General features: G+C 55.2%; 45 protein-coding genes and 4 pseudogenes (1 of these 49 running past the window's edge). 28 read left to right on the plus strand and 21 right to left on the minus strand.

Features of this window, described 5'->3' with window-relative positions:
* Positions 1-125 precede the first annotated feature (125 nt).
* Positions 126-497 (minus strand): hypothetical protein, encoded by a 372-nt coding sequence (locus B378_RS16625; protein ID WP_155118171.1) that lies wholly within the window; start codon positions 495-497, stop codon positions 126-128.
* A gap of 347 nt (positions 498-844) precedes the next feature.
* On the opposite strand from B378_RS16625, the gene B378_RS0101805 reads away from it, so the two are divergent.
* The 8 genes from B378_RS0101805 (at position 845) to B378_RS0101830 (ending at position 8,687) form a co-directional block, all read left to right on the plus strand.
* Entirely contained in the window at positions 845-1,675 is an 831-nt protein-coding gene (locus B378_RS0101805) for an IS5 family transposase (RefSeq protein WP_026046133.1), read from the plus strand.
* A 344-nt stretch (positions 1,676-2,019) separates the two neighbouring features.
* Entirely contained in the window at positions 2,020-2,292 is a 273-nt protein-coding gene (locus B378_RS16155; protein WP_192812424.1) for a HalOD1 output domain-containing protein, read from the plus strand.
* A gap of 73 nt (positions 2,293-2,365) precedes the next feature.
* On the plus strand, positions 2,366-2,569 hold the full coding sequence (locus B378_RS17235; RefSeq protein WP_237738311.1) for a hypothetical protein: 204 nt from the start codon (positions 2,366-2,368) through the stop codon (positions 2,567-2,569).
* 1,779 nt (positions 2,570-4,348) lie between these two features.
* Positions 4,349-4,705, plus strand: a complete 357-nt coding sequence (locus B378_RS16630) for a hypothetical protein (protein WP_155118172.1) — start codon at positions 4,349-4,351, stop codon at positions 4,703-4,705.
* Positions 4,706-4,729: 24 nt separating this feature from the next.
* On the plus strand, positions 4,730-5,494 hold the full coding sequence (locus B378_RS0101815; protein ID WP_017342121.1) for a hypothetical protein: 765 nt from the start codon (positions 4,730-4,732) through the stop codon (positions 5,492-5,494).
* On the plus strand, positions 5,491-5,622 hold the full coding sequence (locus B378_RS17385) for a hypothetical protein (protein ID WP_017342122.1): 132 nt from the start codon (positions 5,491-5,493) through the stop codon (positions 5,620-5,622). Before B378_RS0101815 ends, B378_RS17385 begins: the two co-directional genes overlap by 4 nt.
* Positions 5,623-6,145: 523 nt before the next feature.
* Positions 6,146-7,069, plus strand: coding sequence for an NAD-dependent epimerase/dehydratase family protein (locus tag B378_RS0101825; protein ID WP_017342123.1), 924 nt, complete (start codon positions 6,146-6,148; stop codon positions 7,067-7,069).
* Positions 7,070-7,457: 388 nt separating this feature from the next.
* Positions 7,458-8,687, plus strand: coding sequence for a glycosyltransferase family 2 protein (locus B378_RS0101830; protein WP_017342124.1), 1,230 nt, complete (start codon positions 7,458-7,460; stop codon positions 8,685-8,687).
* Between the two features lie 78 nt (positions 8,688-8,765).
* On the opposite strand, the gene B378_RS0101835 is transcribed toward B378_RS0101830, so the two are convergent.
* Both B378_RS0101835 and B378_RS0101840 read right to left on the minus strand, forming a co-directional pair.
* Positions 8,766-9,905 carry a glycosyltransferase family 4 protein gene (locus B378_RS0101835; RefSeq protein WP_017342125.1) on the minus strand — a complete coding sequence of 380 codons (1,140 nt, stop codon included), beginning with the start codon at positions 9,903-9,905 and terminating at the stop codon, positions 8,766-8,768.
* A 99-nt stretch (positions 9,906-10,004) separates the two neighbouring features.
* The gene (locus tag B378_RS0101840) at positions 10,005-10,277 is read right to left on the minus strand and encodes an AbrB/MazE/SpoVT family DNA-binding domain-containing protein (RefSeq protein WP_017342126.1); all 273 of its coding nucleotides are present in this window, start codon (positions 10,275-10,277) and stop codon (positions 10,005-10,007) included.
* A gap of 421 nt (positions 10,278-10,698) precedes the next feature.
* Between B378_RS0101840 and B378_RS15710 the strand changes: the two genes are divergently transcribed.
* The 4 genes from B378_RS15710 (at position 10,699) to B378_RS16170 (ending at position 17,089) form a co-directional block, all read left to right on the plus strand.
* Positions 10,699-12,267 (plus strand): carbohydrate-binding domain-containing protein, encoded by a 1,569-nt coding sequence (locus B378_RS15710; protein ID WP_192812425.1) that lies wholly within the window; start codon positions 10,699-10,701, stop codon positions 12,265-12,267.
* Between the two features lie 20 nt (positions 12,268-12,287).
* Positions 12,288-13,763 (plus strand): hypothetical protein, encoded by a 1,476-nt coding sequence (locus tag B378_RS16635; RefSeq protein WP_155118173.1) that lies wholly within the window; start codon positions 12,288-12,290, stop codon positions 13,761-13,763.
* An 828-nt stretch (positions 13,764-14,591) separates the two neighbouring features.
* A complete protein-coding gene (locus B378_RS16640) occupies positions 14,592-15,677 on the plus strand; it encodes a hypothetical protein (protein ID WP_155118174.1) in 1,086 nt (361 codons plus the stop codon).
* 5 nt (positions 15,678-15,682) lie between these two features.
* A complete protein-coding gene (locus B378_RS16170) occupies positions 15,683-17,089 on the plus strand; it encodes a polysaccharide biosynthesis C-terminal domain-containing protein (protein WP_082224212.1) in 1,407 nt (468 codons plus the stop codon).
* Between the two features lie 229 nt (positions 17,090-17,318).
* On the opposite strand, the gene B378_RS16175 is transcribed toward B378_RS16170, so the two are convergent.
* From B378_RS16175 to B378_RS17500, 4 genes are all read right to left on the minus strand, one after another.
* Complete coding sequence (locus B378_RS16175) at positions 17,319-18,392, minus strand: glycosyltransferase family 4 protein (RefSeq protein ID WP_082224213.1); 1,074 nt, start codon at positions 18,390-18,392, stop codon at positions 17,319-17,321.
* 74 nt (positions 18,393-18,466) lie between these two features.
* Positions 18,467-19,495: a DUF1616 domain-containing protein gene (locus B378_RS16180; RefSeq protein ID WP_192812426.1), complete on the minus strand. Its 1,029-nt coding sequence runs from the start codon at positions 19,493-19,495 to the stop codon at positions 18,467-18,469.
* 110 nt (positions 19,496-19,605) lie between these two features.
* Positions 19,606-19,863: a hypothetical protein gene (locus tag B378_RS0101860; RefSeq protein ID WP_017342130.1), complete on the minus strand. Its 258-nt coding sequence runs from the start codon at positions 19,861-19,863 to the stop codon at positions 19,606-19,608.
* A 219-nt stretch (positions 19,864-20,082) separates the two neighbouring features.
* Positions 20,083-20,427, minus strand: a complete 345-nt coding sequence (locus B378_RS17500; RefSeq protein ID WP_394295096.1) for a hypothetical protein — start codon at positions 20,425-20,427, stop codon at positions 20,083-20,085.
* A gap of 24 nt (positions 20,428-20,451) precedes the next feature.
* Here B378_RS17500 and B378_RS17505 point away from each other — a divergent pair, with 24 nt between their 5' ends.
* The 3 genes and pseudogenes from B378_RS17505 to B378_RS16650 all read left to right on the plus strand — a co-directional run bounded on the left by B378_RS17505 (position 20,452) and on the right by B378_RS16650 (position 23,658).
* The gene (locus tag B378_RS17505; RefSeq protein ID WP_017342131.1) at positions 20,452-20,994 is read left to right on the plus strand and encodes a hypothetical protein; all 543 of its coding nucleotides are present in this window, start codon (positions 20,452-20,454) and stop codon (positions 20,992-20,994) included.
* Between the two features lie 128 nt (positions 20,995-21,122).
* Positions 21,123-21,568: pseudogene (locus tag B378_RS16645) on the plus strand (IS6 family transposase); the annotation flags it as partial.
* 92 nt (positions 21,569-21,660) lie between these two features.
* A complete protein-coding gene (locus tag B378_RS16650; RefSeq protein WP_155118175.1) occupies positions 21,661-23,658 on the plus strand; it encodes a hypothetical protein in 1,998 nt (665 codons plus the stop codon).
* A 93-nt stretch (positions 23,659-23,751) separates the two neighbouring features.
* Here B378_RS16650 and B378_RS16190 read toward each other — a convergent pair whose 3' ends face one another.
* Positions 23,752-24,681 (minus strand): glycosyltransferase family 2 protein, encoded by a 930-nt coding sequence (locus B378_RS16190; protein ID WP_082224215.1) that lies wholly within the window; start codon positions 24,679-24,681, stop codon positions 23,752-23,754.
* Positions 24,682-24,858: 177 nt separating this feature from the next.
* Between B378_RS16190 and B378_RS16655 the strand changes: the two genes are divergently transcribed.
* Positions 24,859-25,962 carry a glycosyltransferase family 4 protein gene (locus B378_RS16655; protein WP_155118176.1) on the plus strand — a complete coding sequence of 368 codons (1,104 nt, stop codon included), beginning with the start codon at positions 24,859-24,861 and terminating at the stop codon, positions 25,960-25,962.
* A 745-nt stretch (positions 25,963-26,707) separates the two neighbouring features.
* Here the strand turns inward: B378_RS16655 and B378_RS0101870 are convergent.
* Positions 26,708-27,301, minus strand: coding sequence for a metal-dependent hydrolase (locus B378_RS0101870; protein WP_321162973.1), 594 nt, complete (start codon positions 27,299-27,301; stop codon positions 26,708-26,710).
* 107 nt (positions 27,302-27,408) lie between these two features.
* Here B378_RS0101870 and B378_RS0101875 point away from each other — a divergent pair, with 107 nt between their 5' ends.
* Complete coding sequence (locus B378_RS0101875; protein WP_017342133.1) at positions 27,409-28,365, plus strand: NAD-dependent epimerase/dehydratase family protein; 957 nt, start codon at positions 27,409-27,411, stop codon at positions 28,363-28,365.
* Positions 28,366-28,429: 64 nt separating this feature from the next.
* Here the strand turns inward: B378_RS0101875 and B378_RS0101880 are convergent, their stop codons facing one another.
* The gene (locus B378_RS0101880; protein ID WP_026046135.1) at positions 28,430-29,752 is read right to left on the minus strand and encodes an RNA-guided endonuclease TnpB family protein; all 1,323 of its coding nucleotides are present in this window, start codon (positions 29,750-29,752) and stop codon (positions 28,430-28,432) included.
* Between the two features lie 240 nt (positions 29,753-29,992).
* The gene (locus tag B378_RS0101885; protein WP_017342136.1) at positions 29,993-30,553 is read right to left on the minus strand and encodes a metal-dependent hydrolase; all 561 of its coding nucleotides are present in this window, start codon (positions 30,551-30,553) and stop codon (positions 29,993-29,995) included.
* Between the two features lie 274 nt (positions 30,554-30,827).
* Between B378_RS0101885 and B378_RS0101890 the strand changes: the two genes are divergently transcribed.
* Positions 30,828-31,268: an NUDIX domain-containing protein gene (locus B378_RS0101890; RefSeq protein WP_017342137.1), complete on the plus strand. Its 441-nt coding sequence runs from the start codon at positions 30,828-30,830 to the stop codon at positions 31,266-31,268.
* A gap of 551 nt (positions 31,269-31,819) precedes the next feature.
* A pseudogene (locus B378_RS17510) lies at positions 31,820-31,954 on the plus strand (metal-dependent hydrolase); the annotation flags it as partial.
* Between the two features lie 235 nt (positions 31,955-32,189).
* Here the strand turns inward: B378_RS17510 and B378_RS16660 are convergent.
* Complete coding sequence (locus B378_RS16660) at positions 32,190-32,363, minus strand: hypothetical protein (protein ID WP_017342139.1); 174 nt, start codon at positions 32,361-32,363, stop codon at positions 32,190-32,192.
* Positions 32,364-32,696: 333 nt separating this feature from the next.
* Between B378_RS16660 and B378_RS16195 the strand changes: the two are divergent.
* The 5 genes and pseudogenes from B378_RS16195 to B378_RS16200 form a co-directional block, all read left to right on the plus strand.
* Positions 32,697-34,003: pseudogene (locus B378_RS16195) on the plus strand (type B DNA-directed DNA polymerase); the annotation flags it as partial.
* Between the two features lie 159 nt (positions 34,004-34,162).
* Positions 34,163-34,990, plus strand: coding sequence for an IS5 family transposase (locus tag B378_RS0101925; RefSeq protein ID WP_017342142.1), 828 nt, complete (start codon positions 34,163-34,165; stop codon positions 34,988-34,990).
* A 560-nt stretch (positions 34,991-35,550) separates the two neighbouring features.
* Positions 35,551-36,489 (plus strand): ParA family protein, encoded by a 939-nt coding sequence (locus B378_RS0101930; protein ID WP_082224220.1) that lies wholly within the window; start codon positions 35,551-35,553, stop codon positions 36,487-36,489.
* Positions 36,482-36,883, plus strand: a complete 402-nt coding sequence (locus B378_RS0101935) for a hypothetical protein (protein WP_017342144.1) — start codon at positions 36,482-36,484, stop codon at positions 36,881-36,883. Before B378_RS0101930 ends, B378_RS0101935 begins: the two co-directional genes overlap by 8 nt.
* Before the next feature lie 143 nt (positions 36,884-37,026).
* Positions 37,027-37,515, plus strand: a complete 489-nt coding sequence (locus B378_RS16200) for a DUF1643 domain-containing protein (protein ID WP_026046138.1) — start codon at positions 37,027-37,029, stop codon at positions 37,513-37,515.
* 237 nt (positions 37,516-37,752) lie between these two features.
* On the opposite strand, the gene B378_RS0101945 is transcribed toward B378_RS16200, so the two are convergent.
* The gene (locus tag B378_RS0101945; RefSeq protein ID WP_017342147.1) at positions 37,753-38,391 is read right to left on the minus strand and encodes a hypothetical protein; all 639 of its coding nucleotides are present in this window, start codon (positions 38,389-38,391) and stop codon (positions 37,753-37,755) included.
* Positions 38,391-39,320, minus strand: a complete 930-nt coding sequence (locus B378_RS0101950; RefSeq protein ID WP_017342148.1) for a hypothetical protein — start codon at positions 39,318-39,320, stop codon at positions 38,391-38,393. Before B378_RS0101950 ends, B378_RS0101945 begins: the two co-directional genes overlap by 1 nt.
* 371 nt (positions 39,321-39,691) lie before the next feature.
* On the opposite strand from B378_RS0101950, the gene B378_RS0101955 reads away from it, so the two are divergent.
* Positions 39,692-40,921: a site-specific integrase gene (locus B378_RS0101955; RefSeq protein WP_017342149.1), complete on the plus strand. Its 1,230-nt coding sequence runs from the start codon at positions 39,692-39,694 to the stop codon at positions 40,919-40,921.
* Positions 40,922-41,016: 95 nt separating this feature from the next.
* On the opposite strand, the gene B378_RS0101960 is transcribed toward B378_RS0101955, so the two are convergent.
* A complete protein-coding gene (locus B378_RS0101960) occupies positions 41,017-41,448 on the minus strand; it encodes a hypothetical protein (RefSeq protein ID WP_017342150.1) in 432 nt (143 codons plus the stop codon).
* Positions 41,448-42,329 (minus strand): ParA family protein, encoded by an 882-nt coding sequence (locus B378_RS0101965; protein ID WP_017342151.1) that lies wholly within the window; start codon positions 42,327-42,329, stop codon positions 41,448-41,450. The genes B378_RS0101960 and B378_RS0101965 overlap by 1 nt, the downstream gene beginning before the upstream one ends.
* Positions 42,330-42,506: 177 nt before the next feature.
* Between B378_RS0101965 and B378_RS15725 the strand changes: the two are divergent.
* The 3 genes and pseudogenes from B378_RS15725 to B378_RS0101980 all read left to right on the plus strand — a co-directional run.
* Positions 42,507-43,139, plus strand: a pseudogene (locus B378_RS15725) (SDR family NAD(P)-dependent oxidoreductase); the annotation flags it as partial.
* 100 nt (positions 43,140-43,239) lie between these two features.
* Positions 43,240-44,622: a PD-(D/E)XK nuclease family protein gene (locus B378_RS0101975; protein ID WP_237738312.1), complete on the plus strand. Its 1,383-nt coding sequence runs from the start codon at positions 43,240-43,242 to the stop codon at positions 44,620-44,622.
* Between the two features lie 1,701 nt (positions 44,623-46,323).
* On the plus strand, positions 46,324-47,016 hold the full coding sequence (locus B378_RS0101980; RefSeq protein WP_017342154.1) for a hypothetical protein: 693 nt from the start codon (positions 46,324-46,326) through the stop codon (positions 47,014-47,016).
* 204 nt (positions 47,017-47,220) lie between these two features.
* On the opposite strand, the gene B378_RS16010 is transcribed toward B378_RS0101980, so the two are convergent.
* The 5 genes from B378_RS16010 to B378_RS0102005 all read right to left on the minus strand — a co-directional run.
* Positions 47,221-51,549 carry a type IV secretory system conjugative DNA transfer family protein gene (locus B378_RS16010; RefSeq protein ID WP_192812427.1) on the minus strand — a complete coding sequence of 1,443 codons (4,329 nt, stop codon included), beginning with the start codon at positions 51,547-51,549 and terminating at the stop codon, positions 47,221-47,223.
* Positions 51,485-52,873, minus strand: coding sequence for a hypothetical protein (locus B378_RS16970; RefSeq protein WP_017342156.1), 1,389 nt, complete (start codon positions 52,871-52,873; stop codon positions 51,485-51,487). Before B378_RS16970 ends, B378_RS16010 begins: the two co-directional genes overlap by 65 nt.
* Before the next feature lie 810 nt (positions 52,874-53,683).
* Entirely contained in the window at positions 53,684-54,310 is a 627-nt protein-coding gene (locus B378_RS0101995; protein ID WP_017342157.1) for a hypothetical protein, read from the minus strand.
* Positions 54,310-57,186 carry a plasmid replication protein RepH gene (locus B378_RS0102000; RefSeq protein ID WP_155118177.1) on the minus strand — a complete coding sequence of 959 codons (2,877 nt, stop codon included), beginning with the start codon at positions 57,184-57,186 and terminating at the stop codon, positions 54,310-54,312. Before B378_RS0102000 ends, B378_RS0101995 begins: the two co-directional genes overlap by 1 nt.
* Positions 57,187-57,604: 418 nt before the next feature.
* Positions 57,605-57,671 carry the end of a hypothetical protein gene (locus B378_RS0102005; protein ID WP_017342159.1) on the minus strand. Its footprint extends 440 nt past the window's final position, so 67 of the gene's 507 nt are visible here — the last part of the coding sequence; the start codon falls outside the window, past its right edge — the gene reads right to left on this strand; it ends in the stop codon at positions 57,605-57,607.

Below are 57,671 nucleotides of genomic sequence, written 5' to 3' on the forward strand. Positions count from 1 at the left end.
GGACTCAATATCCTCAATTGGGTGACCATCTCGGATGAACTGTTTGTAGTCCTCAAACGCGTCGTCGCGACCAGCGGGGAGGATCACGATTCCGGTCATATCTCGTCAATAATTGTTCTCGGCTCTCAAATCGGTGATTTGTTCTGGCGCGGTGCCGACCATACACTCCCATCCCAAGACCGATCGACGACGGCATCGAGATTAGTCACTCGAAGGATGTTCTCTTCACGTGTCTCCGGTTCATCGTCAATCTGCCGGATGAAGTGACGAGGGTTGGTTGTGGCGAGTTCTGTCGAATACTGTTCCTCAGTCGCAATATGATGTGCCTCGATGCATACGATCGGGTCATCCCCTTCGTGGATAAGGAGTTCGTGCTCAACGTCAGGGTATGATGGGATTGGAGCCTCCCAATACTCAACGAGTGATTCGAGCCCACCATGCTCCTCTGTTTGATCCTCCCACACTTCGAATTCCATCTCCTCAAGATCGGATATCACCTGAAGTCGGTCAATCGTCGAGAAACGAGCTTACCTGCGGAGGTTTTGGTAGTATTGTTCGAGGAATCGAAACGAATTGAGTTCTCGATTGAGGAGGTTAGTTCGGATCCAATCAATTGCAGGTGGAGACAGTGTCTGATTATCTACCTCCGTACTAACGTCTTGCCGATGTTGAGATACCTCGTCTGAGAGTGTACCACGGATGTCTTCGTCCTTAGTGTCAAACTCCTGTTCGACGGTTGGAGTGAGGTAGCACAAATCTATCTCAAGGGCTGTGTTGAATCGCCATACAGCAGCGAGGTAGGCCGCTAAATCAAAGGAGTTGAAGCGGGAGATTTCAGTTGTTCATGACCCAAATCTCCCGCTTCATCGGGGAGGTTGTCCCGGTTGCTCAAAGAGTTACTGGCGATGGAGGCGAATCCGCCGCCCCGGAGGGTGGCGGCGGATTCGCCGACTATGCACTCGTTTCGCTTCACTGTCTGCGGATTTACCTCGATTCATCGCACCGTATGACGATCGACCTGCTCAAAGAGATGCCACAAATAACCGGGGAGGTCGGCCTCAACGCGGCCGATCTCCCCGCGCCGTCCACGTTGTGTAAGGCGTTCGACCGGATCAACATGAGCGTCTGTCGCGTGCTGCTACGTCGGTCGGCGCAGCTGCACGATCTCTCTGAACACGCCACTATCGACCCCACGTTCTACGACCGCTCACCAGCGAGCCGCCACTACTGCCAGCGAATCAGCTACCGGGTTCAAAAGCTCAAAGTCACGAAGCTCGTCGATACAGCGTCTCAAGCCGTCCTTGACGTTCACTGCTCAACGAATCGGGAAGGAAGCGACTTAGACCTTGCTGAGCAGATCGCCCGCCGGAACGCGGGCGATCTGCGGTCTCTTGCGGCCGATAAAGGCTATGACAAGCAATCGCTTCGTGAAGGATTACGCGACCTCGGCATCAGACCGCTGATCAAGCACCGTATCTTCGCTCCGTACGATCACGCGCACAACGCTAGAATCGACGATAACCGCTACAATCAGCGCTCTATGACCGAAACCGTGAACTCGGCCGTGGAGCGCTCGCTCGGCTTCGCCGTGCGAGCGCGGTCATGGTTCCGTGAGTTCCGCGAGATCGCACTGATGTGTGTCGTCTATAACATCAAGCGCTTCGTCACACAGTGAATCTCTACGCCTTACAGCGATTCAACACAGCCATGTGAACCCGCAAAAAATGGAGCGTAACATGCTTCCAGCCGGGAAATCCGTGGCCAGTCGGATCACTCACCGCCGTTGGACTGGCGGCACAGCGCTTTTGAGCCAGCGACGCTGCTCGCTTAGCGAAGCGGAAGTAGGTTGGTCACATTCGACTCTTCCGCTTCGCTACTGCCTTTACAACGGCGCTATCTCGCGCCTTCTGCGGATTCAACAGAGCAATGAAGACCTATTTTAGGCAAGTGAAATGATAATAATGTATTATAAATAATATGGTGATTGTTACTATGCGGGGAAGTCTCAATAGTGGTTCTATGAAAGAGTCCTCAGAGGAGCCGCTCATGACTATCGCCGAGTCGCTTTCCGACGCGTTGGACACACCGATAGAAGAGTTACCCCCCCTCTCTCAGTCAATTGACCCTGGGGGGTTAGCGGCAATTGTTACGGAGGACCGCTCCCACGATGTGACAGTTACATTTTCCTACGCTGCTCACAGAGTGCTCGTTCACTCAGACAATACCGTCTACGTTCATCCAATCCAGAATGACAACACAGACAGATGGAACACGGTGCATTTCGGCGATTGACATCCTCCCCGCGCTGAACAGTAGTTGCCGAACCTAGCTGAGACTCTTCACGCTAGGCTACGTTGGTTGAACGATGGTCCAGACAGTTGAGGCGAAACAGGTCTGCCGTGCTGTGTCGACGGTTCTGTTCCCGGAGCTGAAACTCGGCGTCAAACCGTGCGGTGAGTACACGAGAGAGGATTTCTGCGGAATCTCTCTCGTATCGCTTTTGAGCAGGAGTTCTCAAATACGGGTGGGAAAACGCTCCAGCTTAACCGTGGCGAGCAAGTGGACGTGACGTCCACTGCTGGGAATCCTCTCGCCAAATCGTTGCTCTACCACTTGCGAAATCTTCCGACGGATGCCATTGACGATCAATTCGATGGCGTTCGAGATCAACTGTTCAAAGTCCTCCGATCACAGCGCAAACTTCCTCCATTCGTCGATGTTGCCATCGATATCCATGAGTGGCAATTCTACGGATCTGTCGACACTGACCACGTAATTACGACGTATCCTGCTCTGGGAACGAGTAGAGCGTTTTGCTTCGCAACGCTGTGTATCGTTGCGCCAGACACTCGATTTACGCTTGACGTGATACCGATGGACGCGAACGGCTTTCGCGCCAAGCGCGAAGCCGTTCGCTCCCTGTCGATACAGCCCAACAGTACGTCTCAATTCGACACCTGTACCTCGATCGTGGATTCTACCAAGTTCACGTCGTTGCAGAGTTAGAGCGAATAGATGTCGATTACATCGTGCGTCGCGTCCGAGTAGTGGAATGAAAAGTCGTCTCAGCGTGGCGCTGAGACGGTCGCTGACGAGTATACGATGCAGCGAAAGGCAACCCAACGGCGTCGGTAGATGTCACAGTCTTCGCGGTTCCGCACCGCACAAGCGAAGATGAGCACGTGTGGTTCGTGACAAGCTTAGACGTAGATCCGTCGACAGCGAAAGCGTACGCGGCGGCGTTTCGCCGCCGCTGGGGAATCGAAACGTCATATCGACAGATCGGTGATTTTCTTCCGAGAACGTCGACGACGACGTTCTCTGTGAGGTTATTCTACTTTTTGTTCGCGGTGTCGCTGTATAATCTATGGGTGTTAGCCAACGTCTTAGCCGCACCTAGAACGGGTCCAAAGACACCGCAGATCTCAACACGAATCTTCTGTAGATTGGTTCTCTCGACAGACTACGGGTGAGTACGTACTCGGATTCGACCGGGATGACCGGTGAGTACGCTATTGCGGAGAGGCATCGCTCGGGAACGCCGCTAACGCGACGTTCCCTCGCTCTCTCAATGAATCTGTCACAGCAAAATCTACCACGATCTTGAAATTTGTTGAGTTCAACGACTTGGTTAGTACGGAGCAGGATTTGATTCGGTAACTACTGTTCAGGGCGAGGCTTTCGCCTCGAACTTTCCGTAAATTCCTAAAATCACTGATCGTGGACGTTCCGCAGATACACGAATTTCATTATCCTTCTCGCAAGATCCGAACCGCGTCTAACCGTCGGAGCCGCCACCCGACCAGCATTCCACTCAGTAGGCTCGTCACTGCGGCAACCCCAACGCCGAGCAGGAACACCCGCGGTGAGAGTCGAACCACGTTCTCGAAGCCGGTGATTTCAGCCGCGAGGAAGTTGATCGCCTCTGCAACCGGGACCGCTGCCGAGAGTCCGATCTGACGAGCGAGCCCGTGAACTCTCCCGTGAGATCCTCGAGAACGCGGCAGAGGTAAACGAGACGACGACCGATCTCGAACAGCAGTATACGGTATTGGCAGAGGAAACCGGAGTCGATCTTGAAGAGGCGGAAGTCGCGGTCGAAGATATCCGGCAGACCGCCCGAGAAGCGGCGGTCGCGATCGAATCTCGGGAGTTTACCGACAGTCAACTCACCGTTGAAGCGAATCGAACGACCGTCTCCACTACCGACCCCATCGAAGTCTCAGGCCAACTCACGACGACGAACGGAACCCCGATCGACGACGGGGCGATACGCGTCGGATTCGGGGACGACACGATAAGAACCCGGACGAATGACACCGGAACGTTCGAAACGACGTACCGGCCAGTGTCGGCACCACTGAACGACTCGAACCTCACCGTTCGGTACGAGCCGTCCAGTACCGATCCGTTTCTTTCAACGACCGAGGTCGTTTCCGTGCGGATCGTCGACCAAGCGGAGACGGCGATCGATATCGCGAACGCCACCGAGACAGCGGCGTTCAACGAGACGGTTCGTACCACGGCGGCCGTTCGGGTGCCGGGTGTGGACAGCCGATTGGACGGGATCCCGCTTGTGCTCACCGCTTCCGGGAATCGGATCGCAACCGCCGAGACGAACTCGGAGGGCCAAGCCGTCCTCACTGGGGCGTTACCGGCGACCGTCCCGACCGGTGACGGTGAACTCCGCGTCGCGATCGACTGAGACGACCTCGCGGTCGCCCCATCGATGACGTCGGTACCAGTTGCGGTTCAGTCGACGCCGACCGTCCTCTCCGTGAACGCGACGACCAACGTGACGAATCAAACCGTCGTCGCTTCCGGACGGTTGACGACCGAGGACGGAACCGGACTCTCGGAGCGTTCCGTCCGAATCTCCGTCGTAGAAACGGACCTCGGACGGGTGGTTACCGACGGTAGCGGCCGATACCAGACGACGTTCACGTTCCTCGAAACGGTTGAGCACAGTGACGAAGCCACACTCACCGCGACGTTTTCGGGGACCGGAACGAACCTCAAAGCGAGTTCCGACAGCCGGTCGCTGTCGCTTGTGTCGGGGGGATCCGGATCGAGCGGTGGGAGCGCCGACGGACAGCCGATAGCCGAGATTACCGACAGTGCGGTACTGATCGGTGTCGTATTGTTCGTCCTCGTTGCGCTCTCGATCATCGCGTTTCGAAAACGCCTGCTTGCTCGATTCGGCTCGATCGGACCGTGGACCGGCGAGTCCACCGAGGCGGAGTCGGAGACGGCGAGCGGGGCGATATCTCGCTCGGAGACAGGACCGAACGGAACAGACACGCAGGTCGGCGCGAATACGAGTCAGTCATTCCTCGCCCGGGCCGGCGCCGTGCTGACGGCTGGCAGATTGAACCGGACGGTCCAGATGGCGTATGCGGTTGTGCGGGTATGGTTGTCTTCGGGAGGTGAACCGTCGGCGGAGACTCACAGGGAGTTCTATGAACGTCGAAAAGGGGATGACGGTATGATATGACGCGGCTCAAAGCGATCACCGAAGCGTATGAGGCAGCGACGTTCGCGCCGAACGAGGTGTCAGCGGAGACGGCCGACGATGTTGTCACCAAGTTCGACGAACTCGCCGACAAGTGGGACAAAAGCTGAGCGAATGTCGGTCTCACCCCGGTATACCACTCTACTCGATGCGAACAGTAAGCACAGATCCATATTCATCCACAATATCCTTCAGTAGTTGATATAGAAAATTTATATCCGCGTTTAAAACGTATTAGTTGTGTATTTTATGGATATATTCGAATTGTCTGATGGTGAAAAAGTTTAATAGTTAATGTGAGTTTACATGAGATGGGTGATGAAACCTTCCATGTGTCCCGCCTGCGGAAACGGGCAGGTAGATATTCTGAGCATTCCTCCGCATAATCACGACTGTTGATCAGTCGACTCCGGACGGGAGCAGCGTCAACGTCGGCGTTGGTGTTGGCATTTCCCGCACCGCGCGGTCGCCGACAGCCCCCTCGTGATCTTTCGTCCACACTCGTTACAGGTGGGGGTGTCAGAATTTGACATACATAGCCTGAATCGTGGTACACCCATATATATCTATCGCGAGTCTCTGATTTTACATCAAACCGGACATTTTTTGAGAGTACTCCGTCGTTCTGAGATCATGCAGAACAAGCGCGTGTTGGTCACGGGCGGTGCAGGCTTTATCGGTTCAAACCTGGCGAATCATCTCGCAGCCGACAACGACGTGATCGTCGTCGACGACGAGTACCTTGGGACGCCGGAGAACCTCGAGGAGAACGTCACCTACCACTCGGCGAGCGTGTTGGACGAGGATCTCCCGACAGACGTCGACGTGGTGTATCACCTCGCGGCGCTCTCCTCGTACGCGATGCACGAGGAGAACCCGCAGCTGGGGGCCCGAGTCAACGTCGAGGGGTTCGTCAACACCGTCGAACAGGCGCGACAGGACGACTGTGAGACGGTCGTCTACGCCACCACGTCCTCCATCTACGGTGACCGGACCGAACCCTCACCCGAAGACATGGAGGTCGCGGTGAACACCGGCTATGAGGCCTCGAAGCTCGCCCGCGAGCGGTACGCCGAATACTTCTCGAACCACTATGATCTGTCATGTGCCGGGATGCGGTTCTTCTCAGTATACCAAGGGTACGACGGTGCCGAAGAGCACAAAGGCGAGTACGCCAACGTGATCGCACAGTTCTCCGACGACATCGCCAACGGGCGGCGGCCCGAAGTGTACGGCGACGGGACCCAGACAAGAGACTTCACGCACGTCGACGATATCGTGCGCGCACTCGAGATCGCGGGCGACGAACGGCTCAACGGCATCTACAACGTCGGTACCGAGGAGCCGTACAGCTTCAACGAGCTCGTCGAGCTCATCAACGAGGAACTCGGGACGGCCATCGAGCCCACGTACGTCGAGAACCCGATCCCGGAGGATGTGTACGTCCACGACACGTACGCGGACATCTCGAAGCTCCGCTCCGAGACCGGGTGGGAACCGCAAATTTCCTTCGAAGAGGGGCTTGCCCGCGTGTGTGAGCCGTACCTGTCGGAGTGACACGTACACCCGCTCGGTCTCGTAGTCCATGTCGTTGCCCGCCTCATTGCCGTCGCCGTCGTCAGTGCTGACCTCGGTGTCGGAAATCGCCGCCGCCCCCCGTCGACCGCATCGGAGCCGAGTTCCGCCCGAGCGCGTATCGACCTCAGGGGGAACAGGCCGTCGTTTTGACGGGATCGGTGGCGGTCATCTCGACCGTGGCGGTGTTGGTATAGTCCGCGGAATCTCCCGCTCAATTCGTTTCCGTCTGTGGTGATATGTTTGATCGTTCGTGATAATATCACTTATATTTTCGATGTAAACCGCAGAATTATGCGCCAAACGGCCAGTATACTACGATACACAAAACCTTAGTATAGTTAGGTAATGTGTCTAGATAAGAACCGGAATGGCAACGACAACCGACGTCAACAACGACGAGGCTAAAGAACGGGCGGCCGGAGCTACGGCGACCCACGACCGGGACTCCGCCGACGACCTCCTCGTCGGACCCGATTCGGAGACGGCTCCCCGGCTGAGCGTCGTGATGCCAACCCTCAACGAGGAGGCGGGTATCGAGACGTGTATCGGCTGGATCCGCACCGCAGTCGAGGAGCTTCAGATCCCGACCGAAATCATCGTCAGCGACAGTTCGACGGACCGTACCCCCCAGATCGCCCGCGAGATGGGCGCGATCGTCGTCGAGCCCGACGACACGGGGTACGGCTACGCGTACCGGTACGCGTTCGAGCGAACGCGCGGCGACTACATCGCCATGGGCGACGCGGACTCCACGTACGACTTCACGCAGATCCCGCGACTCTTAGAGCATCTCGAAGAGACCGGCGCGGACATCGTGATGGGAAGCCGGCTCGACGGCGAAATCCGCGACGGCGCGATGCCGACCCTCCACGAGCACGTCGGTAATCCGCTTTTGACGCGATTCCTGAATACCTTCTACCAGGCGGGCGTGAGCGACGCCCACAGCGGGTTCCGAGTGTTCACCCGCGAGGCGTACGACGAGATGGACCTCGAGACGACCGGGATGGAGTTCGCCTCCGAGATGATCATGGACGCCGGCGCCCGAGACCTCGCGATCGAGGAGGTCCCGATCGTCTATCACGAACGACAGGGCGAGGAGACGCTCGACAGCTTCCCTGACGGGTGGCGGCACGTCAGATTCATGCTCGTAAACGCGCCGGGATACTTGTTTTCGATTCCGGGCCTGTTGCTCATGCTGTTCGGCGCGCTCGTGATGGGTCTCGGCCACATGGGTGTCTCGATCAACGGCGTCACCCCCGGTATCCACTCGATGATCGCCGGGAGCCTGTTCACGATCCTCGGGATCCAGATCGGATCGCTCGGGATCTTTGCCAGCGTCGCGAGCGATCCGATCAAGAGCCCATCTGACTTGGCCACCAATTGGGTCATCGAGCACGTGACGCTCGAACGCGGGGCAACGCTCGGGCTCCTCATGTTCACCGGCGGGGCCGTGTACGCGACGTGGCTGGTCGTCCAGTGGACCCTGAGCGGGTTTGGGGCAGTCCCATTCACTACGAGCGCGCTCCTCGCGTTCACGTCGATCGTTATCGGCGTTCAACTCGTGTTCTCGTCGTTCTTCCTGAGCAGCGTAAACTAGCGCGATTGCTGCCCAGAGTTCCTCTCTTACTCTCGCAGCGAATCCCATTTATGCCTTTCTTGCTCGTCAAAGTTCGGCTCACCAGGCGTCTTCGACCGCACGCTGATAGACCGTTTCCGCTTTCTCGGCGATCGTGTCCCAGTCGTACTGCCGGGCGTGGTCGGTCGGCACCGTCGATGGCCGGGTGCCACCCAGTGCGGCGTCAAGCCGCTCCGTGAGCGAGTCGACCGTGGGGTCGACGAGAAAGCCCGCGTCAGCGATGACCTCGTCGGCAGCTGACTCCGGGTGATCTGCCGCGATCACGGTACAGTCTGCGGCCATCGCCTCGAGAAACGTGATCCCGAACCCCTCCCGGATGCTCGGCGACGCAAAGACATCTGCGGCCCGCATGTGGCCGAGCACGTCTTCGTAGTCGTCGAGGAAGCCGAGGAACTCCACCCGGTCGGCATGCCTGAGCGCGTCGCGTTTCGCTTCGAGTCGCTCACGTTCGGGGCCATCCCCGATGATTCCGAGGGTGACATCGCGTGTATCGGCGATCGCGTCGAAGGCCTCCAAGAGGATGTCGACGTTTTTGTGCTCGATCAGTCGGCCCGCGAAGAGCACGTCGTACTCCCGGTCGGGGAGCGGCGCGGTACGGACCTGCTCAACGTCGATCCCGTTCGGGATGATGTCGATGCGCTCGCGGTCGGGACCAATTGTGGCGAGACGATCGGCCGTGATCGCCGAGATCGCCGTCGGGTGTTGTGGCGTGCGCGCAGTGACGCGCTCGGTAACCTTGCCGAACGGCGCGAGATGTCCGAGGTACTCGTCCCAGTAGTCGCCCCAGACCTCATGCCAAGTCGTCACGAGTGGCGTGTCCGTCCGGATGCTGGCAATCTTCGCCGAGAGGACCGGGAAGTACGGAAAGACGCTGGCGACGACCACGTCGTGTTCGTCGTTGCGGAGTCGTCTACGGAGGGGTGGAAGTGCGCGAGCCGCAAAGTCAAGGGCTTCGGTGATGGAGCGTCGATCCTCCTCGTAGAGGTCCGCTTCGGGCGCGACCGCACGGAGGGTCATGCCCTCGTGGGTGATCTCCGCGGGCCCGTCCCAGAAGTGCCGGCCGTACACGGTGACCTCGTGACCCTGATCGGTGAGGCGGGTGCCGATCTCGTGGATGCGCTTTTCGGCGCCGCCGGTGACGTAGGGGTACACGACGTTTGAGACGAAGGCGATGCGCATTGTCAAGTAATTGTACCATCGCAGGGTGGCATCTTGAACACGGCGCTTCGGGAGTCTCTTTCAGTCGGTGAGGACGTTCGAATCGACGACGACCGCATTTCAGCTGTTCTCCGTGAACGCAGAGTCTTTCTCGTGGCCGGCGAGGTCGTGCGTTTCGAGACCATCACCACCCATCGGAGCCTGTCGGTCGGCATCTTCGAACGCACCGTAGCGCTGTCGGACGACTGCGACGGTAAGATCCCCGTTCTCGGTGACGGTCCAGCGGAGCTTGTCGCCGGCCTTGATGTCGAGCCGTCGTCGGAGCCCCGCCGGTATCGTGACTGTTCCCCGGTTACTGATCGTGGTTTCCTCAGGAGGATTTTCGGCCGTCATACGCGCTCGTACCCATCGTGTCGTGAAGAGTCGTATCGGATTCATCCCCGCCCTAAGGGGATGGGGCTTTCTCCTTGAACTTCCGTAATACCGGTTCCGATCCGCTCTGAGTCTGATCGACCGAGCACAAAGTTTGGTCTGGGATGTGGCTAGAAAATGAATATATGACGTATAGTCGAAATATGTCATCTGAAGGATACACCTTGAAGAGGTAAGACGATATTAACCGGTGCGGAGGCGTGTCGTCATCGATTGGGAACGTACTAGAAACTCATGGGTTAGATCCTGTAGATGCGGTTCACCACGTCCTCATGGCAGGATACGTAGAATTTCACCGGCCTAGATACTGTTTACATTACTAATTTCACTTTTGATATTTTGACAAAAAGATACTTACGCAAGATTCGCCGCCCATCTTATGATGAAAGGGGATAGAAAAACAGCGATCCGATCTGACGATAGTCAGGAATTAACCACGATTAACAGACGTGGCTGTCTGAAACTCGGAGCAATCGGGGCCGTTGGAAACTTCCAGCAGTTCTCCGAATGGCTTCTCGGAGAGCAGTCAGCTCGATCCGGAATCGGACATGGATTCGGCGGACTACCCGCGCTTGACGAACGGATTATCCCATACTTTCAGGAATCAGATTTAGCGCCTGCTAAGCGGATTAACACGGAACGAGGTATCCACTCACGCTTCGGTGGGGCAGACACGTACGAGGTCTCCGTAGATGGTGACTATCTCTTCGCCGATATCGTCCGTGAAAGCGCCAGTAAGACGGCTGCAGCAGTCGTTGTCGGCGGCGGCAGGATACTCGATGCTCAGTATCTTGGCGCCGGAACAACGAGATTAGCCGCGTCAGCGACTTCGCTCGACGGCGTTGTTGTTCAGGTGTTCAACTTAGACGCCGGAGCCGGCACATACTATCTCGATGTGAGCGAACCCGAACAGGCACCCTACGACGAACAGTGGAACCTCCCGGGGAAAATTGAGGCCGAAGACTACGACACGGGAGGCGCGGGCGTTGCGTACTCGGATACGACCGACCAGAATATGGGCGGCTACCGGGACGGCGCGGTGGACATCGAAGCGACCAGCGACGATGGCGGCGGCTACAACATCGCCTGGACTGATGCCGGCGAGTGGACCGAATACACCGTGGGGAGCGATGCCGGAACGTACGACATCGACCTGCGAGTCGCGTCAAACCGCGGGGAGGGTAAAATCCGTGTGAGCCTCGATGGTACCGCTCTCGGTACGGTTGATATCCCGCAGACGGGAGGGTGGCAAAACTGGCAGACAGTAACTGTTCCCGATATCGAACTTGACGAAACAGACGGGAGTGTCCTTCGCATCGAGGCCGTAGAGGGTGGGTATAACCTGAACTGGATCGAGTTCAATCAGGCTGGATCGATTGAATCCCCACCGGAGCAGTCACCGTACGGCAGCAGTGCATGGGAGATTCCGGGTATGATTCAGGTTGAAGATTACGACACGGGCGGCGCAGGCGTTGCGTACTCGGACACGACCGACCAGAATATGGGCGGCTACCGAGACGGTGCAGTGGATATCGAAGCGACTAGTGACGATGGCGGTGGCCATAACATCGCCTGGACCGACACGGGTGAGTGGACCGAGTACACTGTCGATACGATCACCGGCACGTACGAGGCGAGGCTTCGTGTCGCATCAAATCGGGGCAATGGTAGGATCCGCCTTCTGCTCGACGGCGAAGTCGTCGGAACGGTCGACATCCCGAAGACTGGGGGATGGCAGAACTGGCAGACGGTGACAATCCCAGAACTCTCGTTTGACGCTGGCGACGGTCGAGTGCTCCGCGTCGAAGCGTTGGAGGGTGGCTACAACCTCAACTGGATCGAGTTCGTCGACTCGGCGGCCGAGTCCGGCGACCCGATATCGACACCCGACGACTGGAGTTACAGCGCACAGGGGTACGGCGAAGGAACGTACGGTGGCGTAGAAGCGTAAATTACAGGAGATTCAGACCAATGGCTAACAATCACGACTACGAAGAACCGAAACCCGGAATGACCGACTGGCACGTCCCGATTAATGAGAATTTCGGACAGTTAGATAGTGATGTCGAAGTACGCGATAGAGAGGAGAATATTGGTGAGTACGAACCAAAGGACGGTGCGAAATTCTATGCAGTCGACACAGGAGCATCTTACTACGGCGACGGGTCTTCCTGGAACGGACCGATCGCGGTAAAGACTCGTGAGCAGCGGATCGGGCGGACTAAGCATCTCTCTGAGGGGGCCGATCTAGGGGAACTCATCAGTAATGCAGTGGCGGACGATTACACTTCGATCCACATACACGAGCACGAAGATGGATCGGAATGGTCGTGGAATTCTGATTACACACATGACACGAATGAGTCTGCGTTAAAAATAGTTGCGGAGAATCGTTGTACGATAGATTACACAGGTGATGGTCGTCCACTAACGATTGTGGATTCAAGTGGTTGGAGCGGGGAGAACGATTTCCATCTTGAAGGCGGACACTGGATAACGTCGGGTAACCCGACCGAATGGCTGCGCGTTGACGATCAAGTGGGATATCGTATCTCTCCTAATTTGGTCGATTACTACAATACTAACGCAACTGCGGTCCAAATCAGAAACGACTCGAATTTCTCGGAGTTAGGTGTAATTGAGGGCGATTACAAGGCTGGAAACGGTATTGAATTCGTTCCGGCAAGTGTGACGGGCGGGACAGGCACAGACTCGTTCCAAGGAACCACAATTCGGGATGTGAGGATTAATGTAAGCAACGATGCAGATCCGTGGGAAGAAAATTCTGCTGCACGAGGTGATGGCTTTGGGATCTGGCTCCGTGGGAATATGAAATATTGTTCCATTCGACGGCCAAATATCTTCCCAAATGGTGCCAATGCACAGGCGATGCGTATTAATACGACCCGCGCGAGCGGAATGACTATACAGTGCCTTCAGGCGGAGACTAGTTCCGGAGCTGACGGGACTGTTGCGGTATTAGCTGGAGGTGGGGATGCTCACTACTATAGTCCGTTATTCATTTCTCCACAGTTCTACAACATCGAGCATGAGTATAAGGAAGCTGGATATACAGTTGCTGATCCCCCTTTCTCTGTCATCAAAGCGTCTGCTGGAGGTGGAGTTGAACTCGGAACGTCAGTTGGTTCTGTTCGAGTTAATGGTGAGAGGATTAATGGGAAGCTTGAGGCTGACTTCAGTCTCAATTTTAATGGAGATCATGGATCAGTTCAACGTAACAGTACTGAAGTAGCACTTGTTCATGAAGATCACTTACAGTTTAAGAGTTGGAACGCCATCGAGTATGCACCAGTCGATGTGACAACGCTCTCACCTTCTCAAGGGTGGGTCTCCTATCATAATGGGAATGGTTCAAATACTGAGGGACCAGCATTTTATAATGGGAGTGCCTGGAGAAGTCTCGTCGATAATTCGGTAATTCATTAATCAATCATCCGAAGAGGCTGTTAAAGAGGAGTTACTACGTTTGATCACGATACTTCTCGTGTCATATCCGCGTTTATAACTGTTGATTGCGATGACAAAATAAATAATATTATATTCGGATCTGTAGTTTCGCTAGACCCAAGGGCTACGTCCATGTTATTACCGTAGAAAGCGAATAGACAGATCGGTGCGGCATCAGAAATCTTCCACTACACGCGTTTTACCGTGGCTATGGGTCGGGTTTGATCGGGTTCCGCGAAACGCTGCTGAAAGCTACCGTCTACAACTTCGCCGGAGCGTCCGATTCCCATGAAATCCGCCACCGTGTACCGAAACTACAGAGCCATATATTCTATTTTAATCGCCATCGCAGTATTCTATCTTAGCTAATAATAAGACATTCGAGCAATATTTTAGAGAGGGTCGAATTTTGGCATAGACATCCATACCCGTCCGCCTGACCTTCAACCTTTACGCGACCGCCAGATGAGGCCGAATAGTTAGTACAGCATTCATAACGGCGATTGTAGAGACTCACGACGAGAATGTGATCGATCAAAAGTAATCATTAGTAATTACATCAACATATACGCACTTGGGATATTTTTTCAGAAACAACGATTTAGGTTCACCCTCCGGATTGAGATGATTTCCATGAATACCACAATTGTTGTAGATTCAGGTAAAATATCGAAATATAGTTGACTGTAAATATATTAAAACTACTTCGAAGGACAGAGATTTCAGATGACAATATGTTAGATCACAACAGAGCTACCGTCACTAAATTCGGTAAATACTTATGTACAAACATTTTATACAAATTTAATGAGCGCTTACAACATACACGGACTCTTCACCTATGTAACGGATGAGAGGTATAAAACTCCACATCTCGATCGTTCTCACTACTACTTCAAACAGAAGCAAGCAGAAAGTACACCGGAATTAGATATTTCTCTCGGTCACAAATTTAAACAAAGTTCTGAATCACTTGGACACGAAGCTCACAAGTATGAAAAGATAGGAGATAAATTTGCAATAACAAGCATGGATAATACTGTCGCAATTAATAATGAGTGCGATAAACTATACTGTACCAAACAGCCACCGATAGAAATTAGGAATATTGTCGAAGGGCTATTTAGAAAAAGATTACTAGATGAAGGAATAGCTATGATCCACGCCTCAGCTGTTAGTTATAACGGGGATACCTATGTGTTCCCGGCTTGGAGACATACTGGAAAAACAAATACAATGCTAAGCTTCCTTATGGAAGGTGCTAGTTATCTTGGAGATGACCGCGTATTAATAACGAAGGATGGCCAGATCTACTCATTCCCAACAATGATTCATTTGCTTATGTATAATTATAATTCTTTCCCAGAACTATTAGATGACTCTCAAATAGATAGTGTTCGAATAGCTATATCAAAGCTAATTTCAACAGTGGCTAATAACATAAATCATCAAGATATAAGTAGTGAGTTGGCTCACTGGTCAAGCCTAGCAGGACCTGATAACTGGAAAAGAGTTGAGAATATATTTTCTAACTCACGGGTCTTGTCGAAAGAAGATGTGAGTGAGGTATTCTTCCTTCAGACTTCTAACAACATAAATGAAATGAGATTGGACTCTGTTTCTTCAAATTATATGAGTACTACCTTGAAGGCAATTAATGAATACGAGTGGAACCAAGAGTTGGAGAATATGTGGTTAGCACATGATATTCTTTTCCCAGAACGTGAGTCTAAAGTAGATAAATTTGAAAAATTCAAGAAAAGGGAAAAAGAGGTGATCTCTCAATTTTCTAGTAGCGTATCTACAAATAAGCTAGAAGTTCCGCCGGAAGAATTATGGGATCAAGAGATGAAAAGTAACATCATTAATAAAATTATTCAAAACAATACATGAGATAAATGATTAGATCGATCCTGTCCTTATCGACTTCTAACATTTTCAAATCTCTTCTTATATTTGCAGGTACAACAGTATTTGCTAGAATACTGGGCCCAAGTAAGATCGGGGAATATTTTCTATTTATTGCCCTCTTAGGTGCTATTAGTTTAGCTGCTGATTTAGGACTCAAAGAGTCACTTGAAAAAAGAATTAGTGAAGGCTTGTCTAAACCGGAGCTTATTTCTATGACAGTATTACTAAAAATATTGCTAGTCTCCGTTTCGTCGATTATATTACATCTCAGTAGCGGCCTCCTAAATAGATTCTTCGATTTTGGTCATGTGTCAATTCTAATTCTTGCGTTAATATTATCTGAATTTGCTGAAACAAGTGCAAGTATTCTCCGTGGAGAGAATAATGTTCAAAAAACAGCAGCGCCAATTGTAGTTCGATATCTTATTTGGTTATCTGTAGGGATAGCTCTCCTTCAGATGGATACCGAAGTTGTGTATATAATGTACTCCTATTTATTTGGACTTCTTGCACAGGGAATAATTAATATATACCAAACAAATATTGTCTTTGGTTCAGTTAAATACGAATATTTTTCAAAATTATTCTCATATGGAAAATATAGTTATATTTCTGATGTGAACTGGTATTTTTTTACGTGGATAGATATTCTAATCATCAGTTTTTTACTTACCAGCTACGAAGTGGGAATATACGAGATCGCATGGCGTGTTAGTTCTTTGATGGCGATTGTAACTAGTGCTGTCGGATTAACTATCTTCCCTAAGATCAGCTCGTTGGATATCAGTAATGAAAGAAAAATAATTGAGAATATACTATATGAATCCCATATACCAGCGTTATTCATCATTTTCCCCGGTTTTATTGGTATTGCCTTATTGAGTGAAGAAATACTCACTATTGTTTTCGGAACTGAGTACTCAAAAGGGGCTCTTGTATTGATTACCCTAGCCGGTCTTAGATTAGTACAGGGATTCTACATTATATATTCAAGAAGTTTACACGGATTAGACAGACCGGATCTCGCAGCGAAGGCAAAAATAGTAAGTATATTGTCAAATATAATTTTGAATTTTATTTTAATTTACTATTTTGGATTGATAGGGGCGGCACTTGCAACCACGTTTTCTCTTATCATAAATACAATCTTAGTACGGAGATATATAACTATGCATATAAATATAAAAACGCCAACCACTTTCATAATGTATTTACTGTTGCATAGTCTCATAATGGGAACTACAATTTATATATTAATGAAATATATCTCAATAAACAACTTTTCAGATCTCTTTATCGTTATCTTGGTTGGAGTTATTATTTATATGTTTTTATCAGTACTAAATCCAAAAACAAGAAAGAAATTGACTAACATCCTCCAATCAAATATATGATTATAGTTATATCTTGGGTGATTTGATGCTATTACACTATTCTTGTTGTTAATAACGGAGGTACGCTCTTTTGTGGAGATGTTAGATTCGAACACAGAGCAGTCGAAGTACCACCGTCTCATGATTACTTAACATCGCCTGCCTTCGCCATATTCATGCTGATTGTAACGGTTTAATGATGTCTCCCGGGCTATACAACCAATTTCAGTAGGTATATCCGGTAATATTTTTATATTATTTGGTCATAAATATCCGCATATCTTTCTGCGACGTGATTCCAGTCGTACTCGACTACAAATGCTCTGAGTTCTTCTACACCTGTTGGGTTTGTAAGTACATTCTCAATTGTCTGAGCGTAGTTGATCGCATCGTGAGTTGGTACATAGCTAACTCCGCTCTCGACTCTCGGCATGTACGGACTCGCAACTACCGGCGTTCCACATGCTAGCGACTCGAAGAGGACGAGCGGAAATCCTTCATACAGCGAACTGAGACATTGTACGTCTGCTGAAGAATAAAGATCTGCCATCCGCTTGTCGGGAACCCGACCGAGATATTCTACGTTTGACGTGTTCTCCCCGTCCGTACCTACAACGAGAAGTTTCACTGATCTTTCCATCAATTCGACCGCCTGAATAGCTGTCTGGAGATCTTTCCGCTGTGGATCAGATCCGATCCAGAGAACGTACTCCTGATCAGAATCCAGACCGAGACGCGAACGAGCCTCGGACTGCGGAACGGGAACGAAGCGATCGGTGTCGACGCCGTTCTGAATTACGACCGTCTTCTCGCGGTCTATTCCGTAGTACGAGGTCAGTTCGTCTCGGACCTGTTCAGAACACGCGACGGCGATGTCACACTGTCGTGCCGCGATACGTTCTGGTAACGGGCGAATTTGAGAGAGAACCTTCCGTACCAGATTGTCTCCGTAGACGTTCGCGTACATCCCAGCTGTCGTCCCGTGGAACGTCACGACGTATGGCTCCGAGGGGGGGAATGCAGCCAGCCCTAAAACATTATCACCGTGGCCGTGGACCAAGTCGACGTCCCGGCTACTGAGATCGCGTGCTGCACGGCAGCTTGAGACGTGCTTCGATCGAACACCACCGAAACCGTTTGAGTACTTACGAATCGTTCCGATATCACTCTCTTCGACAGTCGTCTCGTCGCCGCTGCAGTACTGGATGAACTCGTAACTCGAAGAGGCGTGCGATGCGATGTTGCTGACGACGGATTCGACGCCTCCGAAACCCCTCGGATCCCGTCCACCTAGGACTCCTACAGTACGAATGTTAGTAGACACGAATTATCAATAAGTACTACACTGACTTCGCATAAGGGTTGTTCTCTTCACTTGTATCGAGTAGAGTGTGAAATCTATCTATTCGATATATCGATCGCATCTAACGACGAACACGCCGTTCTCGTCGACGGTGCGTTCCCGTCCCAGACGTGAAGTTCCCGATAGGCGTTATCGACCGTCGGAAAATCAGGAACCTCACCTTTGTAGAGGAGGAATGCCACTCGACAGTCCGACGGTTCGGAATTGGTATTAAATTGATATCGGATAGTTTGGGTCTCGTTGTTCGCGAGAGTAACCTGACGTCTGTCGATCTGACGACTCTCCAAGACCTCTACCGATCGTTCGCCGACATAAGCGCGTTGTACTTGGACGACAAGCGTATACGTAATAGCCTCTAACTCCCTATTTGTCAGGCTCACGGCTAACGGTCCACTGTCTTCCGAACTGAGAGTTGAAGAGACGTTAGTCGCGACGAGATCTCCGGACTCATCCTCCACCAAAACACCGAATTCGGTGAACTGAGCCGTGTTGTCACCAACAGCGGGGTGAACGAATGCACCGACACTAACGAGAACGAGAACGATTAGTGCGACGTTCAACACCGTGTCGATCCGCGTTGGCGGGCTCCAAAGTCGTTCGGCGAATTGACGGAGACGACGCAAGTCGATCACACCACGCTTCCCTGTTTGAGCGATCCGGGAGATACCAGCGACGAAGACGAGCGAGAGGACGATAACTACCGTCGACAGCGTGATCGTATCCAGTTGGAATCCACGAGGAGAAAGGGCGAACAGAATTCCCTGTACGATGAGGATCGTGACGCTGAGTAAAAATGAAACGACACTCTGTTCACCTCGTCCGAATTCCGCAACCGACTGAAGACGCGGCGATAGCAGGGCCACAAGTGCGTAACCAGGAGCAAATAACGCAAGTATTGAGCCGAGTATCATCTGAGACAAGGAGAGCACGTTGAGTATAGTTGGTAATGACGAAATGCCCTCAACACTGTGAATGAGTACGATCCCTGCGTACAGGAATGTGCCGAAAGTGATGATGGTGAGGTCCGTGAAAGATACCGTCTCCTCAGTTGTTCCGCCTGTCAAGATTCGATCACTAGGAATTTTTCTCATAAGTGAACCGTATGGCGGCTTTTACCATGAATTTCTGATCGGCGTAAACCGATCTTAGATTGACTGACATAATTCGTTTGGCGTTACAGCACGCTAGTCAGATATCCTGTGAGCGCTGCGAGCCAGAAAAAGAACCCGACGATAATGAGATCTGTGATACGTCTTGGAACCGACAGATGTCTGCTTCCGATTGCAATCTCAGCTAAACCGACAAACAAGCTATAGAACACACTATACCAGACAAAAGGTTCCGAGATCTCCATCGCCCACAGGGCGGACCCCGCGAGAATCCAGAAGGCAACTAGAATAATCCCAAATGGAACAAACTCGGTGAGGTCCATTCGAAAAGCCGCTCTGACATTAGCCTTCACAGTTCTCGTATTTATAACATACATCTTAAAATTTTCTATAAGAGCGACATTCTGTAGAGAGATCAAATACGGTTAGCTTGGACAGTCAAATATAATGACAAACAAATCTCCATCGGGAAAAGCTGGGACTCGTCTGTGTTTGGTTACTTAACTTTGCACGTTAGATAAATATACTATCGATCGGGTACATTAGATCGTCAGTACTCCGGGTAGGATTAGAGAGTGCCCAAGAGAGAAAATTCTCGACGTTTTTGCGGAAGGATCGCTTGATGTCGTTGCGGAGCGAGCTGGCGCGTCGATCTTGTTAGAAGCGATGTACTTCACTCTCAGTTCCTCGTCTTTGTCACTCGATTCCTTCTCGGTGATCAGCAGTTTCACCTCTCCAAGACGGCCAACCTCACGTTTCTGTGTCCAGATGTAGTACGTCTCTCCGTTGATCGTACGCGGGACTGTGTCGATGCGCTGGCCGAGCGCATTGACACGGATGCGTTCACCGCCGTAGGTGACGTACGCGTTGTTCTTGATGGCACACACCTACTCTTTGCCGTAGCCTTCGAGGTGAGTGACGAATTCTTCCGAACAGTAGAGCATATCGAAGAGATAGGTGTCTACTGGGACACCTATCTCGATGAGTTCATCAACGAGATCGATAGCAAGTTCCACGCGGCGTTTGTCGTCTTTCTCGTAGAGCCGAAATCCAAGCAATGTTGTTTTCTTATCGGCGTAGAGTGCGTAGATGAGATTCTGTCCTCAGATATAGCTGTGAATGTCGTGATCGTAGAATTTCCCTGCGTGTGGCGTGTTCTCGCCTGCTTTGTGCGTGAAGGCGTCGTCGATGATGACGACACCTTCACTGGTCCATCGCGTTTCGTCGGTTTGCTGGAGCAGTTCGAATCGTTCTTTGTTGAGATGATCTTCCTCCCAGTCGTACTCGGTGAGGAACTTGTTCAAGGCTCGTTCACTCTTCGCCAGGAGAACTATGTTCGAGATTCCCTAAACGCTCTTGTTGCTGGCGGCAACAAGACCTGTCACATACGTCTTGGCGTGGTGTTTCTGCCGCGTCGAGAAATACTCGAACCGGCCAATCGGCTCAGTACATGACAGAAACGACGTGATCGGTAGCATCAACGGTTCCCGCAGTCTCTACGCGCTTCAACAGCATAACGTGCGAAGTCAAGTAGTTAAGGCTAAAAAGTGAGATAAGAGTTATTTTTATTTGTATATAGAAAATAATTTGTTACAGCGGTCGTATCAACTGGATCGTGTTAGATTTTGTGGGTGAGAGCAGACACCGAGCGAGGTGGTGGAGCTTGGTATGCGACTCCATATGGCTGGACTGTCCCTTTCGAATACTGTCTTAGAATTGGAGAAGTTTGGTGTCAAACGCTCGCGGAAAGCCATTTTATGACTGGATTTAGAAGGTCGATCTACAGTCCGCCAGCGATGCGAGCCCAGATCACGTTGTGCTTGACGAAACGGTGATCTGAATCAACGGTCAGCAGTTCTGGCTATACGCATGTGTCGATCCCGAAACGAACAAATTTCCACACTGGAGGCTATTTACAGCCACTACAACAGCATTGACAGCGCAGTTACCACGAGAGCTTCGTGAGAAACACAACATCTCCGACCTGTATTTCTCGTTGATCACGCACTGTATTTAGCGGCTGTACTGTAACCAGTAGACTTCCAATTTCAGACGATTTAGAAAATACCGATACTGATTTGTACCTACAATAGTACAACGCCGTTAATGGTAGGTCAGAGATGAACCAGGAGGTTCATCACTGGGAGTCGTACATCTACGTTCTTGCGACAGTGTTTTTACTGATTTCACTAGTGTTAGTATCCCAATTTCTTGACGCCGTTACGGCTATTAAGGGAGCCTACGCTCTGATCGGAGTCCTGATAGCCGCAGCGGTAACATACGGGAGTTGGTGGCAGAACTCTAGCGAATCTGGCGACGTTGCTCCAACCTGTTTTGACTCATCAGCCCGGCTGGATCGTTGGGCGAGTAAGGGTGTCTTGTTCATAACTATTGGCGGGTGCCTATTCACCTACGTAATCGGTGATCGGTTACTAGCTCTGGTGTGTATCTTAATTATAGGCTTCGTTCTGGTTTTCGCACAGCTGACAGTAAGCGGATCTTCCAAATCACTCTTGGTCCAAATTCTCTTGTTGTTTGTAGCCGGACCGATCACGCGCTATTTCGCCACGGGGTTCTACTTCGGAAGTAGGGATATTCTCGGTCATGTAAAAGCAGTCCAACTTCTGATCGAAACCGGGCGTCTCTCTGGGATTGAGGCTGCGTATCCGACCTACAGTAATTTCCCAGCTTTACACGTGGTCTCTGCTTCAGTCAATGCAATTACCGGGCTCCCAGCGTACGACTCGGTTATGCTTCTCGGTGCTACCGGATTTCTGATTGCCGCAGCCGCTTTAATCTATCTTGCTCGAACGTTTCTCTCACCGACCGAGACGCTAGCAGTAGGAATCGTCTTTGCGACGCTCTACCTCGCTCAGAACTACGCGTCGTACTTTTATCCGCAAGCGTTCGCGACGATTCTCATTATTTGTCTCCTGTATGTGATAACGCGCTGGAAATCTGCTCCGCCTCCCGTACGTCTAACGCTGTCAGTCACGGGCCTAGTGACTATCGTCGCACTCTCGTTGGCGCATCACGTGACACAAATACTGTTCGCAGGAATTGTCGCAGTTCTACTCGCACCGTCCGCAGTTTCTAGAATGGATATTGGCCGTCGGCTCAGAGTCAACAAGAGTATTCCTCGGAAAGAACCTTTGTTTTTGGCTCTCACGACTGGGATCACGTATCTCTCAGTCACCCAGTCTGGTATAATCTCGTACTTCGTTCAGTTCGCCACTGCCCGATCGGACGACCCGACCGTCAGTGGTTCGGGAGGAGCCCGAACAGTACTTGGGTTCGGTACTGAAATTCCATTTCAGGGTCCCGTCGCTGCTTTTCAGAGCTTGTTCTATGTGGATGGCCTCTACTTCATCGGGTTGACTGCATTATTCGTCCTCGGATTTGTCTTCGTGGTTACCCGATACGAACAGTATGCTAACATCGCAGGGTTCGTAATTTTGGGTACGATAAGTTCGTTGTTCGTCCTCAAGACACCCCTTCTTAACGTAGCTAGGAGAGTGGCCCTTCCGTTGGCACCATTCTTCGTGCTGATTGCAGGGATCGGACTCGCCCGGGTGATACGATATCTGAGATCGCTACTTCGTTCGAAGGACCAGCGTGAGAAACGGGGTCGACAGATGGCAGTTCTCGCTCTCGTGGTAATGATCACAGTTACGGGCCCCTTGGTCGCGGGAGACGATCTGTACGGTCTCCACAGCGGTCCGAACCTCTGGGAGAGCTATACGACCCCGGAACCGCAAGTTGATTTCTCTCAACAAGAGTTCAGTGAACTTGAAGCTGCTACAGGATATCTTGACAAACATGTGTCGAATGTTACAGCGATCTCACTGACGAGAGACGCATTCGAGTGGTTCGGATACCGTCACACGTCGGACGCGACAGTTACACAGTCCGGAATTCGAGCAGAAGGCTTGCTGGCATATCGGACAAAGTGGACTGAACATCAATTTGGGGCCACAGTGGAACCAGGTCTTCCGGGTACAATCGTAATCGCTGATTGGTGGCTTGACCGAGAAGTAGGTGCCTCAAATAAAGTCTATACAACGGGAACGGTTGGGCTTGTCCAGGAGGAACCCGAGACCAATCTCTCGAACATCTGAAATCTCAAATATCGATGTATATCCAACCTGTGAAAGTGTTGGTAGAGGTTATCGGTCCTCTTTGCACATAATTTAATGAATTTGTTAGTATTCTTAGTTTTGACTCTGTCCCCAGATACCCCCTTGAATATATGCTAGTAAACATGAGATAATTGAAAATTGCTGTTTGAGAATCATTTTTCTGTATATTAATTGTGCAACGCTATCAGGGTTCCCACACAGTCGAAGAAAGATAGAAATAAAACCAAAAAGAAGCGATAGATTACCAAAGTTCTTCCTTACAAAATAACCATGGTTTCGAAATCTCCATTTAAGTATGGGCGGACTGAAATCAGCACCTCCTGTTTGTTTATGCAGACACCGTAAACTCGGATCACAGATCACTTCCCCGTGTCTCTTGAGACGTACGACAACATCCGTTTCCTCTCGCTGCGCCGGTCCGCCGTAGCTAGTATCAAACCCACCAATAGATTTGAGTGGGGTGTGGAGAAACGACATATTTGCCCCTTTAAGCAGGTCAACTTGGGTAGAATTCTCTGGTATCCATCGATAAGAATCGTCATGAACTGTCCCTGTACGAGTGTTAACTGACATCTTCTCTTTGTAACAGAGATCACGAGCGGATTTGACTGCTGGAGAGAGTGTCGGTCCTCCGATCGCCACTGCCTTCGGGTGAGAATTGAATGCTGTTGCAACCCGTTCAGCGAAGTTATTCGGAAGTAATACGTCATCGTCAACGAAGCTGATTATTTCTGATTCACACTTTGTAATGGCAAGATTCCGAGCAGCTTGAAGATTTTTGTTGGGTCCTTTATAGTATCGGATCGACCGATCGGTACACCACTCACGAAGTGTGTTTTCATTTGAATCATCAATAATAATAACATCATAAAAATTCTTTAGATTGAGTTGTAAAAGGGTTTCAATAGTTGATTTAAATCGGTCCATAGTAGCAATTGCGAGTGTTACTGACTCGGCACTGTACTGACTCCTTTCACGAGTTATTGAATCACGTTCTGTCATGTTTCTAAACAAATATTTTGAAGCTAGTAATAAGCTATTTGGAAGTTATATTTATTATTTTGAGAAAGCGATGCTAGACTTAATCAAGGTAGTATCCATCGTTTGATCCTCGAGATAGAATGTGATTCGCAATACAAATACGTATCGAATATATGTCTTGGACAACTTGTCTCACCTATGAATGAGATCGCGATGGTAGGACCTGCTGAGGGGGAATCCGGAATCGGAGATTATATCTCTGATCTTACCTCTGAAATGACAAATTCAAAGATTGAGAAAATTGAGATTCCTGTTGATTCTAATAATCCACTTATTTTCGCTGAACGCGCAATTCGTATTGGACGAACGGATGTCACAGCTATCCATCTTCAACACGAATATGGACTATTTGGATCGATGTCGATGATGTCTTGGATATTCTTCCCACTGTTATATGTGAGTGCCGCGTTAAAAACGACACCCGTCATAATTACAATACATGAAGGTCTAAATGAAGATCTTGTTGTCGAGCCAGCAAAAAGGCTAAAAAAATTATACCTTTCGACACTCAATCGAATGATTATTTTGAATGCTTCACATGTGATATTCCTGTCAGAGAATACTGCCGAGGAATTTACTGAGAGCGTTAAACTCACGACGTATACTGTACTCCCTCATGGAGCGCACACAGATCCCGTTGTTGAACTTGAACAGAAGGAAGCGAAACAGCAATTAGGATATGATTCTAAAGAGGTACTCATAACCGAACCAGGGTACATTGAACCACGGAAAGGTAGTCACAAATTTATTGAACTTTCTGAACGGATGGGTGACTTTGAGTTTCTGCTCGCCGGTGGCCCGTCAAAACAGGCATATGAGGACTACGTTGAAGATATTAGACATCGTGCACCTCCAAATCTCACACTTACCGGTGTCCTTGGTGAAGAAGAATTCCACGCGTCTTTCATTGCAAGTGATATTATCGTTCTTCCGTATCAAGTAACTGAACAAGGTGGTATCGTGAACACGGTTAATCAGAGTGGGATACTTAATCGATGCGCCACATATGGCAAACCGGTTATTGCGTCAGAATTACCGTATTTTCAGGACTTGAAAGAAGACTGGAGCTGTATACAGATCTGTAATTTTGAGAATATGGCCAAGGCGGAGGAACGAATTCGGGAGTTAGTCAGTAACAAGGAAGAACAATGTCGACTCTCAGATCAAGTCCGTGAATATGCGGAATCACAATCCTTCTCTAAGGTTGCTAAGCGTCACGAACAAATTTATGAATCTCTATAATTGTTCTGAGCGAACCACTATTACGCTGGATTTGTGAGAGGTGCTGAACTACTTATGACACACAATTCACGCTGACCAGCTTATACTCTTAAATGAGAGATATACCCGTTTTAAGTAAGACTCACACCTCGGTGGCATAGTCGGAACAGTTGTCTCTTGTGATATATAGTTGAATATAAATTTAAACATCTTCAATCGAGTGTGTAAGCAGCAACAGTAGTGAGGATCCAAGATGACTGGTAAGTTTGTGGAGGATGAACTGGGCGTACGAGGAAGGTTTCCGTCCAACTCTCTGTCGGAAACACTACCTCGCAATTGGCTATCGCGGTCACTTCGAACGTGACGATCCTGAGATTAACGGCAACGATCAACAACACTGCCTTCCAGATTGTTCACCACCTCTCAACAAGCTCCACCCGTTCGTCGAGGTATCTCAACGATCGCTAACCCGACGGCGCCGCCGTCTACCGTACCACGGTCGGGGACAGATCACCTCGCGACGGACGAACGCGCACCGTCGAGTACTCGACCGGCGGGGCGCACGCAGTCGATGAACTCCGTGTCGTCCACGCGCCGTCCAAGTCGGTCGGCGTCACCACCGCGCCTTCGGATCCGGTTTCCGACTTCGACTACTGGCAGTGAACACGTCTCCGGCTAAGCATACGCGAACCGGTGGCTAACGCGGGCTCAAACGGACACCGGAAACCAACCGGCCGACGCGCACCCGTCGACTGAACCACCCCACTTACTCCGATCCGGACCGATGTCGCCGAACGCCCCGCACCACTGTCCCGATCCCGGGCGTTCCGTCGAAGACCCACAGCGCGATCGCGAGGATCGTGATCCCGAGTTCGGGCGACACCAGCGCTGCCGGCTCTAACTCGAGGAAGAAGCCGATGATGCTGTAGTCCATCTCGTCCGGATACTCGTACACGGGCGTGATCGGCCAGAGCAGCGCGCCGAGCCTCGCCCACTCGCCGGCCATCGCGGCCGGAAACATATCGGCCAGCACGTGCGACAGATACGCGCCGAGAAAGGCGCTCCCCTCCAGCCGCCGGTCGTACTGAGCCGCAAGGGCCCACACGATCGCTGCGAGGGCCGCGAGGAACAGCAGCGAGTGCGCGAGGCTCCGCCCGGAGGGGATGAGTCCGAACCGCCAGGCAAGTGGCTTGTCGATGAGGTCCGGGAGCTGCGTGCCGATCGCGACGGCGATCACCGCCGGCCCCTGCGGCGGGATCCGATACCGGGCTCTGACCGCGAGCGACACGCAGAGATAACCGATCGCAAGATGGCCCCACGGAAGCACGTCTCCGGGTGACCGTGCGGCCGGCTTGAACACACCGGTTTCCCGACGCGCTCGCGGCCATCCGTGGAAGTATGACCTCGCCGCCACTCGGGCCGTTCTGTTTCCGAATCTACATACCTCCCGCGCGTAATCGATCATGTATGGATCTCACCGATTCTCGGGTCCTCATCACCGGCGGCGCAGGCCTCGTTGGAAGCCACCTCGCGGCGACGCTGTACGACGACGGCGCGGCTGTGCGGGTCGCCGACGACCTTTCGAAGGGCGACCGCGAGCGCGTCCCCGACGGCGTCGAGTTCGTGAAGGCCGACCTCACCGACCCCGACGCCGTCGCCGAGGCGGTCACGGGAGATCTAGACATCGTCTTCCACTTCGCGGCGTACACCGACACGAACTACGACAACGACCGGGAGCTGTTCGAGGCGAACACGGCGATGACGTACAACGTCTTGGAACGCATGCACGAGGTCGGCGTCTCCAACATCGCCTTCACCTCCTCGTCGACGGTCTACGGCGAGGCCCCCCGACCCACGCCGGAGGATTACGCGCCGCTCGAGCCGATCTCCATCTACGGCTCCTCGAAGCTCGCCGACGAGGCGCTCATCTCGACGCACGCCCATTCGTACGATCTCACGGCCTGGGTGTTCCGGTTCGCGAACATCGTCGGCCCCCACCAGCGCGGGAATGTCATCCCCGACTTCATCGAGAAGCTGCTCGCGGACCCGGACCAGCTCGAAATCCTTGGAGACGGTCGCCAGGAGAAATCGTACATGCACGTGAGCGAGTGCGTGGACGCGATCCGGCACGTCGTCGAACACGCGGACGACGACCTCAACACGTACAACCTCGGAACGCGGACGACCACGTCGGTCACCGCCATCGCCGACATCGTGAGCGACGAGCTGAGCGTCGATCCCAAGTACACCTACACCGGCGGCGACCGCGGGTGGACGGGTGACGTACCCAAGATGCGGCTGTCGATCGAGAAACTCTCCAGCCTCGGTTGGGAGCCGTCGCTGTCCAGCCACGAGGCCGTCCGCCGCGGGACTCGCGATCTCGTCGCAGAGCTCGCCCCCGACGAGCAAGCGGACGCCGAGTAACTCACACTCCCATTGACATCCTCCTCCGCCTGAAGGCGGAGGAATCCCGACCGCGTTTGGGATATTAGGGTTTGCAGTCTACCACTTGTGCCTGCGGTTGGAATCCGCTGGACAAGTCATACAGGTAGACTCCGGGCTGTGCCAACCAGCCGGTACTCCTATCCCCACCCGAACTGAGTGCGGACTCGGAGTTACTTTCTTCGTTGATGTCAAGACGGATGTTCTCCGCCCCATTCACATCAGCGTTGAACGCCGCATCACACGACTCGCAGACGTACAGGCCACGTTCGACACGCTGGCTGTCATCTTCTCTACCGCAAACACAACACGTCTTGCTCGTGTTGTGCTCTGAAACTTCTACGACTTCGATGCCCTCGACTTTGGCTTTGTATTCGAGGATGTTCGAGAACCTATCGAACGCCCACCCGTGCAAGTTGAGGTTGCCGTGCTTCCCCCAGTTTTTCGACTCACCGTTGTCGTCCTCACGGACACCTGCGAGCTTCCCGATGTTTATGCGACCAACCTCCTGCTCAACACACCGTTCTACGATGTGTTTCGCTAAGGAGTGGAAGAAGTGGGTGCGGCGCTCAGACCACTTTGCGTGGAGACGAGTAGCTTCTTCGCCGCCTGAGTCCTCGCACTTAGCGATTTCTTTCGGGAAGTAGTACCCGTCCTGCTTCAAGCGGTTGCCGGGATACAAGTCGGCTTCCTTGGTACTGTACGCAACCGCCGCGAAGTTACAGATTCCGAGGTCAATACCGGCCGTCTCGTTACCCGGCGCGTTGGGCGTTTCAATCTCGTCTTTGCAGACGAGATGCAGTTCCCATCGTCCTTTTGCCTTGTCGTAGACGGCGCGAACCTGTTGTAGGTTCTCGACGGTGACGCCGGGTCGTGTTTCGTATTCGATAAGGATGTATTCCCACGCTCGGGGGTGTTCCTTGTGATTCGCGCCTTTTGACAGGCGCACTCGGTTGTTTTTAGGGTCGTGTTTGATGCCGTTTTGCTTCCACGTCACCGTGCTACGCGGGTGTTCTTCGTGGACTCGACGGCCTTCCGAGTCGTAGTAGTTTTTCTTGCGGTAGCCGGGCGGATTCGCTCGACTGTCTGACTTCCTCTTTTCGTACCACGAGTTGAAGGCTTCAGCGAGTTCCTCCAGAACGCGCTGACTGGACTGAGAATGGAGTCCTTTGTAGTTGGTGTGACCTTTCAACTCGTCTTTGAGGTCGCCGTGATCGGGAATCTCTCCGGTTTCCTCCCAGACTTCGCGGGAGTGGTAGTTGGCGACGTTCCAGAGTTTGCTGACACTCCACCCATGCTGGTCGAACATCTCTGCCACTTGGCTGTGGTTGAGGATTTTCGCTCGATGAGTGTGGTGGACTTCCAGCATTCTGAACGCCTGTATAACCACTTATACTCGCTTCTCTTGTAAAGTTTCGGAGTGTGAATGTGAAATATCCAGTCGTGCTATCGACGGCGAGTTGTGGAATGGGTTGTCGGATTCATCCCGCGCCTAAAGGCGCGGGTATTCTCCTTGCGTTTTATAATCCAACATACGTGAAATAACACGTTGGGTGGATGGAGAGCGTCACACCGCCCTCTTCCCAAAAGCTGTAGTGCGCAGCTGGCATTACACACCGATTTCCTGAGAGACCTGTCTCCAGAGGTCCCGTACCACCACGACTACCGTCACCCCGAGTACGACCGCGGAGAAGGCGCTCCAGAGTCGCACGTTGATCCCGTCGACACCCGCCCAGAAGGGCACGGCGGCCCGCGACTGCGCCGCAACGAACGGCCACAGCAGATCGGATGGGATTCGTCCGGCGAGCAGCGCCCCATGCGTGTCGCCGGCTAGGTGCAGCAGGTACGCGCCAGCGAACCCGCTGGCGACGCGCGGGCGCTCGGTACGCCACCCGTATGCGAGCACGACGGCCGCAACTGGAAGCGCGAACGGCAGCGAGTGCATGAAGACACGGCCGCTCGGGAGCACGCCGAACTGGTGCGCCAGCGGCTTGTCCACGAGGTCCGGAAACTGACTACCGAGGGCTGTCGCAAGCACCATACCCCGCGTCGGCAGGCACCGGTCTCGAACGGCGACGTACGCCACCGCGGGGAGGAGGGCAACGAGCAGGTGCTCGTGAGGGAACACACCCTTGTCTTTCATGCCGGGGCTCAAGAGCGTTCTCACCATGATCCCCGTCGGGGTGACAGAACCCTGGCGGGCTCGCTAGGAGCCCGATTGCGGTCACCGATCTAGTTGCCTCTCAGGACTCGCCTATCCGAGACGAGAGCGACACCGAGTCGACTCCTGACGGCTGAAGCCGCCAGCCCGTCGGTCGTCTCCCGCCACTCCGCGCCGGAATGGTCCCGGATGTATCGTTCACGTCCGTCATCCCCGAGTCGTCGATTGCGGTCAGGTCGATTCCGCCCACAGATTTATTATTACTAATATATCATTTCCGCCAATGACTGATGAACTGCTCCGAGCGACGGTGAGTGTTCGCGGTGTCATCATTGATCCCCGCGGCCGGGTCCTCATCCTCCAGCGCAGGACGGACGGCGAGTGGGAGCTGCCCGGCGGACGCCTCGCCACCGGCGAGGCGGTTCGTCGAGGACTTCACCGCGAGCTTACCGAAGAGACGGCGCTCTCCGTTGAGATCAACGATCCCGTGGCGACGAACGCGTGGACCAACGAGGACGGGCAAGGCCGCTTCGCCGTTCATTACAACTGTTCCACGTCTCAGAGTAACGTTGACCTCAGCGACGAGCACATGGACTGGGAATGGCTGCTTCCCAAAGAGGCGTATCGCATCCTAAGCGAGCCGCAGACGACGGCCGTCCGTGTGGCCACCGGTTCGGTGGGATCTCGCCGGCATTCTGACCAGCCGTCGCTGTCCCCCGACTAACGTCAAGTGAGGACGTGTGCGACCGCGGTGACCGGACGCTCCGTCCCATGCGGTCGCGATGACCCCTGCCGTGTCCCGTCGCACCTCCCGGTACATTGAGGCGAGACGCCTCCGGCGGTGGCTCTGGGAGATGTCAAGCCCAACTGTTGGACGATCTCACCTATCCGTCTTACCGTGTCCTTCGGTGAATTCGTCCGAAGCTGTGACCGCGTCCGCGGCCGTACCGGTTGAGATGGGCTCTGGGGCGAATGCAGCCGACCCGTAGGCCTCCGTGACCGCTTGTGGCCCCGTTCCGTCGATGTTGCCCGGAACCGGGATGGCCATCGACGAGACTGTCGAGCTGATCGTCGACATCGGAACAATGAGCACGAGACAAAGAGCACCCATCGTGACCAGCTCCAAGAGACCGAAATAGAGAGGAACGAATCAACTGCGATCGACTGAACCGGGATCAATCGGTTCGAGACGGCCCTCGAAGAGACAGGAAGATAGTGTAGCTGCGGGGGCATCTCGCCGTTGGATACCTTGTCCATTTCCTTGTCGTCTGATAATTTGACCCCGATAGGTCTACTCCGGTCACACTTGCCACCCTCGCAGTAGGGACACAGTTCCCAGACCCCGTTGACAAGTCGCCCGCACGGAGCGTTAGCGTGCTTCTCTCAGGACGCTCGCTCGCGCACTCACTATCGAAGTCATCCTTATCAAAACAGCCTGGCTCGAGCATCTATCGCTGCCACCCAGTCTCAAGTTTGCGAGGCGTTGCCGAGCTGCTGGCTTCTCGTTTGGATTGCGCTGACAATCGCTGTCGCGGCGAGCCTGTCGATGATCATGGCGGGCACGCGATCTACCCGACCGTGTCAAACCTCCTCTTGGTCTTAACAGTCAAGAGCCGCCAGCCGTTCGACCTGCGTAGCGATACGTTTAGGCCCGGGGCGGCTTAGCCAGTTCATTTTCTACCCCAGAGTTCTGGGAGGTGAGTCTCTTAGCCTTCCAGAGGATCGTCGCGCCGGTGAGTCCAACGACGTAGAGCATGAATAGGACGGCAATGATGCTGACTTCCCATACATGACTGAGCACTGCTCGTACACGATTCATGCCTCAAAATGCTGGAATCCCAGATATAAACCCGGCGCTCAAATTATCTAAAATGATTCTTAATACCACAGTCATCACGGGTGACGATGACTTCGAGTGTATCACCGTGGCCTACCGAGGCGAACACGCCATATGAGCTACTGCCGGGTTCTACTTGGACGACCGTCCCGTCGATACCAGCCCATGGTTGTCGCTGCCGGCGTACAGGCGGGTGGGCTCAGTAGTGGATCGGGGTGTGGAAAGACGACGCTGAGATGGACGCCGGCCAGGTACGAGTATTCAGTAATTGTGGAGACAGACGGTATTCACTACTCGTATGACAGTACGTCCAGCATTACCGCTATCCAGATCTGCGAGGCCCACGACCGCGGCGTCCTCGTCCCGTGGAACTCCTAGCGCCACGAGTTCTACAAGCCGATGGGGACACTCCATGACGCCGACCGTGGCGGGTTCATCTTCGCATCCGAGGTCGGCCTGCACGAGGATGTCCACGAACTCAACTTCCTCGTTGTACCCGAACATCATCTGTACCCGAAACGTATCGCCCGACGTCATCCGGTGTGACTGCCACAGCGACAGCGACGACACCCCCCGGGCTCGGATACTCAATCTGCGACGATCGCGGCTACCTCGTCGATGTGTTGTAACCGATCATCGACACTCGCGACGAGATCAAGGCGGCCATCCGTCGCGAGAAGAAACGGGACGACCCCGACGAGGATCGCCTGGCGGAACTCGAGGGGAGATCGGGCGCGCTAAAGTGGATCCTCGTCGCCTGCTTCGGCTATCAAGGGTTCAGCAACGCGAAGTTCGGCCGTATCGAGTGCCACGAGGCAATCAACGCGTTCGCTCGCGAGATTCTGCTGACGGCGAAACAGCAGCTGGAGGACGGCGGCTGGCGTGTCGTCCACGGCATCGTTGACTCCATCTGGGTGACCCCGGACCCCGACGTCGACGACGAGGACCGCGAAAACCTCGAAGGGCTCGCGACGACGATCACGGAACGCGTCGAGATTCGGCTCGAACACGAAGCCCACTATGACTGGGTGGCGTTCGTTCCCCAGCGCGAGAGCAACGCCGGCGCACTCACGAAGTATTTCGGCAAGGTGGCTGACAACGACGAGTTCAAGTTACGCGGTATCGAGGCTCGCCAGCGGCCGACCCCGTCGTTTATCGAGGATGTCCAGCGGGATTGTCTCGACCGGCTCGATGCCACGGGGTCACCGGACGCGGTGCTTGGGCGTCTCGAACGGGCAATCGACGAACTACAGGCGGGTACCGTAACAGTGGAGCGGCTCGTCGAACGGAATCGTGTCTCCAAGCCCTTGGAAGGGTACTCGCAAAATACCCAGAACGTGGCGGCCTTGAAACGGGCTCGCGATCAAAATCTAGCAGTCCACCCAGGCCAGGATATCGAGTACGTGGTCGTCGACGACGAGAAATCCTCGCGAGAGCGTGTCGCCCTCACCCACGAAGAGATAGATTCGTACGATGCGTCGTACTACGAGACGCAACTGGTCCGAACTGTCGAGAGCGTGCTTTCACCGCTCGGGTGGGACCGATCCGACATTCGGCGAGAGCTCTCCGGTGAGAGGGACGCCGTTTTGAGCTCGTTCGGAGCCACCGACAAATTGTCGTAGTGGTCCCCGCCCCTGGTTTCCGTCGTTTCGATCCAACCCCACGTTTCCGACGTAATTTTGGAGCCCCTCGTTTCCGTCGTTTGGCTCTGGTGAATCGCTGTAAGGCGGTGAGATAGGTCGTCAAATCAAAGGAAGTGAAGCGGGAAATCGTCGATGCCTATGTCGAAGATCTCCCGCTTCACGAGCAAAGCGGTACGGTTAGCTAAAAATGCTGTTGGTGGTCGAGGCGAAGCCCCCACCCCCTTCGGGGGCGGCGGCTTCGCCGACTACGCCGTCGTTTCGCTCCACAGTCTCCGGATTTACCTAGAGAAATCCTACCGTGAGGCGCTTGATCTTCTGAGCGAGATGCCGCATATTTTGGCCGAGATCGGCCTTGAAGCGGGCGAATTCCCGCATCATACCACGCTAGTAAAGGCGTTTGATAGGTTAGAGATGAAGATCTGGCGAGTGCTACTGCGCCTCTCGGCGCAGCTGCACGACACCGCCGATCACGCCGCGATGGACGCGACATTCTTCGACCGCGAAACCGCCAGCAAGCACTACTGCCGCCGGACGAACTATCGCGTTCAAACGCTGAAAGCGACCGCGCTCGTCGATACGAAAGCACAAGCTGTGCTCGACGTTCACTGTACGACCGAGAAACGTCACGATACGCAGATCGGCTGGCAACTCGCCCTCCGCAACGTGGGCGAGATTGCCAGCCCCGCCGCCGACAAAGGCTACGATTGGCAGCGATTACGCGAGAAATTGCGCGAAGAGGACGTAAGACCGCTGATCAAGCACCGTGAGTTCCGACCCATCGACTGCGCGCATAACGCGCGCATCGATGGGTCTCTGTACGGCCAAAGAGCACTGTCTGAGACCGTCTTCTCGACGATCAAGCGCACGCTCGGCCACGCGGTGCGTGCCCGAGCGTGGTACCGCGAATTTCGTGAGATCGTTTTGATGTGTGCGGTCTACAACATCAAGCGAGCCGTGAAACCGTGAAATCAAACGCCTTCTGGCGATTCACCAGAGCCATATTTTGGATAGAATTTGTTCGAGATACTCTCCCGACATGTTTCTACATATATGATATTAACCGAGTGCCTCAACTGAGCAACTGTCGTTCTGTTTTCCAGTTCAATCCAGTTCTCTACAAAATGCGTCGAGAAGATAGTGATTCTCGTAAAGCCGTGTAAACCCGTACTAGTATAAATAAATAGACCTACACGAGAACACAGCCAAGGTGGAGCCGTGTAAGTCATACCACACGCCCGGGCATCGATAACTGATCGAGACGCCTGACAGTAGTTCGACGAGTCGGCAGAGTACGTGGGTAGCCAACAAGTCCACGCGGTACTGTTCGACACGGACTAGGACATCCGTTAGCATCTCCAGCCACGGTCAATGTTAGAACTCATTTCCTGGGCCTAAGATCCCCTCTTCTATCTATTCTATTCAGGAATCGAATACTATTCTAAAATAGCTCTATCGAGAGGAATAGAACGCTATTCAAACTATTCACCACAGAGTTAAGTCGTGAGGGGATGATACTGTTGAATAGTATGAATGGCTCAGATAGCAAGAATAGTATAGATAGCACAAATAGCCCAAATGGCCCATATAGCTCGGCACAGACCGGCGGGAATTCTCGCGCTGTGTCGGTTTGTATGCTGAAGGGGGGTGTTGGCAAATCAACGATCGCAGTCAACCTCGCCCGACAGCTGGCTGCTCAAGATCACGATGTTCTCCTCATTGATCTTGACCCGAACGGTCACGCATCCGTCGGATTAGGCTATGACGACGAATACCACAACACAGAGGAAACCATTGGTGATGTCTTCTTCGACGATGCTGACCCGACCTCTGTCGTCTATGATACCGGCTACGAGTTCGACATCCTCCCCTCCAGCGAGGATCTCGAGCAGGTCGAGCGAGAGATCGTCGTGGGCGACGTGTTCCAACCCTCTGCGCTGCTCAAGCGGGAAGTCGTCGACCCACTCCTCGGAGACACGTACGACTATATTGTCACGGATTCGCCGGCGTACCGGTCCCGACTCACGGACAACGCGCTTGTCGCGACGGCGAATCTCGTGCTTCCGCTCGCGCCTGGAAACGAGGCGATGGCCGGCTTGGAGCGAACCATCGAGCGACAGATCTCTCCGCTTCGGCAGCATATGGACGTTGACGTCCTGTCGCTGGTTCCGAACATGTTGAGCGGCCGTATCGATCAACAAACTCAGGATCGCCAGCTCCTCGAACGTCTCAACTCGCACGATAGCCTTCAGGATCGCATCCCAAATTTCGCGCGGATCACGGACTGGGAGGCTGTCGACGCCGGCGATCTCAAACCCTCACCGGGCATCCGGGACCGAACCAGCATCACGAAGGCCTACGGCGAACGCAAACCCCTGCTGGACTACGATCCAGCCTGTGACCAGTTGACGTGTTTCGACGAGTTGGCGCACATCGTCGAGGCCGGCGAGGTGGTCCGTCATGAGTGAGGACGATCCGTTCGCCGACCTTGGGGAGACGCTCGAGGATGAACCGGATGACGACCCACAGGATACGGATGACGCATCTGAATCGGAGACGACCGAGGAGACCTCTGCTCGGGACTCGGTCGAGCCGCGGGACCCGATAACCGACACTGCGTTCAGCTATGAGGCTGCCAAACAGCGGCCCTTCTACGCCCGTGAGGCTACGATTGAGGACTTCGATTCTTGGCTGAAATACGAATTGGAGCGGGAGCTCAACCAGCAGGGCTACCAGAAAATCGTCGTTCGTGAGATGACCGATGCCCTCCTACGAACTGTCGTGGAGGAGGATCTCGTGGATGAAGTGGCCGAACGGTTCGAACAGGCCCGCGAATCTGCTTCTTCAGAATTGTCTGAATAGAATACTATTTTAAAATAGAATGCTATTCCACAATATCTTCACAGCCGATACTTCACGCTGTGGTCCACACGTTGAGGACGACGAACTGATCCGGTGGGAGTACCCGACACTCGGAACGATCGCGACGATTCAGGAGGTGGACTATGGACAGTGACGCTGTGCTGAGTCCTGACCGAGTGTATCGATACCGCCTCAGTCGAACGTGGGACCGAGATAATCCAACGCTCGGCTTCATTATGCTCAACCCGAGTACGGCCGATGAATCCGAAGACGACAACACGATCCGGCGCTGCCTCGGCTACGCGAAAGACTGGGGATACGGATCAATACTTGTAGGAAACCTGTTCGCGTACCGAGCGACTGATCGGTCGCAGCTTCGCGAATACGACAACCCAATTGGTCCCAAAAACGATGAACACCTCCGTTCGATCTGCGAGGAAGTGGACATGACTGTCGTTGCGTGGGGCACGGATGGGGCGTTGTACAATCGGGGTCCCGAGGTCGTCGAAATGCTTGATACCGACCTCTACGCATTGAATAGGACGAAGGAAGGACACCCTAACCACCCTCTATACCAGCCGAAGGATGCGGAACCAGAACTGTTTGATTATGGCTCTACCGGAGGTGATTGAGTAGATGCCGAACCAGCTCAGGACCACCGGTAACGGAATCATTCTCCAAGTAACCAAACCCCCTCAGAGTGCCAGCGTTGCCGAAGAGGACTCCGACAGCGACACGACCCACCGCGGGATGGCACACGAATCCAGCACTCGGGAAATGGCTACCGCGCGGAGAGTTGTTTAAACCAGGTGAGCCATAGACAATCGGTGAAAGTGTAAATGATTCGGGTCGGTGAATCAGTTTAGCCGTCAGGAAGTGCGTTCGACCTCAAGACGGCCGTGATTCTCTCGATTTGGCCCCGTGTAGTACGTCCCTTCGAGTGTTTCAGATTCAGGGTCGTACTCAACAGTGGTCGTCCCAACGTGTTGGTCCAACTCGTCATGGAAGTCGGTACCCTGATTGTTGTAATTATAGGTTAGTGTGGCTGGTCCGTTGCCGGTTAGGATGGTCGCACCCGTGCTATTTGAATTCGAGTTCGGGCCGACCAGCTCGACGAGAATCTGGTCCCACGACTGCTTGATTCGCAGAGTTGCCTCCATCTTCACGAGGCCGTGTCCGAGCTCGTTGACGGCAGCCACGTCTTCGTCGTCGTACTCGTCCGTGTCTGTGTAGAGGTGGCCGGTCCACTCGCCGCTGAGATCTGGTGGTGATCCTATTGCCACCGAAATCGGCCAGACGTTCCACAGTCCTCTCGCAACAAGGAAATATACTGCTGTTGACGCCAGTACGAACGAAATCGTCACGTTGGTGAATATCTCGTACCCCGTGAATAGGGCGACTGATGGGCCGAGATTATTAGCTATCAGAACACCCGCCGCACCGATCGCAAAAAGGGTGACACGGCGCCGGCGCAGCCGGTCGGTCGAGAACCCGTGGGTCCCGCGCATTAGAGGTCGTCGAACATCGACCGCATCTTCTCGATGTACTCCTCAGCGTCGTCAGTGTTCCACTGCGTGTTCTCATCTCCGAACAGGGCCTCCATCTCTGACACCTGATCGAAGCCAGTGATGTCCGTGCTGTCCCGTTCAAACCAGGAGAGTACGCTGTCGAACCGATCGGTGAGATCAGACGTTTTTAGCACGTGGTCGGGGACATTGTAAATCAGGCACTCGATGTAGTAGGAGGGCGTGTCGAGAGTGAGCCAGTGGTTATCGTTGTAGTGGCCTCTCGCGTTTTTGAATATCCGCACAGTCTCGCGGAAGTTGTCGTGTTTCGCGTTCCCGTTCTCGTAGTGTACCTTCGGGAAGTTGACCCACCACTCGTCACTCATGAGAGGCTTGAATATCATCCCCTCTGTGTATTCGGGGTCTCCATTCTCGGGGTAGGAATGGTAGATGCGGTACTCCTGGGCGGCGACCACGTCAACGTCGATGGGAAGCGGGTTGTGACGACCCGATATCTCGATTGCCTTTCCAGAATTATCGATGGGGTCCTTCAGTCGGTTCTCGCGATAGAACTGCCGCAGGGCTTGTACGACGCTATCACGAAAGCCATCGTCGTAGCCGTAATCAGCCGGGGAGTTTTCATCGTGGTACCGGTCCCGCTGCTCGGCGGTGAGATCGCTGAGGTCCCGCCTCCAAGGGGATCGGAGTTGTACAATCAGATCGAGGTCGCTCGACCCTCTCGTGTTGGTGTAGTTCTTGTAGGATCCCTGCGTGTAGATCGTGAACGCGTTGATGTCGGTGTGCTGAACAAGAGCTGACCGATCGCGATTCAGGTCACCCTTGATCCTCGCTCGGGCAGTCTTTGAGTTCTGATCTGCTGCTGTCCTTCGCTTGGCCCATGTGTCTGGGATCTTGGACTTCCGAACCGCCATTAATCGCCCGCCTCCGCTTCGGTTTGGGATGTAGTGTGTTCAATGGACATCCAGATGAAACAACGGCCGCCGGTGGCTTAAGCGTAGGTAGACCGGTGTGGAAGTGATAATTACCACTGGAATTTGCCAGAAGGCGGGCCATTCCCACGGGAACAAAAGGGGGGTCGGGTGGCAATTTGAACCGGCGCAGAAAGTTTATATAGCGATATACAATTTACTAAGAGCCTATGCCGCTAAGAATGACTCTCGCACCCGATACCACCGGACAAACTCTCACAAAACCAAATAGCGCCCAAAATAACATACTTTGTCTTAGTTGAGTAGTCACAAGTAAATTTTTGTGGGTCCCCGCTGTCGGTGAAGCTGAATCGATGGCACCGCCAGCTGACGGCCCTAACCCCGGGGAAACGACCGGCGATACACCCCTCGACGAGCCACTACCGAATTTTCTCGACGCCAAGGCGAAGACGATCGAAGAGACAAACTCCGACGGCAACGCGACGCAGCGATCGGGCAACTACGTTCAAGCGCTCGAACGCGTCGTCCCGGACTGGATCGAATGGATGGACCGTCGCGGGGTGACCACCCTCGAAGAACTCGACAGCCGCCATCTCGCACGCTATGCTGGCCATCTTGGACGGCGCGTGAACGCTCGGCGGGCGAATGGTGACACCGAGGGGATCACAGCCGCTACGGCGTGGAACTACTACTCGCTCGTCTCTGCGTACCTCCATTATTGCCAGCAGTGGGAGTACATTGCGGAGAATCCAGCAGATACCGACCGGGCGAAGGACGAAATGCCTGACCGACCTACGACGGATTCAGGACAACAACAGTTCTGGTCGCAACAGCAACGTGAGACAATCGTCTCACACGTCGATGAACGAGCGCACGATGCCATTGATGTCGATCCCCAGAGCCAAGAGGCACTCACCGCCGCACGTGACCGGGCTCTCGTCTACGTCATCGGGTTTTCAGGCGTGCGTGGTGCTGAGGTCTTGGCTGCCAGTCGCGATGACCGACGGACGGGGATTACCTGGGCGGACGTCGACACGGACCAGGAGATCCTGACAGTGCTAGGCAAAAGCCAGAAAACCGAGAAGGCACCGCTGACGGACCGTCCCGTCGGGGCTCTCACCCGCTGGCAGACGCTCTTAGCCCCACCCGACGATGCCTGGCCCGTGTTTCTCTCGTTCCATCTCGCCTCACTGCGTGATGCCGCACGAAGCCAGCTTCAAGATCGAGGGGTCAATCCAGAGACTGTCGATTCGATCACCAGCCTCGGCACAGCTGAGCTCGTCGACTCCTTCCGGGAACGGGAACTTACCCCACCGGCGCTAACCACTGAGGGCGGCCGATACACGCTCAAGAAGCTCTCTCAAGCAGCTGCTGTGGATTGTTCAGACGATTCGAAGAGCTATCTCACCCTCCATGGCGCCCGCCGAGGTGTTGGGGAAGCATACTACGACGAAGCGGGATTCAGTGACGCACAACGCGTTCTTCGTCATGAGGACCCGTCGACGACGTCGAAGATGTACGCTCACAAAGAGGCGAGTGAACTGTCCGACGTGGGCAGCAAGATCTTCTCATCAAAGGAGTAGCCGCTGTCGACCTGCCGTCAAGTAATTAGCGAGCCATTGAATAAACCATCTACTGCGATATTATATCGGACGCTCTTACCCGCAGTCCACCGATTTTACTCGAGAGCGTACCCCCACTCCTTGAGGACGTCGACGACATCGTCTGTATGCTGAAGTCCCACCAGTAACGCTGCTTCCCGGAGATCGGCTTTTCGAACGCTCTCTCCAAGTCGCGCCTCGATGAGCGACTTCTGCTTCCGCTGAACGTTCATCGTCTCTTCTTGGAGGTGAAGTTGGACTGTCTGATCGCGCCCGTCAGTGATACTATTTCGTCGGAGAACCCAGGGGATATCACCCGCTGAGGCGTTGTTCACACCTGTCTCGCCAGTATCCCCCGCGCCGGTTTCTATCTCCACTTCGGTAGATTGCTTTTCTTGGCCACTGCTGCCCTCATCGGCCGAGGCATCTCCTTCGAACTCCGCGTCGCTGTCGTCGTCTTCTTCCTCGTCGTCCCACCCGTTGACAGTACCTTCTTTGAATCCCCCCATCAGACGGTCACCTCCTCAGGATCGTCTAATGCGCCTGGTTCAGGCGGCGAGGGGGCCGTAATACCGCTTTGGGTTTCGAGGAATCGAGCAATTCGATCGAACTTCGCCAGCGTCTCAACCTCGTAGTCACGGCGCCGACTCCGGTGAGATCGCACGAACTCGAACGCACTACACTGGTGTCGCCAACAGCCCTCCATCATCGACGTCCGGTCGCCGATTACCTCAGGCACCTCGAAGGGCACCTCATTGACGATCTCGTTCTGGTCTTTCGTTCCCTTGAACTCAATCGGGACGGCGCCGAGGACGCCGACATCGATGTTCAACTCGTCCGCAAAGTTCGTCGCAAGCTCTTCTAAGCCCTCAACGGACGCTTCTCCCTTTGCGGATGGCTCAAACGGAATGAGGAGATTCCGCGTCGCGTAAATCGCATTATAGAGGTGATCTGACTCTGTTGCCGGCGGATCACAGATGAGAACGTCGTACCGGTCCGGCACATCGTTTTCAGCGAGGACCCGGCGAAGTTGCGCGTAGATGTTGTACGCCTCACCAAAGTCCTCTGCGCGGCTTTTCTCGCGTGCGAGGTGGTCAGAGAGATCCGAGAGTGTGTTGTGTTCCGGAATGATGTCGATGCCCTCAGCCGTTCGAATCAGGTCATCGAACTCGCCACCAGGATTGTCGACGAGATGTCGAACAAGACTATCTGCAGACGAATCACTCCGATCGTCGTCGACGTCGAACAACCGGCTTAGATTCCCGTCCTGTGGATCCAGTGGGATCACAAGGACATCAAGCCCTGCTCGCGCGTGAGCGCAAGCAATGTTCGCTGTTAACGACGTCTTGCCGACGCCGCCGGCCTCGCTGTAAACCGTGTACGAGAGCATACAGTATGATTAGAGACTAAACACATAAACGTATGTCAGACACATATCTTTGTTAGGTGTCTAAGTTAGTTAGAGAAGTAAGACACATGGCTTAGATATCTTAGATTGGTATGTAAGACACATATCTAAGATCTATCTGTGAGTTATATCCCGGTGGAATCCGTCTAATATGCTGGCATGGCAGATACGCCTCCCGACGTGGATCTCAAATCCGATTTGACAGACGATGTTGCCCTCGTGACTGGGGCAAACCGCGGAATCGGGGCCAAGATCGCTACCAAGCTCGCCGACTTAGGCGCGACCGTATACGCAGGCGCCCGAGATCCAACTGACGTTACGGAGAATCGAAGAGAAAGCCTCGCGCTTTAGCGCGGGGAGGATGTCAAACTGGATGTGACTGCCGAGGAGGAGACCCAATCGGCAGTCGATACAATCGAACGGGAGGAGGGGTCGCTTGATATCCTGGTGAATAACGCTGGGATCTTCCCCCGGTCGGGTCCACTCCATGAGATGGAACGTGCCGACTTCGACCGCACAATGGCTGTGAACCTTCGTGGCCCGGCGTTGCTGACGAAGTAGGCGCTTCCACTACTGTTAGACAGCCCAGGCAGTCGTGTTATCTCGATGTCTTCGGGGCTTGGACAGTTCACTGAGGGCCAGATGGACGGGCAATATCCCGCTTACCGGCTCTCGAAGGTGGGCATTGGCGGATTAACAGCCTACCTAGATGGTGAATACGGTGATCAAGGTCTCATAGCCAATGCCATCTCACCAGGCTGGGTTCAGACAGATATGTGCGGAGACCGTGCGGTTGGTACTGCCCATCGACCGTTGGGAATGGTTTGCTGAGCACCGGCAGGTGCTGACGGGACACAATTAACACAAATGCCAGCAATGCTGTTCGGTAGCAGTGACCAACAACGATGACTCAGGGTGGAAAGCAAATCTCCAGACCCTCGACCGCGGGTGGCGGTCGATCATCTCCCGTCCTGCCGAGCCACGCTCAACGATGAACGTCATCGAGTATGGGCTTGGAGAACAGCGGCGTGCCGAAGTATACGTGAATCGGCTCATGCGGTATCTCCTCGATCCAGCGGAACCGCATGGGATGGGCACTGACTTCTTGGAGGCGTTCCTTCAGGGACTCCCAGCCACAACTGCGTTCGACGAAGATACCCTCGACCTCTCAGACGTACGAGTCAAAGAGCAAGTCCCAATCGATGACCGCGAGGATCCGGACGCGTCCACCGGGTATGCTGATCTCGTGCTCGATATCCCGAACGAGTGGTTCCTCCTCGTCGAGTTGAAATTCTCGGCCAAAGAAACGGGGACGGAATTCTACAGCCGAGCGACGCATGTTGACGGCGTCGCTGTCGACGAATACGGGTCGGGGCAGTACTATCTCTTTCTCCATCAGCACGACCGGCCCCAAGCCAGCAGTGACACGTTCGCAAACCAAAGTTGGCGGACATTCGTGAGTGAGGTACTGGATGACTTCCTCACTGAGAACGCGCTCCGCTATCCGCAACGAACGACGACGCAACTTCACGACCTCAGAGACGATCTTCAGTCCATCACGAAAATGACCACCGACTCAGCCTCAGACCAAGAGAAGATCGCACTGTATCTTGAACATGTAGACGCAATCGAAGACGTCCAAGCCGTCTTCGACGACGCGTGGGAATCGTACGCGACAGTCTGGGGCCGTGATGTGGCCCAGCTGTTGACCGATACCGAACCCGAGGTCCACCGGTTAGAGGGAGAGCACTACCCGGAAGTCAGCGTCTCCAGAACCGATCGCGATGACGAACGCTGGATATTCCGGGCTAACGGCGGCGACTGGCAACACGTGTTCAAGTATGGCTGGTACAGACATGAGTCGTCGCTGGAGAAGCTGGCAGATCGCGCGGAGGACAGCAATGACCTCCGAATTGGCTTCTACCACCGGATGGAACGGAACCGAGACCTCGCAACGCGAGATCAGAAGTTGAAATTCAACTTCCGGAACATGGGATCGAATCCGACTGCGTTTCGGGATATCTACGCGGACCTCTTCTACGACCGCCGGAATGAATTTGAAGAGTTGCTCGCGGACACTGAGGGCCTCGTGACCGGAAACAAATTGACACTGATTGAAGGGACGTACGACATCCCAGTCGACAGCTACGAGGACTACTTCGATGCCTACACCGCCGCCCTCCATGAGGCGTTTGTTGATCTCGTCTGTGATGAACCAGAATTGATCCAGCTGATGGGCGCGACCTTCGAAAGGGCCGTTGCGGAGTACCAGTGACTACGAGTTGATTGAATGTATCACGTATTATTCTGAACAGGGCTATATTGAAGTACATCACCTGTCCAGATGACGTATGGACGGGTGTGAATCGACTGGCACGACTGGGTTTAACCCCGACAACGCCGAGTTATTGGAGACAGTTTCTGTCTCCGTGTCAGGGGATGTGACGATCCCAGAGCGAGTCTGCGATACGCTCGGACTCAACCCCCCAGGACGGGTTGCGTTCTACGAGTCGGACACTGGGGAGGTCTTCGTTCGACGCGTTCCATCAGCGTCGGAGATGGCGGGCTTTGCTGCTCGAAACGCGGAGGCAACGACGGACACTCCGGCGTCTGAACTTCTCCGTGCGAAGCGCGACAAGGATCAGCGTGATCTGGAATAGGGCTGGGTGTCGCTGTCTCGGTTGCGCGTTGGGGCCCCTGCCCCACGTACAGATTATTGACTGCTGAGTTGCGCTGAGATGAACCCCAGATTTACGACGCGAGAGGCGACGGTCCACGGGGCACGCATCACACTCGATGCTCTCGATTGCGCTCCACTCCACACTCCACGCTCACGGTTCACTCGCTCAGGGGTCAGGCTCACGACGCGGGCGACGATCCACGCTGTCGACGACGAATGACGGTGGGGCACACACGCGACTCACTCGTGGTCGACGATGCTCCGGATCGGTGCGACGGTCCACGCTCGCGATGAGGTCACTCGACGGGCGCGACGCGATCAAGGCACGTTCAACGCGGGCGACGTTAGCGATCACTCGCGGTCAACTCGCGGGACTGATTCGGTGTCGATCGGCGGCGTCGATCCATGTTCGAGTCGGTGTTGCGGCGCACCCCACGTACGGAAACTTTGTGCGCTGGAACGAGCGCAAGGAAGCGCGAGCAACGTGACGAAGCGAGTTCGACGCGCGTCGTCATAGCGGGTCGAATTGCGTCGAGACGTGTTGGGGTCAACGCGGAGATCACTCGCGATCGCTCACGCTATGGCGAGAGCTTGCACTCGATGTGCGGTCATCGTCTGCGTCGTCGACGGCGACGATCCATGAACTCATCTGGGGTTCGAGTCTGCGCTGTGCGCTGCGTTTGTCTTCGTGGTCGACGTCGTCGATCGTCTCACTTTGTGTTCGAATTCGTGGTGTCGATATGATGGTCCGCGTTGTTCTTTTCTCTGATTTCTGATATACTGTGCGAGATCGATTTCTGGTGTCGACGGCGACGATTGTGGTGCTGTTTCGAGCGCGATCAGCGCACGATTTGTGTTGGGTTTTGTGTCGTCGTCTCCACGGTCCATGGTCGTCGCGACGTTGTGGATCGCAGTCTTTCGTTGGGGCGAGGGACCCCTCCTGCTTCTCTTCTCTCCTTGTCGGAGGGGGGTATCGGCCCTAATAGTGCGGGAAGGGTGGGGGGTGGGGGAAAACCGGGGGATAATCAGGGGGTGATTAGGGGTTATTCCTTCAGGGAGGGGTGCTGTTCTTTACCCTAATCGGCTGGGAAAAAATCACCCTCTGAAAATCAGGGAGTATTTAGGGGGCATATATTCGCTCATTTTTCTTGGGGGATTCAAGATTAGGGTGTGATTCACGGTCTAAATTTTTGCCTTGCCTAAGATTAGCCGCTAAATTACCCCCCACAATTTTACCCCCTAAACAGTTAAGCGGGTGGGGTGAGATGTGATTTGTAACGAGTCCCGAGTTACAATATGAGCGTGCTCACAGACTACGGGCTGAAGGAGGACGACGTTGAGTTTCTGTTAACTGTTCATCAGATTGAGCAGAACCCTACGGAATATGATAATACGGATCCGGGGGAGACAGTCGCGAACGTCACGGTGCTGAAACAGGCATCGGGTCTCTCGAAGAACCAGATCGACTACCGTGCGCGAGATGGCGACAACAGTCGTGGGCTGGCTGGGGAGGGGTTGAATTTGATCCGCTCGTATGGCCCTCGGGTAGAGGGCAAGGAATTTGGACCGCGTTCGGTTGAGCTTACCGAGAAGGGCGATCGAGTGGTCGCTGAAATCAAGGAACTGCGATCGGGTGGGAGTGGTCAATCGGCTGGCTCAGGGAGTGCGTCTTCGGAACGGATTGCGGAGCTGGAAGCCCAAGTTTCTGAGCTTCAATCCCAAATCGAAAACTTCTCGGAAATAGCAGAGACGGTCGCGGCGATCGAGCAGAATGAGATGGGGGGTGTGAGCAGCAACATGACGACTCAAATCCGGGCGGCTTCTACCGCGATCCCGCATCACCAGTTCGTGTTTACCGAGGTGTTCGGGATCGGGATTGAGGATATGCGTGAGGTCGACGAGAATGATGAGGAAGGGATCAGGCAACTCCAGGTGACGGCGTACAACCATCTTCAACAGGCACTCGACGAATCTGAGCCAGGGGAGTAGGCTGGCGTGGACTACCGCATCTGCTCTCTCAAAATTCCGCGTCAACCTCCGACTGAATTCCTGTCTAATTGAGTGGTTTCGGTTGGAGAACCCGCCGGCGAAACCGGTGGTTGACCGGCAAATCTCTTTTCACTTTATCACTACCTTATCGGGGTGAAAACAACACGGTCGGACAAGCCAATTCGAGTCCCAATCACGGTCCAGTTACTCGTCGGCTTCACCCCGGTCGGTCTCACCTGTTGAGCCCGACCCACTTTCCGCGTCGTTGGTATCTGATTGTGACTCCTCCGGCACAGTTGGTTCATCGTCGGTGAAGCCTTCCATCATGCTTGACCGCATTCCCACGGATTCGACATCGACACTCGAACTGTCGGTCTGGGAATCTGTATCGGCTATGCTTGCCCACGATTCCATGACCTCGGAGGTGCCTGTATCGCTCTCATCGGAACCACTACCTTGGGCTTCGGGATCGCTGATACCCGGGTGGGTGTTCTGTGACTTGTCGCTGTCATGGTCTGCTGAATCGCGCTCCTCGGCTTCGGATGACTCCTCGGCCGTTGCTGTGCCCTCGTCTTCACGGGTCGCCTCGGCTATGCCCTCGCCCTCATCCTCCTCGCTGATCTCCTCCGGGAGTACGATCAGGTTGATGGCCTCGCCAGGCGTCGCCGCCATGTAGTCGGAGTCGGTGGCAAGAGAGTTCACGATCGTCAGGAGGACAGTTTCCTGTTGTTTGGACAGCGTGTAGTCGCGCGCAGCGGCGTCGCTGATCTCCTCGACGGTGAGGTCAACCCGGTTGTCACTCGCGATACGCGCCGGTGTGGGCGCCTCCTCAAATCCCTCAACAGTTGGGGCGTCGCTGGCCGGGGAGCCAGCACTCGATCCGCTCTCCCCCACCCTCTCGCCATCCTCGGCAGCTTTACCGCCGGCCTCCGCGTCGCGCTCGTCGACAGCCTCGTCGGTAGTCGCGTTCTCGACTTCGCCCGGGCCTTCGATCTCGCCGGCGTCGACGTCGTCAACGGACTCAACGCCGAGATGATCGAACAGGGGGGTACACTCGCCGCGGTGGTAGAGTTGCGGCTGGTCGTACTCCTCGTTGTCGCCGTCCGGGAAGATGATGATCTCGAAGTCCTCGTGGTCAGGCCACTCGGGGAAGCGCGCTTCGGGGATGAACGGCCCTCGGAAGGGCACCCAACTGTCTTCAAGCTCCTCTTTGCTCGGGTAGTGTAGCTTCTCGCCGTCGTTGTAGACGACAAACTCGCCCTCGCTCTGGTCGTACTCGTAGTAGGCCGGGACGGCGTTCTTATCGCCTTCGTGGGCGGCCTCCGGGCCCTCAAACCGAGCGACTTCCCCATCCGGCGCCGGCTCCTTGTCACCAACCGCGGCGACGACCTCGCCGGTGTCGGTGTCGCGGTACCAGATCATGCTCATCGTCCCCTGTCCCTCGTCGTCTTCGTCGCGCCGCTCGCGAAGGGCGACCTTCTCGTCGCCAACACGGTAGTCGCCCCCACCGTCGTTGTAGTAGCGTAGGTTCCCGTCTTCCCCGGGAGACTTGCGGAAGGCGACCTCATCGCTGACGACCTCCGTGTTCTGTCGCTGGCCTTCGGTCTCGTAGATGACCTTCTCGGCGCGTTCACCCCAGTAGGTGAAACTGCCGTGGTTCGCGGACCCGTCTTTCACCGCAAAGACGCACTTCTCGCCTTTCTCCATCGCTTTCCGGAGGTTGGTGAACGTCTGGAACGGGTACTTGATCGTCGACGTCTCCGCCTCGATCGATACGTCGTTCGCACCGGCGAAGTTCCACACGCCGGGGTACTCCTCGCGAAGCCGCTCCCGCCGCTCGTCGATCGCGTCCAGCATCTTCGACCGTGACTGGTCCTCGTCGACGTCGGTCACGTCGATCGGCGCCTCTGCGACGCCGTCCGGCATCTCCTCGCCTTCCTGCTCGGGAAGCCACGACACGTAGCCGATCTGCGTGAACGCGACGTAACATTGGCCGAGTATCCAGCGGTGGTCGTCGCCGCCGCCGGACCCGGCACTCCCCGTGTCCTGTTGGAGTACGACCCCGCGCCCTTCGGGGGTGAGCTTGATCTTCTGTGTTCCGCCCTCACGCTCTCGCTCGACGTAGCTGCCGTTGACCCGCTCGTAGATGTTCGACAGCTCGGAGAGGCTATCCACGGTCGAATCCTCAAGCCGGGCTACGAGCTCGTCTTTCGCAGCGTCGGTGGGGACAAACTCGTCGGCCTGCTTGCCTGCCTGAAGCCGAGCGGCGAAGATGGATTCCAAGACCGTATCGAGGTGGCGCTCGACGACGCTCTCGGGGTCGTCCGCCGTCGACGTCCCGAACGCCTCGGGCGTCTCGCCGGCGCTTCCAGCGCCTTCGCTGCCGGACATGGGCGTCGTCGACGCCGCGGTGGAATCCCCGCTGCTTCCGCCGCCGAGGGTGGGGTTTTCCGGCCCCGGGACGGCCATTTGTAGTTCGCGGGCAAAGTGCATCTTTTCTTCTTTCGTATCGACCATCGCTATATCCCGCCCGATACCGGTCTCCCACCGCCCTCCCCCCTCGTTGAACAGGAGGTTCTGGTAGACTTCCTCGTCGGACCGGCGCTCGCGACCGACCTTCCGGAGACTCGCTTCGATCGCGGCGTCCCGGGCCTCGGCGTCACGAACAGGTGGGAATGGCGGGTGCGCGTAGACGCGGAACGCTTCGGACCGCTCCATGTTCTCGGAGATGGTCGTCCGCATCCAGTAGTGGTAGTTGACCTCCTCGGTCAGATCCTCGGGGTCCAGCCCTAACTGCGTACAATAGGTCCGGGCGGATTTCTTGTCGCCCGGGTTGAACGACATGATGGTGTCGCAATTGGTCGTGATCGCGTCGACGACGTTGCTGGGCAGTTGGGCCGGATACTGGTTGGCGAGCGTCATGGCGAGCCGATACGACCGGCTCTCGGAGATCATCGACGGGATCGTGTCGTCCGCAAGCGCGAGGTTGTCAAACTCGTCCGCGAACAGGTAGAAGGGCGACCGCTGGTGTTCCGACTGGGTGGCCCGGCCCCGGATGTGCGACCACACCCGGCGGATGACCGCCATCCCGAGCATCTGCTTGAGTTCGCGCGGCTCGGAGCCCATCCGCACGATGATGATCTTGTCGTTGTCGATCGCGTCGGGGATGCTCACCCCGCCGGAGCGGAACCCGATCATCCGGCGGGCGACAGGGTTCTGGATCCACGGGAGGAACCGGCCGAGTAGCGGCTCAAGGTCGTCCTCGGGCATCTCGGCGACGGTCTCCATGTGCGGGGTGATGAACCGCATCCCGGCCTCTTTCAGCCGTGCCGTAAACTCGTGGCGTGACGCCTCCGATTTCAGGACATAATACATATCGACGAAGTTCATCTCGGGGGCGTCGTCCGGCGTCCGGGAGTTGTAGAGGTTCATCCCCGTGATGATCGACTGGGCGACGCGGTTCATCCGCGGGCCCCAGTAGTCGTCGTTCGCCGCGAGCATCTTCTTCAGGTCCTCAACGAGCGACGCAAGGGCGGCGTTGTACGCGTCTTCCTCGGGGTCCATGTTGAGCGAGATGAAGTTGAACCCCGAGAGATAGTCCCCGGTCGCACCCGGCTCGATCCACACGACGTCGTCTAACCGGTGTTCCGGCATGATCTTCATCAAGCGGCGGGCGTCGTCGCCCTTCGGGTCGATGAAACAGAGTCCAGCGCCGGACTCGATGAGCTGTCGGGCGTCGTTGGTCAACAGCGTGGACTTACCGTAGCCGGTGACGCCGAAGACCGCGCGGTGGCGGAACAGGTGGTCTTTGTCGATCGACGCGTCGCGACCGTTCCGCGTGCCTTTCCCGACGAACAGCGGTGCGTCCGGGTGTTCGCGCGGGAGTTCTTCAAGGACTCTCCGGGCACTTCCGGCGGCGTAGACCTCGCGACCGTCGTCCCCGGCCTTCAACTCGTCCGGATCGATCTCGTCGGGGATCCCGATCGACTGGATCTCCTCGCCGTACATCGTGTTGCGGTCGCGCTCGGTGTAGGCGTAGTCGAACTCTGGGAGGTTTGAGAGACCGTTTTTGACTCGGGCGAGTTCGCGCTGGATCGATTGAAGTTGTGCTCTGGTCGCCGTCTTCGGGAGCCGTTCAATCGTGACAAAGTCCTTGAGCCGGCGCAGATCGTAGGCGATACGGTCAGTCGTCGGGTTCTCGTCCGGCGGTGTCCACGTCGGGGATTCACCGTCGACTGTCAAGTCGTCGACGGCGCTGAGTACGCCGGCGACGTACTCGATCAATTCCTGCCGGTGGTCGATGCTGAGGCGGCGACTCTCGACCTGCTCCGCGGTCTCCTCGACCTTGCGGCGGAACGTCACCAGATGGTCCTCGCTCACGTACTCCGTGTTCTCATCGTCTTCGTCGTCTGAACCGAGTATTCTGTCAAACATGGGTGGTCGGTATCTGCTCAAAACCCCGATGGGGTCAGAAGTCGCTGCGGCGGTTGTCTCCCCACACGTTTTTTTCGTCGTCCTCGTCGCCTTCGTCATCCGCGCCGCTCTCGTCGGCGTCGGTACCGGCCCAGCCGGAGTCACCGTCTGCTCCCCCGAATATGGGGTCGGAGTCACCCCTCTCATTGGGGTCTGGATCCGGGTCTCCGACTGTGGTGTCTTTACGGCGCTCCTCGGCAGGGCCGGGTGAACGACTCTCTGCCGATGGGGCGCTGTGCGTTCCGGTAGGTCCCTCACCGCCCGTCTCGGGTTCCGGTGACGGACTGGGGCTGCTGTCCGGCGTACTGGATCGGTAACTTCCAGTACTGCCGAAGCTCGCATCGCTGTACCCGGTATCGTCGTCCTCGCGGCTCTGTTCGACGTCGTCTTCCTGCTCGGCTTCGGCGGGGATCCCCGGACCAGTCTGCTGTTTCGCCCAATCGACGACGGGGGTGTTGATGCTGTCGTTGGGGATGTGGGCGATCGACCCGAGCGCGCTCACCGTTTGGAGTACCGCGGGCTGTCCGGGGCCGATTTTGAGCCGCTGGCTCCACGGGACTGAGTGGGTCCGCTCGGCCATCTCCCGGAGGTGATGTGGGATCTCGTCGGGGCCGATCGCGACGGGGTCAAGCCCCTGCTCGGTGAACGAGTTGTAATACTTCTCGAAGTCGCTCGCGACGGTGTTACACCGCCGCTCGGCAATCTCTTTGTGCGGCGAGATCGCCAACACCCGGACGGTGAAATAGTACCCCTTCGCGCCGTGGAGCTTGTCGATGATCTTCGCGGTGCGGCTCCGCTTGGCGCCGGGGTCGCGGAGATCGAACCCTTCGACCATGTTCCCGACGACCTCGCCCTCTTTGATCTTGGCGGCGGCGTCGGTGACGTTGAGGCCGTAGGGGCGGCGCTTGGTCCATACGTCGCGTGCGGGCTCGAAGACGGTCTGGACCATGACCCGGCAGTCCTCGGCGGCGACGCGGCGGCCGTCGCTGGTCTGGTCTTCCTCGACGACCATGTCGGAGGTTATGTCGCCGTAGGGGTCGACCTCGAAGTCTTCCTCGGCGATTTTACACTTGATGGGGTAGTAGAACGGCCGCTTGAGCCGCATTTCGGCCATAGAGATGTAATCGCCCTGATCGAGCGTGGGGAACTGCTTGTTGGCCTCGCTGATCTGGGCGTCGGGGTAGTTTTTCCGAAGCTGGCGCTCGAACTGGTTGGCGTCGACGCGGGTGTCGGGCTTGAAAAAGAATTGGAGCTTCCCACCGTCGTAGACCATCTCGTGACTGTGGATGTGAGAGTTGGTCGTAACGAGTTGGTGTCGCCCGATCCCGACTTTGCTCTCACGAGGTTCGTGGATGGTTTCGTAGAGGTTGATACTGGCGTCCATCCCTTCGTTCTCTCGCGGGGGACGCACGCGGAGACGGGGCCCGGAGTCGCCTTTGGCCTCTGCGAGCCCTTCCGTGAACGTTTGGTAGAGCTCATCACCTATCTGAACCGTGGGGTAGGTACTTCCTTGGATTAATTTATTACTTATAATAATTCTTTGTATGCTTGTGAAGCTGTACCCTCCAAGTTTGCTCCCGTACTTGTTCCTCATACTGTGACCGCACTCTTTGATTGAGATACTTGATTGACTATGTCCAATTCTGACTCTTAATATCTGGGTAAAAAGGCTTAAATGCCTCAAAGAAGTTTACATTAATCCCTGTATAGAGATCAAACTTGAATATCTCAATACTACTTTTCTCGGTCTGACTGGTGCCTGGTATCGATTTCGTGAGAAAGAAATCATGATTTCAGAAACTACTGCTCTGTTGAATCCGCAGAAGGCGCCGGGATTGGGTCACTCTGTCCTCAGTTTAGGAGTGCTGTCGAGAGAATTCAGAGATAGAATCTTGGCAGAGAGTGGAAGGATTGAGATCACAGGGTGGATCGATCCAACTCTTCAACGATGTAGAGCGAGATAATGACGTCTCCAGAGATCGTGATCCCCGTGCAGTCATCGGATTCAACAGAGCAAAATAGACGGAAAAGAGGCGTTCAAGATAGCAATCTACGGGCAATCTGACAGTGGCGGGAGGCGGTCGAGTCTCCGTACCGCAATGAGTGTTCAGATCAACGAAATCTGACGGAGCATCGCACTTGAATCGAAGGCCGATAAACGTGTAAAGTTCCTACAGCCCGCTACTGAATGCGCCTATTCTCTCGGATCATACTCACTTGCGTCCCATACGCGGCTTGCGATCTTTTCGTTAATTGTGTCGAGGTCGTCATCGGTCAGGCTTTCTGGTTCGCGAAGTGGAATCCCCCAATCTAACTGTTTTCCGAAGGCGATCGCCTCTCGTCGCCGCGAAAGCATTCCGAGTTTGAGCTCGGCGAGCGTTCGTCGGAACATGTTTCGAACCTGCTTTTGACGCTCCCGTTCATTCTGGTACCGGCTGACAAAGACATCGAATCCAGGTGCGACAGCCCAGTAGTCAATATCGTAGTTGCTGTACGTGTAGGACCGGTAATTCAGTATTTGTGTGATTCCTTCCGCGATGTTTCTCGCGGTGTAACTTCGCGTTCGTTTGACTTCGATTGCGATACACCCGACGGCTGGATGTTCCGCAACAATGTCGATACGACCCCTATCGTCGTCGTCGGAAACCTCTGTCTCTACATCCCAATCGTACTCTTCTAACAGTGCGATGATGTGCATCTTGAATTCCCGCTCTTTCTCGTACTCAACCGCCGTGAGTTCGGGAACCCCGTCAATAATCTCGTGGTCATCGATCTCTGCGTCTTCCCATACGGGACCGTCGCCGGTGTGTGTTCCAACCATTAGTTGCTGTGGAGTGTCGTCTTGTGGTTCACGAGTGCGTGAGCGATACGCCGGTCATCGAGCGTAGGTGGTTCTGTTCGTGGTGTCAGATCACCTGTTGTCCGCAGGGCGAGTCCAAGCGCGTCGAGTGAGCAATCAGAGGTTGCTCGGTGTTGTTCTGAGTGTGATGTGCTGTGCCGTCTATTGGGGTACCATGCGACGGGACTGTGCTGTAGCTTCCCTTTGCCCCACTCTGTCACCGAAACTGGTGTGAGCGTGGCTTGACTGGTTGCTGGCTCTATGGTAGTTGAACGGAGCCACTCCAGCAGTGAGTCTATCGCAGTTGTTGATGCGACACTGCGACATTCTGCTGGGTAGATCGTGCCCGAACCCTGTCGACAAGGTGGTAGGCTCGCTGGACTGTCGTGACTAGGCGTCTGGGTGACAGCCACCCACTTCCGGTGACCATCCACTGTCGTTGGCCGAACACGCGGAATATCGCTGACAGCCCCGATCCGGCGGTCGTAGCTACTTACCGAGATGTCGGCCCGCTCGACGAGCGCTTGTCTGCCACATGGCGCTGACGCCCGTAGCAGCGTGGTGTAGAGCTTTGTCGCCGTCGGCGAGAGGTCTGGCCGGAAGCGATCGCTTGGCAGCATAGCTGCCGCCTCAAGGATGGCTGGCTCCCAATTCTGGTGGGGGCCGTCGAGGGCCAGCAACAAGCAAGTGACGGCGTCATACGGGCTTGCTCGGTGTGGGACGTCGCGGCCAAACGACCGGAGACAGAACCGGGTGAGCTCTCGTCGAACATGCGATGTCCACCCCGTGTCGTACTCCGCGGCGATTTCGTCGACAATCTGGCGGATCGACGCGTACGTCGTCCCGTCACGAACGGGCACGGTGAGTGTCGGTGCCTGCTCGTCGCCGGTGGCGATCGCCTCCCGGAGCGTGTCGAGTTCGTCTGAGAGTGCTTCGGTGATGGCTGTCCGGAGCGTTGTCGCCGTTGGGCCCGCAAACACCCACGACGCCGTCAACTCCATCGACGCGCCGGCCTCGACGTCGTACGGGAGCCGTCGTTTGAGTTTTGGCGGCCGTTTCTCGAACAGCAGCCGGTAACCCGAGTGGACACCGTACACGGACTGTTTCGGCACCGTATACCGGATGAAGTCACACAGCCCAGCGCGCTGCTGGTCGTTTTCGACGAGTGACTCGGTGTCCGGGAGCCTGACCGTCAGCGTCAGATCGACACCCGCCGCATGGTACAGCTGGGTCGTTGACGCGATGAGCCCGTGGAGGTCTTCGAATAACTCGCCACGGGCCGCACTGTCGGTGCTGTCGGCAAGCGCACTGAGGCGAGCAAGCTGTGTGTCACGGACGCTTTCGATGCGGTCACGCCACGTCTCGTACAGCTCCTCGTCCTCGCTGAACCACCCGACTTGTTGGCCACGACGCAGAATGCGTCCCGGCGAGTCGGTGAGGTCGCCAGTTCCACCGTGGATCTCGGCGAAGCTCTCGCCGAGTCGCGCCGGTGTGAGGATCTCAGAGAGCGCCGCGTCACTGAGTAAGACACCCGCGAGACGTCCCAGGGTGGCGAGTGGGCCGCCCCACTGGACGATGGCGAGACACTCATTGTTGTGGTGGCTGAGATAGCTCACCCGGCCGTCGTCGAACGGTTCAACCGGGTCATCGACGAGGGTGACCGCCCCGCGCTCCGCTGGGATGGTGAATCGCTGGTGGATCGACGTCCCATCGTGGGTGTCGATCGCCTGAACGTACCCCTCGTCGACGTCGCCGGTCGCCGCAAGCCACGATTCAACCGCTGTGGGGGCGCCCCCCGAGGCCTCCCGCGGGGGCGACACTGTACTTGTTGAGTCGTGAGTGGTCGCGGTAAGACTGTGTGGCAACTGGGTCTGGTCCGGGTGCTGGAGTTTACAATCTGCCGTGAGACACTCACTGACGGCCGTTGCGCCAAGGTCAGTGAGTTCGACTGTGTTGTGGTCCCGGCGCCGGTCGATCGCGACTAGGCCTCGCGACTCCAAGTCGAGCACGTACCGACCGATCGTGCCGCGCTCGATGTGGAGGTCGGGATCGTCTGCGAGGTCGGCGTACGTCCGGCCCCTGTCGGCGTCCAACATACCGAGTAACCGACGTTTCCCGGGAGCGGACCCGAGTCCATTGAGCGCGTCCCACGCCGACTGTGCGCCGGCGGTGGGGCCGAGTGGTTCATTGGAACTGCGGTGTCCGTGGTGGGGGGACCGATCCCGGCTGTCAGTAAGACCGAGATGGACTGCGCTCCACCGCGGGTACCGACGAGCGAGCTCCCGTTGGAGTGCCGGCGACGCGAAAACCCGAACGTCGAACCCGTCCGCGAGGACGGCGATCGCCGCGAGTGCGCGGACGCCGGTCCGTCGGTCAGTGAGTTCAGTCCACGCCTGGCCATCGAGGACTAAGGTGAGCGCTCGTGGGGTCGGATCGAGCTCTCGGTGGAGTGCGATCGGACCCTTCGCGAGTGCGCCGAGGCCGGCGTTGACGGCACCACGGCCCGTGCCAACTGACTCGACTGTCTCGATTATCGACTTGTGACGCCGCTCGCGGTACGTCGACTCGGTGGGGACGTCGTTCTCGGAGAACGCAAGCTCGGTGATTGCCTGTGTGTACGCGACCGCCTCTGCGGTCGCGTTGTCCCACGTGTCCCCCAGGGAGTTCCACCCTGGGAGGGTCTCATCGAGTATCGATACACTCGCACGCCACGCGTCGGTGTGATTCGTCTGTGCTCGGACGGTCTCGATGCTTGCCTCGCGAAGCTGTTCGAGGACTTCCGGAACCCACTCGGTCAGCCGTGGCGTGACGGTTGCGCAGCGGATGCCGGCGACATCGTATTGTGTGGTTGGTCCCACGAGATGGGCGCCACGCTCGTGGCCCTGGCCGGCGGGCTGGGAGCGCCCGCGTTGGGCCTGATTGTCGGCCGGCATCACTCGGTTGGCTCCCAGCAGTTGACCACCGCGACAAGCCGCCTGAGCAGCTCCCGGATGTACTGGCGAACCGTCCGCGAGTCCGGATCGGCATCGCGAGCCGTCCGGATTGCGGCTGCGATGTCTGGATGACGTGTCTCATCGACCGTCATCGTGGCTCGCAGTAGGGCAGCGCTGACTCCGGCAGCGTCGTCGGCGATGCTCGCGGTGAGCGCACGCCGAAGATGCGCGATCGTCGCGTGGATGGCGTCAGGGTCTGCTGCTGGCTGTCGGGTGGGTGAACGCGTTGTGTGGCGATCAGCCGTCGTGCGTCGAGGAGATTCAGCGGGGTGTGGCGATCGCATTAGTCATCCCCCTCCGTCTTCGGTGGATGGCCATCGACAGTCACCTGCGCCCGGGCCTCGCGCCGT

The sequence above is a fragment of the Halorubrum sp. T3 genome (assembly GCF_000296615.1).
GTDB lineage: Archaea > Halobacteriota > Halobacteria > Halobacteriales > Haloferacaceae > Halorubrum > Halorubrum ruber.

Excerpts from the sequence above, each read along its gene's own strand:
- B378_RS0101805 (WP_026046133.1), top strand. The coding sequence starts at position 845 with ATGACCCAAATCTCCCGCTTCATCGGGGAGGTTGTCCCGGTTGCTCAA.
- B378_RS16155 (WP_192812424.1), top strand. The coding sequence starts at position 2,020 with ATGAAAGAGTCCTCAGAGGAGCCGCTCATGACTATCGCCGAGTCGCTT.
- B378_RS17235 (WP_237738311.1), top strand. The coding sequence starts at position 2,366 with ATGGTCCAGACAGTTGAGGCGAAACAGGTCTGCCGTGCTGTGTCGACG.
- B378_RS0101815 (WP_017342121.1), top strand. The coding sequence starts at position 4,730 with ATGACGTCGGTACCAGTTGCGGTTCAGTCGACGCCGACCGTCCTCTCC.
- B378_RS17385 (WP_017342122.1), top strand. The coding sequence starts at position 5,491 with ATGACGCGGCTCAAAGCGATCACCGAAGCGTATGAGGCAGCGACGTTC.
- B378_RS0101825 (WP_017342123.1), top strand. The coding sequence starts at position 6,146 with ATGCAGAACAAGCGCGTGTTGGTCACGGGCGGTGCAGGCTTTATCGGT.
- B378_RS0101830 (WP_017342124.1), top strand. The coding sequence starts at position 7,458 with ATGGCAACGACAACCGACGTCAACAACGACGAGGCTAAAGAACGGGCG.
- B378_RS0101835 (WP_017342125.1), bottom strand. The coding sequence starts at position 9,905 with ATGCGCATCGCCTTCGTCTCAAACGTCGTGTACCCCTACGTCACCGGC.
- B378_RS0101840 (WP_017342126.1), bottom strand. The coding sequence starts at position 10,277 with ATGACGGCCGAAAATCCTCCTGAGGAAACCACGATCAGTAACCGGGGA.
- B378_RS15710 (WP_192812425.1), top strand. The coding sequence starts at position 10,699 with ATGAAAGGGGATAGAAAAACAGCGATCCGATCTGACGATAGTCAGGAA.
- B378_RS16635 (WP_155118173.1), top strand. The coding sequence starts at position 12,288 with ATGGCTAACAATCACGACTACGAAGAACCGAAACCCGGAATGACCGAC.
- B378_RS16640 (WP_155118174.1), top strand. The coding sequence starts at position 14,592 with ATGAGCGCTTACAACATACACGGACTCTTCACCTATGTAACGGATGAG.
- B378_RS16170 (WP_082224212.1), top strand. The coding sequence starts at position 15,683 with ATGATTAGATCGATCCTGTCCTTATCGACTTCTAACATTTTCAAATCT.
- B378_RS0101860 (WP_017342130.1), bottom strand. The coding sequence starts at position 19,863 with ATGGACCTCACCGAGTTTGTTCCATTTGGGATTATTCTAGTTGCCTTC.
- B378_RS16650 (WP_155118175.1), top strand. The coding sequence starts at position 21,661 with ATGAACCAGGAGGTTCATCACTGGGAGTCGTACATCTACGTTCTTGCG.
- B378_RS16190 (WP_082224215.1), bottom strand. The coding sequence starts at position 24,681 with ATGACAGAACGTGATTCAATAACTCGTGAAAGGAGTCAGTACAGTGCC.
- B378_RS16655 (WP_155118176.1), top strand. The coding sequence starts at position 24,859 with ATGAATGAGATCGCGATGGTAGGACCTGCTGAGGGGGAATCCGGAATC.
- B378_RS0101875 (WP_017342133.1), top strand. The coding sequence starts at position 27,409 with ATGGATCTCACCGATTCTCGGGTCCTCATCACCGGCGGCGCAGGCCTC.
- B378_RS0101880 (WP_026046135.1), bottom strand. The coding sequence starts at position 29,752 with ATGCTGGAAGTCCACCACACTCATCGAGCGAAAATCCTCAACCACAGC.
- B378_RS0101885 (WP_017342136.1), bottom strand. The coding sequence starts at position 30,553 with ATGGTGAGAACGCTCTTGAGCCCCGGCATGAAAGACAAGGGTGTGTTC.
- B378_RS0101890 (WP_017342137.1), top strand. The coding sequence starts at position 30,828 with ATGACTGATGAACTGCTCCGAGCGACGGTGAGTGTTCGCGGTGTCATC.
- B378_RS16660 (WP_017342139.1), bottom strand. The coding sequence starts at position 32,363 with ATGAATCGTGTACGAGCAGTGCTCAGTCATGTATGGGAAGTCAGCATC.
- B378_RS0101925 (WP_017342142.1), top strand. The coding sequence starts at position 34,163 with ATGTCGAAGATCTCCCGCTTCACGAGCAAAGCGGTACGGTTAGCTAAA.
- B378_RS0101930 (WP_082224220.1), top strand. The coding sequence starts at position 35,551 with ATGAATGGCTCAGATAGCAAGAATAGTATAGATAGCACAAATAGCCCA.
- B378_RS0101935 (WP_017342144.1), top strand. The coding sequence starts at position 36,482 with ATGAGTGAGGACGATCCGTTCGCCGACCTTGGGGAGACGCTCGAGGAT.
- B378_RS16200 (WP_026046138.1), top strand. The coding sequence starts at position 37,027 with ATGGACAGTGACGCTGTGCTGAGTCCTGACCGAGTGTATCGATACCGC.
- B378_RS0101945 (WP_017342147.1), bottom strand. The coding sequence starts at position 38,391 with ATGCGCGGGACCCACGGGTTCTCGACCGACCGGCTGCGCCGGCGCCGT.
- B378_RS0101950 (WP_017342148.1), bottom strand. The coding sequence starts at position 39,320 with ATGGCGGTTCGGAAGTCCAAGATCCCAGACACATGGGCCAAGCGAAGG.
- B378_RS0101955 (WP_017342149.1), top strand. The coding sequence starts at position 39,692 with ATGGCACCGCCAGCTGACGGCCCTAACCCCGGGGAAACGACCGGCGAT.
- B378_RS0101960 (WP_017342150.1), bottom strand. The coding sequence starts at position 41,448 with ATGGGGGGATTCAAAGAAGGTACTGTCAACGGGTGGGACGACGAGGAA.
- B378_RS0101965 (WP_017342151.1), bottom strand. The coding sequence starts at position 42,329 with ATGCTCTCGTACACGGTTTACAGCGAGGCCGGCGGCGTCGGCAAGACG.
- B378_RS0101980 (WP_017342154.1), top strand. The coding sequence starts at position 46,324 with ATGAGCGTGCTCACAGACTACGGGCTGAAGGAGGACGACGTTGAGTTT.
- B378_RS16010 (WP_192812427.1), bottom strand. The coding sequence starts at position 51,549 with ATGACGAAGGCGACGAGGACGACGAAAAAAACGTGTGGGGAGACAACC.
- B378_RS16970 (WP_017342156.1), bottom strand. The coding sequence starts at position 52,873 with ATGGACGCCAGTATCAACCTCTACGAAACCATCCACGAACCTCGTGAG.
- B378_RS0101995 (WP_017342157.1), bottom strand. The coding sequence starts at position 54,310 with ATGGTTGGAACACACACCGGCGACGGTCCCGTATGGGAAGACGCAGAG.